The organism is Flavonifractor plautii ATCC 29863, assembly GCF_000239295.1.
GTDB lineage: Bacteria > Bacillota > Clostridia > Oscillospirales > Oscillospiraceae > Flavonifractor > Flavonifractor plautii.
In genome coordinates this window covers 1-43276 of sequence record NZ_JH417666.1, presented here as the reverse complement: position 1 = coordinate 43276, position 43276 = coordinate 1, and the positions used below count along the sequence as shown (strand labels likewise).

At 62.2% G+C, this 43276-nt stretch carries 45 protein-coding genes; 33 read left to right on the top strand and 12 right to left on the bottom strand.

Annotation, left to right across the window (positions count from 1 at the left end; translation table 11 throughout):
* Positions 1 to 153: 153 nt before the first annotated feature.
* From HMPREF0372_RS03515 to spoIVA, 19 genes are all read left to right on the top strand, one after another.
* On the top strand, positions 154 to 1020 hold the full coding sequence (locus HMPREF0372_RS03515) for a YicC/YloC family endoribonuclease (RefSeq protein ID WP_154023796.1): 867 nt from the start codon (positions 154 to 156) through the stop codon (positions 1018 to 1020).
* 14 nt (positions 1021 to 1034) lie between these two features.
* Complete coding sequence (gene remA / locus HMPREF0372_RS03510) at positions 1035 to 1307, top strand: extracellular matrix/biofilm regulator RemA (protein ID WP_007489025.1); 273 nt, start codon at positions 1035 to 1037, stop codon at positions 1305 to 1307.
* Positions 1304 to 1915 carry a guanylate kinase gene (gene gmk / locus HMPREF0372_RS03505; protein WP_007489024.1) on the top strand — a complete coding sequence of 204 codons (612 nt, stop codon included), beginning with the start codon at positions 1304 to 1306 and terminating at the stop codon, positions 1913 to 1915. The genes remA and gmk overlap by 4 nt, the downstream gene beginning before the upstream one ends.
* Positions 1916 to 1921: 6 nt before the next feature.
* Positions 1922 to 2119, top strand: coding sequence for a DNA-directed RNA polymerase subunit omega (rpoZ, locus tag HMPREF0372_RS03500; protein WP_007489023.1), 198 nt, complete (start codon positions 1922 to 1924; stop codon positions 2117 to 2119).
* 64 nt (positions 2120 to 2183) lie between these two features.
* The gene (gene priA / locus HMPREF0372_RS03495) at positions 2184 to 4661 is read left to right on the top strand and encodes a replication restart helicase PriA (protein WP_007489022.1); all 2478 of its coding nucleotides are present in this window, start codon (positions 2184 to 2186) and stop codon (positions 4659 to 4661) included.
* A 12-nt stretch (positions 4662 to 4673) separates the two neighbouring features.
* Positions 4674 to 5165, top strand: coding sequence for a peptide deformylase (gene def / locus HMPREF0372_RS03490; RefSeq protein ID WP_007489021.1), 492 nt, complete (start codon positions 4674 to 4676; stop codon positions 5163 to 5165).
* A complete protein-coding gene (fmt, locus tag HMPREF0372_RS03485) occupies positions 5162 to 6082 on the top strand; it encodes a methionyl-tRNA formyltransferase (RefSeq protein WP_007489020.1) in 921 nt (306 codons plus the stop codon). Before def ends, fmt begins: the two co-directional genes overlap by 4 nt.
* Positions 6079 to 7332 carry a glycosyltransferase family 39 protein gene (locus HMPREF0372_RS03480; RefSeq protein ID WP_007489019.1) on the top strand — a complete coding sequence of 418 codons (1254 nt, stop codon included), beginning with the start codon at positions 6079 to 6081 and terminating at the stop codon, positions 7330 to 7332. Before fmt ends, HMPREF0372_RS03480 begins: the two co-directional genes overlap by 4 nt.
* 13 nt (positions 7333 to 7345) lie before the next feature.
* Entirely contained in the window at positions 7346 to 8044 is a 699-nt protein-coding gene (locus HMPREF0372_RS03475) for a zinc metallopeptidase (RefSeq protein ID WP_007489018.1), read from the top strand.
* Entirely contained in the window at positions 8045 to 9355 is a 1311-nt protein-coding gene (rsmB, locus tag HMPREF0372_RS03470) for a 16S rRNA (cytosine(967)-C(5))-methyltransferase RsmB (RefSeq protein ID WP_007489016.1), read from the top strand.
* A 1-nt stretch (position 9356) separates the two neighbouring features.
* Positions 9357 to 9974: a hypothetical protein gene (locus HMPREF0372_RS03465; RefSeq protein ID WP_007489014.1), complete on the top strand. Its 618-nt coding sequence runs from the start codon at positions 9357 to 9359 to the stop codon at positions 9972 to 9974.
* A complete protein-coding gene (rlmN, locus tag HMPREF0372_RS03460; protein WP_007489012.1) occupies positions 9971 to 10999 on the top strand; it encodes a dual-specificity RNA methyltransferase RlmN in 1029 nt (342 codons plus the stop codon). Before HMPREF0372_RS03465 ends, rlmN begins: the two co-directional genes overlap by 4 nt.
* Positions 11000 to 11073: 74 nt before the next feature.
* Positions 11074 to 11811: a Stp1/IreP family PP2C-type Ser/Thr phosphatase gene (locus HMPREF0372_RS03455; protein WP_007489010.1), complete on the top strand. Its 738-nt coding sequence runs from the start codon at positions 11074 to 11076 to the stop codon at positions 11809 to 11811.
* 16 nt (positions 11812 to 11827) lie between these two features.
* Positions 11828 to 13957, top strand: coding sequence for a Stk1 family PASTA domain-containing Ser/Thr kinase (gene pknB, locus HMPREF0372_RS03450; RefSeq protein ID WP_007489008.1), 2130 nt, complete (start codon positions 11828 to 11830; stop codon positions 13955 to 13957).
* Entirely contained in the window at positions 13957 to 14838 is an 882-nt protein-coding gene (gene rsgA / locus HMPREF0372_RS03445; protein ID WP_007489007.1) for a ribosome small subunit-dependent GTPase A, read from the top strand. Before pknB ends, rsgA begins: the two co-directional genes overlap by 1 nt.
* A complete protein-coding gene (locus HMPREF0372_RS03440) occupies positions 14823 to 15467 on the top strand; it encodes a thiamine diphosphokinase (protein ID WP_009256875.1) in 645 nt (214 codons plus the stop codon). The genes rsgA and HMPREF0372_RS03440 overlap by 16 nt, the downstream gene beginning before the upstream one ends.
* 70 nt (positions 15468 to 15537) lie before the next feature.
* Positions 15538 to 15708 (top strand): hypothetical protein, encoded by a 171-nt coding sequence (locus tag HMPREF0372_RS19585; protein ID WP_021632386.1) that lies wholly within the window; start codon positions 15538 to 15540, stop codon positions 15706 to 15708.
* Positions 15709 to 15872: 164 nt separating this feature from the next.
* Positions 15873 to 17399, top strand: coding sequence for a DUF3794 and LysM peptidoglycan-binding domain-containing protein (locus tag HMPREF0372_RS03435; RefSeq protein WP_039996605.1), 1527 nt, complete (start codon positions 15873 to 15875; stop codon positions 17397 to 17399).
* A gap of 129 nt (positions 17400 to 17528) precedes the next feature.
* Positions 17529 to 19007, top strand: a complete 1479-nt coding sequence (spoIVA, locus tag HMPREF0372_RS03430; protein ID WP_009256873.1) for a stage IV sporulation protein A — start codon at positions 17529 to 17531, stop codon at positions 19005 to 19007.
* A 38-nt stretch (positions 19008 to 19045) separates the two neighbouring features.
* Here the strand turns inward: spoIVA and HMPREF0372_RS03425 are convergent, their stop codons facing one another.
* On the bottom strand, positions 19046 to 19663 hold the full coding sequence (locus HMPREF0372_RS03425; RefSeq protein ID WP_034566235.1) for a DUF998 domain-containing protein: 618 nt from the start codon (positions 19661 to 19663) through the stop codon (positions 19046 to 19048).
* A 2-nt stretch (positions 19664 to 19665) separates the two neighbouring features.
* Complete coding sequence (locus tag HMPREF0372_RS03420; protein WP_009256870.1) at positions 19666 to 20289, bottom strand: Crp/Fnr family transcriptional regulator; 624 nt, start codon at positions 20287 to 20289, stop codon at positions 19666 to 19668.
* 102 nt (positions 20290 to 20391) lie between these two features.
* Here HMPREF0372_RS03420 and leuC point away from each other — a divergent pair, with 102 nt between their 5' ends.
* The 10 genes from leuC (at position 20392) to HMPREF0372_RS03370 (ending at position 29586) form a co-directional block, all read left to right on the top strand.
* Positions 20392 to 21651, top strand: a complete 1260-nt coding sequence (gene leuC, locus HMPREF0372_RS03415; protein WP_007488999.1) for a 3-isopropylmalate dehydratase large subunit — start codon at positions 20392 to 20394, stop codon at positions 21649 to 21651.
* Positions 21652 to 21666: 15 nt separating this feature from the next.
* Positions 21667 to 22152 (top strand): 3-isopropylmalate dehydratase small subunit, encoded by a 486-nt coding sequence (locus tag HMPREF0372_RS03410; RefSeq protein ID WP_007488998.1) that lies wholly within the window; start codon positions 21667 to 21669, stop codon positions 22150 to 22152.
* Complete coding sequence (gene leuB, locus HMPREF0372_RS03405; RefSeq protein WP_007488997.1) at positions 22149 to 23228, top strand: 3-isopropylmalate dehydrogenase; 1080 nt, start codon at positions 22149 to 22151, stop codon at positions 23226 to 23228. The genes HMPREF0372_RS03410 and leuB overlap by 4 nt, the downstream gene beginning before the upstream one ends.
* Positions 23229 to 23322: 94 nt before the next feature.
* Complete coding sequence (locus tag HMPREF0372_RS03400; RefSeq protein ID WP_007488996.1) at positions 23323 to 23808, top strand: VOC family protein; 486 nt, start codon at positions 23323 to 23325, stop codon at positions 23806 to 23808.
* A gap of 79 nt (positions 23809 to 23887) precedes the next feature.
* Positions 23888 to 24676: a type III pantothenate kinase gene (locus HMPREF0372_RS03395; protein WP_007488995.1), complete on the top strand. Its 789-nt coding sequence runs from the start codon at positions 23888 to 23890 to the stop codon at positions 24674 to 24676.
* Between the two features lie 100 nt (positions 24677 to 24776).
* On the top strand, positions 24777 to 25388 hold the full coding sequence (locus HMPREF0372_RS03390) for an ECF transporter S component (protein ID WP_007488994.1): 612 nt from the start codon (positions 24777 to 24779) through the stop codon (positions 25386 to 25388).
* Positions 25389 to 25509: 121 nt separating this feature from the next.
* Positions 25510 to 26700, top strand: a complete 1191-nt coding sequence (locus HMPREF0372_RS03385; protein WP_007488993.1) for a pyridoxal phosphate-dependent aminotransferase — start codon at positions 25510 to 25512, stop codon at positions 26698 to 26700.
* Positions 26701 to 26788: 88 nt separating this feature from the next.
* Entirely contained in the window at positions 26789 to 28225 is a 1437-nt protein-coding gene (gene purB, locus HMPREF0372_RS03380; protein ID WP_007488992.1) for an adenylosuccinate lyase, read from the top strand.
* A 16-nt stretch (positions 28226 to 28241) separates the two neighbouring features.
* Positions 28242 to 29225, top strand: a complete 984-nt coding sequence (gene pfkA / locus HMPREF0372_RS03375) for a 6-phosphofructokinase (protein WP_007488991.1) — start codon at positions 28242 to 28244, stop codon at positions 29223 to 29225.
* A gap of 13 nt (positions 29226 to 29238) precedes the next feature.
* Positions 29239 to 29586, top strand: a complete 348-nt coding sequence (locus HMPREF0372_RS03370) for a TIGR04076 family protein (protein ID WP_007488989.1) — start codon at positions 29239 to 29241, stop codon at positions 29584 to 29586.
* A gap of 54 nt (positions 29587 to 29640) precedes the next feature.
* Here HMPREF0372_RS03370 and HMPREF0372_RS03365 read toward each other — a convergent pair whose 3' ends face one another.
* Positions 29641 to 30891, bottom strand: a complete 1251-nt coding sequence (locus tag HMPREF0372_RS03365) for a 6-phosphofructokinase (protein ID WP_007488987.1) — start codon at positions 30889 to 30891, stop codon at positions 29641 to 29643.
* Positions 30892 to 31028: 137 nt separating this feature from the next.
* Here HMPREF0372_RS03365 and fba point away from each other — a divergent pair, with 137 nt between their 5' ends.
* On the top strand, positions 31029 to 31997 hold the full coding sequence (gene fba / locus HMPREF0372_RS03360) for a class II fructose-1,6-bisphosphate aldolase (protein WP_039996601.1): 969 nt from the start codon (positions 31029 to 31031) through the stop codon (positions 31995 to 31997).
* A gap of 164 nt (positions 31998 to 32161) precedes the next feature.
* Here fba and HMPREF0372_RS03355 read toward each other — a convergent pair whose 3' ends face one another.
* From HMPREF0372_RS03355 to HMPREF0372_RS03320, 8 genes are all read right to left on the bottom strand, one after another.
* Positions 32162 to 32473: a sterol carrier protein domain-containing protein gene (locus HMPREF0372_RS03355; RefSeq protein WP_007488983.1), complete on the bottom strand. Its 312-nt coding sequence runs from the start codon at positions 32471 to 32473 to the stop codon at positions 32162 to 32164.
* 21 nt (positions 32474 to 32494) lie between these two features.
* Entirely contained in the window at positions 32495 to 33640 is a 1146-nt protein-coding gene (gene iadA, locus HMPREF0372_RS03350) for a beta-aspartyl-peptidase (protein ID WP_007488982.1), read from the bottom strand.
* A 17-nt stretch (positions 33641 to 33657) separates the two neighbouring features.
* Positions 33658 to 35112, bottom strand: coding sequence for an efflux RND transporter periplasmic adaptor subunit (locus tag HMPREF0372_RS03345; RefSeq protein WP_007488981.1), 1455 nt, complete (start codon positions 35110 to 35112; stop codon positions 33658 to 33660).
* Positions 35113 to 35128: 16 nt separating this feature from the next.
* Positions 35129 to 37441, bottom strand: coding sequence for an FtsX-like permease family protein (locus tag HMPREF0372_RS03340; protein WP_007488980.1), 2313 nt, complete (start codon positions 37439 to 37441; stop codon positions 35129 to 35131).
* 1 nt (position 37442) lies between these two features.
* The gene (locus HMPREF0372_RS03335; protein WP_035300162.1) at positions 37443 to 38144 is read right to left on the bottom strand and encodes an ABC transporter ATP-binding protein; all 702 of its coding nucleotides are present in this window, start codon (positions 38142 to 38144) and stop codon (positions 37443 to 37445) included.
* A gap of 163 nt (positions 38145 to 38307) precedes the next feature.
* The gene (locus HMPREF0372_RS03330) at positions 38308 to 38904 is read right to left on the bottom strand and encodes a manganese catalase family protein (protein ID WP_007488978.1); all 597 of its coding nucleotides are present in this window, start codon (positions 38902 to 38904) and stop codon (positions 38308 to 38310) included.
* Complete coding sequence (locus HMPREF0372_RS18645) at positions 38905 to 39363, bottom strand: spore coat protein CotJB (RefSeq protein WP_024724094.1); 459 nt, start codon at positions 39361 to 39363, stop codon at positions 38905 to 38907.
* Positions 39364 to 39549: 186 nt separating this feature from the next.
* Positions 39550 to 40008, bottom strand: a complete 459-nt coding sequence (locus HMPREF0372_RS03320) for a NanQ anomerase/TabA/YiaL family protein (RefSeq protein WP_024724093.1) — start codon at positions 40006 to 40008, stop codon at positions 39550 to 39552.
* A 127-nt stretch (positions 40009 to 40135) separates the two neighbouring features.
* Between HMPREF0372_RS03320 and HMPREF0372_RS03315 the strand changes: the two genes are divergently transcribed.
* Together HMPREF0372_RS03315 and radA are read left to right on the top strand one after the other, a co-directional pair.
* The gene (locus HMPREF0372_RS03315; RefSeq protein ID WP_007488973.1) at positions 40136 to 40888 is read left to right on the top strand and encodes an N-acetylmuramoyl-L-alanine amidase; all 753 of its coding nucleotides are present in this window, start codon (positions 40136 to 40138) and stop codon (positions 40886 to 40888) included.
* Positions 40885 to 42258, top strand: coding sequence for a DNA repair protein RadA (radA, locus tag HMPREF0372_RS03310; RefSeq protein WP_009256858.1), 1374 nt, complete (start codon positions 40885 to 40887; stop codon positions 42256 to 42258). The genes HMPREF0372_RS03315 and radA overlap by 4 nt, the downstream gene beginning before the upstream one ends.
* Before the next feature lie 332 nt (positions 42259 to 42590).
* Here radA and HMPREF0372_RS03305 read toward each other — a convergent pair whose 3' ends face one another.
* A complete protein-coding gene (locus HMPREF0372_RS03305) occupies positions 42591 to 42836 on the bottom strand; it encodes a helix-turn-helix domain-containing protein (protein ID WP_007488970.1) in 246 nt (81 codons plus the stop codon).
* A 160-nt stretch (positions 42837 to 42996) separates the two neighbouring features.
* Here HMPREF0372_RS03305 and HMPREF0372_RS03300 point away from each other — a divergent pair, with 160 nt between their 5' ends.
* Positions 42997 to 43221: a hypothetical protein gene (locus HMPREF0372_RS03300; RefSeq protein WP_007488969.1), complete on the top strand. Its 225-nt coding sequence runs from the start codon at positions 42997 to 42999 to the stop codon at positions 43219 to 43221.
* Positions 43222 to 43276 lie beyond the last annotated feature (55 nt).

Below are 43276 nucleotides of genomic sequence, written 5' to 3'. Positions count from 1 at the left end.
TTCAGATGTCCAATATGTATTGTAGTCCTACACTCCTTTTATGTGGCCCGGGTGGACAGGGTATTGCGAAAGACTTCCTAGTCTGGTATAATTTTTGAATAGCCTCAGAACAAAAGACGAATGGAACAGGGGGAACCCGCGTTGGTGAAAAGTATGACGGGCTACGGCAGGGGAGAGGCCGTGGTCCATGGCCGCTCCATCACTGTGGAGCTGCGCTCCGTCAATAACCGCTATCTGGACTGCACCATCAAGCTGCCCCGCATCTATGTGTTTGCGGAGGACGCCATCAAATCCAAGGTACAGGCCCATATCTCCCGGGGCAAGGTGGATGTGTTCGTCACCATCGGCCCGTCGGAGAACGGGGATGTATCCATCTCGGTCAACAAGCCTGTGGCGGATGGCTACTATGCCGCGCTGTGCGCGCTGCGGGACAGCTACGGCTTAAAGGACGACATTTCGGTTTCCCTGCTCTCCCGGTTCCAGGATGTCTTCCTGGTAGAGAAGACCCAGGAGGATCTGGAGGCCGTGAGCGCGGACATCTGCTCCGTGCTGGAGCTGGCCCTTCAGGACTTTGACGCCATGCGGGCGCGGGAGGGCGAAAAGCTCTTCCAGGATGTGACCGGCCGGGCACACACCATCGAGGCCCTCACTACCAGGGTGGAGGAGCGCGCCCCCGGCATTGTGGCCGACTACCGGGCCCGCCTGAGCGCCAAAATGGCGGAGGTGCTTCAGAACACCCAGCTTGATGAGAGCCGCATCCTCACCGAGGCCGCCGTCTATGCCGACAAGGTGGCTGTGGACGAGGAGACCGTCCGCCTGCGCAGTCACCTGTCCCAACTGGACCACATGCTGGCCCAGGAGGGCCCCGTAGGCCGCAAGCTGGACTTTCTGATCCAGGAGTTCAACCGGGAGGCCAACACCATCGGCTCCAAATGCAATGATATTGAGACCGCCGGATACGTGGTGGATATCAAGGCCGAGATCGAGAAGATCCGGGAACAGATCCAGAACATCGAGTAAGGCGGTGGGGCAGGATGAAGCTTATCAATATCGGATTTGGAAATATGGTTTCCGCCGGACGGCTCATCGCCATTGTCAGCCCGGAGTCGGCCCCCATCAAGCGCATGGTCCAGGAGGCCCGGGACCGGGGTGTGCTCATTGATGCCACCTATGGGCGGCGCACCCGGGCGGTGCTCATCATGGACAGCGACCACATCGTTCTCTCGGCCCTACAGCCAGAGACAGTGGCCGGGCGGCTGGGCGGCCGGGAGAACGAGCCCGCCCCAGAGGAGGATGAGGACGCATGAACCTGAAAAAGAAAACCAGGGGGCAGCTCATTGTGCTCTCCGGCCCGTCTGGTGTGGGCAAGAGCACGGTGATTTCCGAGCTCCTGAGCGAACGGGAAAACATCTACTTCTCCGTTTCTTTCACCACCCGCCAGCCGCGGGTGGGAGAGGAGGATGGCGTCAACTACAATTTTGTCAGCCGGGAGCAGTTTGAGTCCATGATTTCCGGCGGTGAGCTGTTGGAATACGCCGAATATGTCCATAATTACTACGGCACCTCCCTTCGCCTGATCGAGGAGAAGCTGTCCGCCGGCACCGACGTGCTGCTGGATATTGAGGTGCAGGGCGCGGCCAAGGTGCGGGCCAAGTGCCCAGACGCGGTTTTTATCTTTATCATCCCCCCCTCCTTTGAGGAGCTCTCCCGCCGCCTGCACCGCCGGGCCACCGACGCGGAGGAGGTCATCCAGGGCCGCCTCCAGAAGGCCCGTGAGGAGTGCAAGCAGATCCCCAATTATGACTATCTGGTGGTCAACGACAAGGTATCCGAGGCCGCGGGCGAGATCATCGCCATCCTGACGGCGGAGAGCTGCCGTACCAAGCACCGAATCAATCTTGTGGAAGGAGTCTGATCCAATATGATGCTCGAACCCCCGATGAACCAACTGCTCAAGCAGGTACCCAGCCGCTATATGCTGGTGAACGTAGTGGCCCAGCGGGCCCGCCAGGTGGCCAGCGAGGCGGAGGATGCCGGGATTCCGCTGGACGACAAGCCCGTGACCATCGCTATCCGTGAGGTGGCCGAGGGCAAGGTTGAGCTGAACGACGAGGAGTGAGCATAAGGCAAGCGACGGGGAAGCGCCCGGCGCTTGCCTTTTCTGGAGGAAAGGGGGCGGAGAGATGGAGGGGAATACCGTGGCCAAGATCGCGTTGCAGGCCGCTACCTACGCCATCGACAAGCCCTACGACTACCAGGTACCGCCGGAGCTGCTGGACACCCTGCGCCCCGGTATGCGGGTGGTCGTCCCCTTCGGGGCGGGCAACCGCCGGACGGAGGGCATCGTCCTGGCGCTGGAGGGCGGGTACCCGGACGACCCAAGGCGCAAGAGCATTCTCACCGTTCTAGACGAAGAGCCGGTGCTGGACGGCGAGGCCCTCCGGCTGGCCCTGTGGATGCGGGAACGCTGGTTCTGCACCGTGTACGACGCGGCCCGGGCCATGCTCCCGGCGGGGCTGTACTTCTCCCTTCAGGATCGCTGGAAGCTGGCCCCCGGCGTGGACCGGGAGGCGGCCTATGCGGCGGCGGGCCGGTCAGAGCACGCCCGGCGCATCGTGGAGTTGCTCTTCGCCTCGGGGCGGGAGGCGGATGTGGCCCAAATCAAGGAGGCGTTCGGGACAAAAGATCCCAATCCCGCCCTCAAGCTGTTGCGGGACAAGGGCATTCTCACCTTGGAAACCAGCGCCTCCCGGGGGGTGGGGGACAAGAAAGAGCTGGTGGCCTCGCTGGCCATCCCGCCCGAGGAGGCCATGGCCCTGGTCACGCCAAGGCGCCGCTCCGCGCCCCTGCGGTATGCCGTGACCGAGCTGCTGTGCGCCCTCGGCAGCGCCTCGGCTAAGGAGCTGTGCTACTTCACCGGGGCCGCCAACGCCACCCTGCGCTCTTTGGAAAAGAGCGGTATCCTGCGCCTGGAACACCGTGAGGTGTTCCGTCGGGTGACGGTGGAGGCGGGGGAGCGGGCCGCTCCCCCGGTGCTCAACGCCGAGCAGCAGGCGGCCTTTGAGGGACTGGACGCCCTGGCGGCGGTCGGAAGACCCGCTGCCGCCCTGCTGTACGGGGTGACGGGCAGCGGCAAGACCCAGGTGTATCTCCGGTTGATCTATGAGGCACTGGCCCGGGGCCGTACCGCCATGGTGCTGGTGCCCGAGATCGCCCTGACCCCCCAGCTCCTGCGCATTTTCGCCTCCCACTTCGGGGACGACATCGCTGTGCTCCACTCGTCCCTGCGGGCGGGGGAGCGGTACGACGAGTGGAAGCGGGTGCGGAGCGGTCAGGCCCGGGTGGTCATCGGTACCCGCTCCGCCGTGTTCGCCCCCCTGCGGAATCTGGGGCTGCTGATTCTGGACGAGGAGCAGGAGTCCACCTACAAATCGGAGAACGTCCCGAAATACCACGCCCGCGACGTGGCAAAATACCGCTGTGCTCAGAATGACGCCCTGCTGGTACTGGGCTCCGCCACCCCGTCGGTGGAGAGCATGTACCACGCCAAGCGGGGGGACTACCGCCTGTTCACCCTGCGCCGCCGGTACAACGAGCAGGCCCTGCCGGAGGTGCTTATCGCCGACATGAAAAAGGAGCTCCGCGCCGGCAACGGCACCTCACTCAGCGGGCCCCTCAGGGCCGGGCTGGCCGCCGCCATGGAGGCGGGGGAGCAGAGTATTCTCTTCCTCAACCGCCGGGGGGCCAGCCGCATGGTCACCTGCGGCGAGTGCGGCGAGGTGCCCACGTGCCCCCGCTGCTCCGTCCACCTGACCTACCACTCGGCCAACGGTCGGCTCATGTGCCACTACTGCGGCCACTCCGAGCCGCTGCCCGACGCCTGCCCCTCCTGCGGCGGGGCGTTGAACTTCCTCGGCTACGGCACCCAGAAGGTGGAGGAGGAGCTCCACGCCGCCTTTCCGGGGCGGGAGATCCTGCGGATGGACACCGACACCGTCTCCGCCACCCAGAGCCACGAGAAGCTGCTCTCCCGGTTTGAGAAGGAGCGGATTCCCGTGCTGGTGGGCACCCAGATGGTGGCCAAGGGGCTGGATTTTGAGAATGTCACCCTGGTGGGGGTGATCTCCGCCGATCTCTCCCTGTATGTGGACGACTACCGGGCGGGGGAGCGCACCTTTTCCCTGCTCACCCAGGTGGTGGGCCGGGCCGGGCGGGGTGCCAAACAGGGGAGGGCGGTCATCCAGACCTTTACCCCGGAGAATGACGTGATCCGCTGCGCCGCCCGTCAGGACTACGACAGCTTCTATGAGCAGGAGATCGAGCTGCGCCGGATGCGCCTGTGCCCGCCCTTTCGGGAGCTGTTTGTCCTGACGGCCTCGGGGCCGCTGGAGAGCGCGGTGCTGCGCACCTGTATGCGCCTGCGGCGCTCCCTGGAGGGGTGGCTGGCCCAGCCGCCGTTTCGGGACTGGGAGCTGACCGTCCTTGGCCCCGCCCCGGCCAGCGTGGCCAAGATCAACGACCGCTACCGCTACCGCCTGACTCTGGCGGCACAAAATACAAAGGAAATTCGCGCCATGGTGGCCCATCTGGTCCGCTGTGCGCAAACCGACAAGGAAAACAAGGGGGTGTCCGTCTCGGCGGACGTGAACCCACTGGATTAAGGAGGAAACACCATGGCCCTGCGCAAGATTTTGACGGATGGAGACACTGCCCTGCACAAGATGTGCCGCCCGGTCACCAGCTTTGATGCCCGCCTGCACACGCTGCTGGACGATCTGAAGGAGACCCTGGCCGATGCCAACGGGGCTGGCCTGGCCGCCCCCCAGGTGGGGATTCTCCGCCGGGTGGTCATTGTGGTGGACGCCGAGGACAACATGCTGGAGCTGGTCAACCCCGAAATTGTCTCCCAGGAGGGGGAGCAGGAGGGCTTTGAGGGCTGCCTGTCGGTGCCCGGCCGCTGGGGCGTGGTCAAGCGCCCCTACAAGGTACGGGTGCGCGCCCAGGACCGCAACGGCAATTTCTTTGAGGCCGAGGGGGAGGAGATCGTGGCCCGATGCTTCTGCCACGAGATTGAGCATCTGGACGGCCACCTGTTCACCGAGCATGCCGACCGGCTCTACACCACTGAGGAGCTGGACCGCATGATGGAGGAGCAGGGAGAATGAGAATTCTGTTTATGGGCACCCCCGATTTTGCTGTACCCTCCCTGGAAGCGCTCATTGCCGCCGGGCACACGGTCTGCGGGGTATTCACCCAGCCCGACAAGCCCAGGAACCGTGGCATGAAGCTCCAGGCACCGCCGGTCAAGGTGTGCGCTTTGGCCCACAATATCCCGGTCTATCAGCCCGTCAAGCTGCGGGACGGAGCGGCTCTGGCGCTGATTCAGGAACTGGCCCCAGAGCTGATCGTGGTGGCCGCCTACGGCCGCATCTTGCCGGATGAGATCCTGGCCGCGCCCCCCAAGGGATGCATCAACGTCCACTCGTCCCTGCTGCCCAAATACCGGGGGGCGGCGCCCATCCACTGGGCAGTGCTCAATGGGGACAGCGAAACCGGCGTGACCATCATGCACATGGCCCACGATCTGGATGCCGGCGACATCATCGCCCAGGCCGCCACCCCCATTGATCCCGACGAGACTGTGGTAGCTCTTCATGACCGCCTGGCGGTGCTGGGAGCGGAGCTGCTGGTGAACGTGGTGGCGGACATTGCCGCCGGAACAGCCACACGCACCCCCCAGGAGCACGGCAAGGCCACCCTGGCCCCCATGCTGAGCCGGGAGCTCTCCCCCATGGACTGGAGCCGCCCGGCGCGGGCGCTGCATAACCAGGTTAGGGGGCTGGTCCCCTGGCCCGCCGCTGTCACTGAACTGGGCGGCAATCGCTGTAAAGTATTTTCCGCTTCCGTACTGGGCGCCACGACTTCCGCCGCCCCCGGCACCATTCTGGCCGCCGGGAAGGAGGGAATTCAGGTGGCCTGCGGCGGCGGCACGGTGCTACGCATTGACGAGCTTCAGGCCGACGGCGGCAAGCGCATGAAGGCCGCCGACTATCTGCGGGGGCACCCCATCCCTGTGGGATGATCCATCTGCTCTGGACGCTGGCGGTCTCTGGAGTAGTGCTGGCCCTGGGGCTGTCTCTGTTGCTCCGGTGGCTGGGGGCCGCCGGACTTCCGGCGCCCTGTGCCGTACCGGCATCTGCCTCCAGAGGCTGTGAGGTAAGCCGCCGGGAGCTTCTGCATGTGTTCTCCGCCGCCCTGCTCTTCCGCCTGACCGTCTTTCTGGCGGTGGCCGCGCTGGCCTGCCTGGTGCTCTACCCGGGTACCGGTCTGTCCTGGGCCACGGATATCTGGAAGAAATGGGATGCATGGCACTACGTTGGCCTGGCCGAACTGGGCTACACCGGCTATTGGGAGGACGGCAGACCCCTGTTTCTGGTCTTTTTCCCCCTCTATCCCTGGCTGGTGCGGCTGGTTTGCCCCTTGACGGGGCATAATACCATGGCGGCGGGCTTGATGGTGTCCTTTTTGTGCTATTCCGCGGGGTGCGTCTATCTGTACCGGCTGGCGGCCTGGGAGCTGGGGAAAGGTGCCGCCCGGCGGACGGTTCTCTTTTTGTCTCTCTTTCCATATGCCTTTTTCTTCGGCGGGGTGATGACCGAGGGGCTATTCCTGCTGACTACGGCCGCCGCTCTCTGGCACATCCGCCGCCACCGTTGGTGGCGGGCGGGTATGTGGGGTGTTTTGGCCGCTATGACCCGCATGCATGGTCTGTTACTCATTGGGGCGGCGGGAGCGGAATTGGTAGAGAGTCTGGGGAAATTTGACGGGAGGGCCATCCTCCGCCGCCTGCCGGCGGTACTACTGCCCGCTGTGGGCAGCCTGGCCTATCTCGGCCTCAACGCCGCCGTGGCGGGGGCTCCCTTTGCCTTTACGGTGATGCAGGAGCACTGGAGCCAGGGCTTATGCTGGATCTCAGACACTCTGTGGTATGTGCTGCAAAATGCCCTGTCCTACTATGACGAGGCGATACGGATTCAGATCTGGATTCCCACCCTGCTGCTTTTTGCCGCCTTTTTCCCACTGCTCTGGTACGCCCGCGGGCGGTTTCGGAGCATGTATACGCTCTATGCCTTCGCCTATCTGGTGCTCAACTACTCCCTGTCCTGGCTGCTCAGCGCCGGGCGCTACCTGTCCTGCGCCCTGCCGTTCTTCCTGTTCGCCGCAGGGCTGACGGAAAAACGGCCCCGGCTCACCGCCCTGCTGGCGGGCGGGATGGGGGTCGGGTTCCTGGCGAACCTGTGGTGCTACCTGTTGGGCGGGCAGATTATGTGAACGGAGGGATTCCATGCCGTTTTTCTACTATTATGACCCCTATTACTGGATGATCCTGGTACCGGCCATGCTGATCGCCCTGCTGGCCCAGCTCAATGTGTCCTCCACCTTCAACCGTTACTCCCGTATGGCCAGCCGCCGGGGCTTTACCGGCGCCCAGGCGGCGGAAGCAGTATTGCGGGCCCACGGCATTCAAAATGTGCGCATTGAGCGGGTCTCCGGCCGGCTGACCGACCACTACGATCCCCGGAGCAATGTCATCCGCCTGTCCGACGCGGTGTACGGCTCCAACAGCATTGCGTCGGTGGGAGTGGCCGCCCACGAGGCGGGCCATGCGGTGCAGTACGCGGTGGGGTATGGCCCCATTAAGCTGCGTTCCGCCCTGGTGCCCATCTGCAATATCGGCTCCCAGCTCTCCCTGATTTTGATCGTCATCGGCCTGCTGCTCTACTCCAAGCCCCTGTTCGGCGTGGGCGTGCTGCTGTTTGCCACGGCGGTGGTGTTCCAGCTTGTAACGCTGCCGGTGGAGTTCAACGCCTCCCGCCGGGCCATTGCCAGCCTGGAGGGCACCCATCTGCTGGAGGACGATGAGCTTCGGGGTGCCCGCAAGGTGCTGGGGGCTGCCGCCATGACTTATGTGGCAGCCCTGCTGGTCTCCCTGGCTCAACTGCTGCGGTTCCTGCTGGCCTTTGCAGGACGACGGAGGGATTAGATGAAGCAGGCCCGAGAAGTGGCACTGGACGCCCTTACTGCCTGCGAGAGGCAGGGCGCGTGGTCAGACGGATATCTGAAAAAGGCCATCGGCGGAGCGAAGCTGGACGGCCGGGATGCCGCTCTGGCGACCCGGCTGTGCTTCGGTGTACTCCAAAACCGGATGCTGCTGGATTTTTACCTTTCAAAGCTGTGTGCCACCCCGCTGCACAAGCTGGAGGCGTCTATCCGCAACCTGCTGCGCCTGGGAGCCTATCAGCTTTTGTATCTGAACCGGGTGCCGGATCACGCCGCCGTCAGCGAGGCGGTGTCCTTGGCCCGAAAGAAGGCCAAAAATCCCAGGGCCGCAGGGCTGGTCAACGGGGTGCTCCGCAGCCTGATCCGCCAGCGGGAGGCGCTGGAGCCGCCCGCCGACCTCTCCACCCGGTACAGCCATCCTCAGTGGCTGGTGGATTCCTTCGTTGCCCGGCTGGGCAGAGAGGAGGCGGAGGCCCTGCTGGCCGCCGACAACGGCGAGCCCCCCACCTGTGCCCAGGTAAACACCCTCAAAATCTCCGCAGAGGAGCTGGCTGCCATGCTGACGGCCGAGGGGGTGGCAGTGGAACCCCATCCCTGGCTGCCGGACTGCCTGTTCCTGAACGGCACCGGAAGTCTGGAACACCTGGAGGCGTTCCAGAAGGGGTACTTTTACATCCAGGATGCCGCCGCCCATCTGGCGGTGCTGGCCGCCGCGCCGCAGCCGGGGTGGAGGGTGCTGGACGCCTGTGCAGCCCCTGGAGGCAAATCCTTCGCCGCCGCTATCGCCATGGAGAACCGGGGGAGCGTCACCTCCTGTGATATTCACCCCCACAAGCTGCGCCTGATCGAGGCGGGCTATCAGCGGCTGGGCCTGGATATCATCCATGCAAACCTGTTGGACGGCAAGGAGCGAAAAGCCGAATTACTTAACAGCTTTGATCTGATAATCGCCGATGTACCCTGCTCCGGCTTGGGTATCATCCGCAAGAAGCCGGACATTCGCTACAAGGATCCTGAGCCTCTGGAGAACCTGCCCCGTGTGCAGGCCGCCATTCTGGACAATGTGGCGGATTATGTGCGCCCGGGCGGCGTGCTTCTCTACGCCACCTGCACCCTGCTGGAGCGGGAGAATGAGGGGGTCGTGAGAGCGTTTTTGGACAAGCAGAGAGACTTTACACTAGAGGGATTCCAAGTTTCTGGCCCCTTCTTGGATACAGACACCGGCATGCTCACCTGCTGGCCCCACCGCCACGGCACCGACGGCTTTTTCTTTGCCAAGCTCAGGAGGATTTAAGATGGATTATGAGGTGTATCCCCGTGTTGGGCTGGGGCCTTTCCGCTTGGGCATGACACAGGAGGAGGCGGAGAAACTCCGGAACCGGCTGGGCCTGCCTAAGCCCCCTGACTCCTTTTACCTGGAGTATGAAGAAGGCTGCTTGTCCCGGATCGGACTGAATACGTCGGAGAATATCCGGATTTTGTACCGTGGTCAGGATCTGATCCACACCCATGTGGAGGATGTGATTGCCGTCCTGTCAAAGGAGTCCGGCTTTGTGTGCGACTGTGTGGATCATGACCTGGCGGATACTTACAACTTTCCGGTGCTGGGACTGGAGCTGTGGCGGGAGGAACCTTATCACCCTAAACTGCTGAAAGAACCCGGCTTTCAGCGTATGATTACCCGGGATCCCTTTACAGATTATCAGCGCGGTTGGTATTTCCTTCAGGTTTGGGTGCAGTCGGATCAGTTCCGGGCTGATTTCCCTCTGAGGGAGTGCCCTGCCCCGGATTACGATTCCTGGTTTTTGCGGCAGGAGGAGCCAGCGCCCATCCCACCGGAGCGTCTGGCAGCGGTGGCAAAAAAATACGGACTGGAGCCGCCGGGGAGGCCCGGCGGGGGAGAGAACGCATGACCGACATCAAATCCATGAATCTGACCGAGATGGCCGCCTATTTCAAGGAGCTGGGGGAGCCGGCGTTCCGAGCCAAGCAGGTGTTCCAGTGGCTTCACCGGGGCGTATTCTCTTTTGACGAGATGACCAACCTCTCCAAGCCTCTGCGGGAGAAGCTGGCCGCCTCCTGTATCCTCTACGCGCCCCAGGTGGAGCGCAGGCAGGTCTCCTCCCTGGACGGCACCATCAAGTACCTGTGGCGGCTGGGAGACGGAAACTGTATTGAAACGGTTTTGATGCGCTATCATCATGGGAATACTGTGTGCATCTCCTCTCAGGTGGGATGCCGCATGGGCTGTGCTTTCTGCGCCTCCACACTAGGGGGCAAGGTGCGGGACTTAACACCCGCTGAGATGCTGGATCAGGTGCTTTTCACCCAGATGGACTCCGGAGCCCCGGTCAGCAACATCGTGCTCATGGGCATTGGGGAGCCGCTGGACAACTTCGACACGGTGCTCCGCTTTCTGGAGCTGGTCAACAGCCCCGACGGCCTGAACATCGGTATGCGGCACATCTCGCTGTCCACCTGCGGCCTGACTGAAAAAATTGACAAATTGGCCGACTATCAGTTACAATTAACGTTGTCTGTGTCCCTGCACGCCCCCGACGACGAAACCCGGAGCCGCATCATGCCGGTCAACCGGAGCGTAGGGGTGGAGAAGCTGTTCGCCGCCTGCCGCCGGTATTTTGAAAAGACCGGCCGACGGATCTCCTATGAATACGCCATGATTGACGGAGTTAACGACGCCGACTGGCAGGCAGATCTGCTGGCTCGGCACCTGAAGGGGACGCCGGGGCATGTGAACCTGATTCCCCTCAACAATGTGGAGGAGAGCCCCCTCAAGCCCAGCAGGCGGGTGGCGGCCTTCCAGAAGCGGCTGGAGAGCCACGGCATCACCGCCACGGTACGCCGCAAGCTGGGGGGCGATATTGACGCCTCCTGCGGTCAGCTCCGCCGCAAGACAATGCAGCAGGAACACACTTAACATAAGTCGGCTCACGCCTGGCCGCGCAGGGCGTGAACAGAGGCAGACTGGCGCGGGAAAGAGGCAAGTTCAGTATGATACACGCATGGGGTATTACCGACAAAGGCGCGGTAAGAACACAAAATCAGGACGGTTTCTACTTAGACGTTCCTTCAGAGCACCTGGCGGTCGGCGTCGTGTGCGACGGGATGGGCGGGGCCAAGGCGGGCAATATCGCCAGTCTCATCGCCGTGGAAACCTTCGTGGACGCCCTGCAGGGCATGCAGCCGGATGGCGATGGCGAGGCGGGGCCAGCCGCCGTTCTTTCGCGGGCCGCGGAGACCGCCAATACGGCAGTCTATCACCGGGCCGTCACTGACCCGGACTGCCGCGGCATGGGCACCACTATGGTGGCGGCCTTGGTGGTGGAGCAGACCGCTTATCTGCTCAACATCGGAGACAGCCGGGCCTATCACATCAATGAAGACGGGATCACCCGCCTGACCCGGGACCACTCGGTGGTGGAGGACATGGTGGCGCGGGGGGACATCACCCCCGAGGAGGCCCGTACTCATCCCCGGAAGAACCTGATCACCCGGGCACTGGGCTCTGAGGAGCGCATCCGGGCAGATCTGTACGAGAAGGAGCTCCAGCCGGGGGACTTCCTGCTGCTCTGCTCCGACGGGCTGAGCAACATCGTCACGGACCAGGAGCTGCTCTACGAGGCCATCCACGGCGGGGAGCCGTCGGACTGCTGCCAGCGCCTGCTCCACATCACTCTGTCCAGAGGCGCGCCGGACAACGTTACGGCGGTCCTCTTTCAGATCGTTTAAAAGGGGGTAATGAACTATGGATCAGTACATAGGGAAATTACTCGACAACCGATATGAGATTATTGAGCGCATCGGGACGGGCGGTATGGCCGTGGTCTACAAGGGGCGGGATCACCGCCTCAACCGGCTGGTGGCGGTGAAGATTCTCAAGGAGGAGCTGGCTCAGGACGCTGAGTTCCGCCGCCGGTTCCACGATGAGTCCCAGGCCGTCGCCATGCTCTCCCATCCCAACATCATGGCGGTCTACGATGTGTCCCACTCCACGGAGCTGGATTACATCGTTATGGAGCTCATCGACGGCATCACCCTCAAGCAGTATATGCAGAAGAAGGGAGGCAAGCTGGCCTGGCGGGAGGCACTGCACTTCATCACTCAGATCATGAAGGCCCTCTCCCACGCCCACAGCCGGGGGATTATCCACCGGGATATCAAGCCCCACAACATGATGGTGCTGCGGGACGGCAGCCTGAAGGTGGCCGATTTCGGCATCGCCCGGCTCACCTCCGCCGCCCAGGCCACCCTGACCCAGGAGGCCCTGGGCTCAGTACACTATATCTCGCCGGAGCAGGCCCGCGGCAGCCATATCGACGCCCGCAGCGATATCTACTCCGCCGGTGTGGTACTCTATGAGATGATCACTGGCCGCCTGCCCTATGAGGGGGAGTCCCCGGTGGCGGTGGCGATCCAGCACATCAACTCCATTCCGCTCTCCCCACGGGAGATCGACCCAGAGATCCCAGAGGCTCTGGAGGCCATCACCATGAAAGCTATGGCCTCGGATGTCAACCAGCGCTATGTATCGGCAGACGCCATGCTGATGGATCTGGAGGAGTTCCGCAAGAATCCCAGCATCAATTTCGACTATACGCCCGCCGATCTGCTCATCGCCGACGGCGACGAGCCTACTCAGATTCTGGGCGCCAACACACCCCATACCGTGCGTTCCCAGCCGGCCCATGCCAGCCGGGCCGCGTCGGAGGAGCCCTATGCCCGTCCCACACCGAAGCCCCGCAAAAGCCGTGCGGTTCCCCTTGAGGACGAGGTGGACTACGACGACTATCCGGACCGGCGGGATGGGGGCGGCAGTCGTCTGCCCATTATTCTGGCTATTGCAGCAGTGGCCGTGTTTGTAGTCGGCATCGGCGTATTTCTCTGGGTCTCCTTCTTCAGCAGCCCGGGGCAGACTGTCTACAATGTCCCTAATCTGGTGGGTAAGACCATCGAGGAAGCGCGGGCGGACAGCGGCGTAACCGTGGCTCAATTTCAGGTCGTAGAGGGGCAGGAAGTGGACAGCACTTTACCCAAAGGACAGATTGTGAACCAGGATCCGCAATCGGGACGCAACGCTGCGGCGGGAACCACCATCACTGTCGATATCAGCAACGGCAGCGGCAGCACCGACGTGGAGGAGAACCGGATGCCCAACCTGGTGAATCAGGATAAGCGTCTGGCCATCAATACCCTGCGGGAACTCGGCTTCACCGAGGAGGCCGGTAATCTGGTTATCCGGGAGGAGACCTCGGAGGATGTAACCAAGGACTATGTGATTTCCACCGACCCGGTGGCGGAGACCGATCTGGCCGATGTGGAGAAGGTCACTCTTGTAGTCAGCAGCGGTGTCAAGACGGAAACCTCTGTTATTATCCCGTTCCTCGGCATGACAGAGCAGGAGGCCCGCGCTAAGGCCGAGGGAACGCTGGGACTGGTGGTCGTATTTGACGAGCCTCAGTATAGCAATGACTACGCCGAGGGTCTGGTCTGCTGGCAGTCCATCCAGACGGGTACCGAGGTCGATAAGGGTTCCACCATCCATCTGCGCCTGAGCAAAGGGGCAGATCCCTCCACCTCTCCCGCCCCGGAGATCACCCCGACTCCCACGCCGGGGGCCTCTACCGACCCGGAGGTTTCCCCCACACCAGGCAGCGGAGGTGCGCTGAAGCCCATCAGCTATACGGTAAATCTGGCCAGCTCCGACAAGGAGACTGTCCGTGTCCGGGTCACAGTCAACGGGCAGGATCAGTTCAATGAGGACGTACAGACCGTACTAGGCGTCCGGGTGGTAACACTTTATGGAACCGGCTTCCAGCAAGTGGATGTCTATCTTGACGGGCAGCTCTCCGAGACCCGCATGATGAACTTCGGCTGATGGAAGGGATTATTTTAAAGGCCATCAGCGGCTTCTATTACGTGGACGGCGTAGATGGGGTTCTGGTCGCCTGCCGCGGAAGGGGAAAGTTCCGCCATCAGAGGATCACCCCCCTGGTGGGGGACAAGGTCATCTTCACCCCTCTGGATAACGGGGCGGGGATTCTCGATGAAATCCTGCCCCGCAGGAACGAATTTCAGCGACCGGCGGTGGCCAACATTGATCAGCTCGTAGTCATTGCCTCCGGCGCCATTCCAGTTACCGACCCATTCCTGATTGACCGCGTGGTTTCCATTGCGGAGGGGCGGAACTGCCAGCCGGTCATCTGCATCAACAAGTGCGACCTGGATGCGGCGGAGGAGCTCTACCAGACCTACCGCGCTGCCGGGTTCCCCACCCTCCGGGTGAGCGCCGAGACAGGGGAGGGACTGGAGGAGCTCTCTGGGGCAATTGCTGGAAAGGTTTCTGCCTTTACAGGAAATTCCGGTGTGGGCAAATCCAGCATACTCAACGCCCTGGAGCCCGGCTTCCGCCTCCAGGTGGGGGAGGTCTCCGACAAGCTGGGCCGTGGCCGCCATACTACCCGCCATGTGGAGCTGTTTCGGCTCCGCTCCGGCGCCATTGTGGCAGATACCCCCGGCTTCTCCTCCTTCGACACGGAGGAGATAGAGCTCCGTCGCCCTGAGGAACTGCAATATACCTTTCGGGAGTTCGCCCCTTATCTGGAGCAATGCCGATTCACCGGCTGTTCTCATGTAAAGGAAAAGGGCTGTGCAGTTCTTGCTGCGGTAAAGGCTGGAGAGATCGCCCCCAGCCGTCACGCCAGCTATGTACGGCTGTATCAGCAGGCAAAGGAAGTGCCCGAATGGGAACGGAAATGAAGCGCGCGCTGCTTTTCGGCTCAGTCCCCTGCGGAGACGGGGCCTTTCTCCGCCCTTATCTGGACGGTGGCGGATGGACGGTCTTCTGTGCCGACGGCGGGGTACGCAACGCCCGTGCGGCCGGACTGCGGCCGGACTATCTGATCGGCGACTGGGACTCCGGCGGTGCGCCGGAGGGCGATGTCCCCTGCATCACGCTTCCGGTGGAAAAGGATATGACAGACCTCCAGGCAGCGGTGGATCAGGCACTGGAGCTGGATTACCGGGAGCTCCTGCTGTGCGGCTGTACTGGGGGACGGCTGGACCATACCGCCTCCAACTTGGTGCTTCTGGAGTGGATCGCCGACCACGGCGGCCGGGCGCTGTTGGTGGATGCCGATAATGAGGTGCGCCTGCTGGACAGTGGAGTGCTGCGGCTAACCAACCGTCCCTGCTATCACTACCTCTCTCTGGTTCCTCTGGATCGCCGCGTGACCGGCGTCACCCTGCGGGGACTCAAATATCCGCTGACCGACGCGGTACTCACTCGCGGCGACACCCTCTCAGTGAGTAATGAGCCGCTGGGCGACGAGGTGGAGATCTGCCTTTCCGCCGGCCGCGCCCTGCTGATCCGGAGCCAGCGCGTCTGATGAACTGGGAACCCTTGGCCGCCTCCTGCGTATACTGGTACAGAACCAGTTGCGAAAGGAGGCGGCCATTTTGACGCTACAAACCAGAAAGCGCCTGGGAACGGCAGCGCTGTGCGTGGGGGGGGCAGCCCTGCTGCTCCATCCGGCCTGTCTGATCGCCTTCGGTGCGGGTGCTTGGGCGGGTAGCCGGGGCAGAGACTGGCTCAAACGAATTTGGGACGACAGGGAGGCTGTGCTATGAAGATCGTCGTGGTTAAATCACCCAAAGCGCTGCGCGGAATACTCAAGACCATTTTCGGCATCCGGGGCGCATGAGCCACGGGCATAGTCTTCCCACCTTGTACATATAGTTCTGTAGCAGAATGCATGAAAAAGGGCTGCGGCCCGTACAAGGAGTGGAACGCTATGGAGCTGGAACTGGATCGGACTCAACGGAGCGGCTATGAGGCCGTACTGGATACAACCGTCTGCCGCGAGGAGACACTGGAGAGCATTGTACCGGATGCCTGTCCGGATATCCTTCGCATCTGCGATACCGAGGGCGTGGTATGCCTGCGGGACAAGGTGCTCCAGGATGGTCGGGTGGAGCTCTCCGGCTCGGTACGGGCGGCGCTGCTCTACCTCCCGGACGGTGAAGAGGGGATACGCCGGATGGAGGTGGAACTGCCCTTTTCCTGTACTCTGGAGCACCCGGCGCTGACGCCTCTGTGCCGCGTGGTAGCCCTGCCGCGGGTACAGGGGGCAGACGCCCGGCTGATCAACCCCCGCAAGGTGCTGGTCCGGGTGGATCTGGCTTTCTGTGTGCAGGTCTATGCCCCGGTGGAGGATGACATCTGCAGCGGAGTGCTGGCTCCGGAGGAAGCTGGTGTGCAGCAGATGTCTGAGCAGTGTGATGCCTGTACCACAGTCTGCGTGCAGGAGAAGCCCTTTACATTTTCTGATGAAATCAGCCTGTCCGGCAGCAAGCCGGAGGCGGAAGAGCTGCTGAAGTGCCGCGCTGCCCTGCGGTGCAGTGAGTCCAAGGTCATCGGAAACAAGCTTATTTTCAAGGGGGAGGGCCAGCTTCAGATGCTCTACCGCTCCTCCGCCGGCGGACTGTGCACAGCGGAATATGAGCTGCCCTTCTCCCAGATCATGGAGATTACCGGGGCGGGGGAGGAGTCCACCTGTGATGTGTACGTGGTTTTGACCGGCCTGGACTGCGCCCTGGACAGCGGCGACGGCCGCACCATCAGCGTCTCCATGGGGCTGCTGGCCCAAGCGGTGGTGCGGGAGGAGCGCACGCTCCAGATGCTGACGGATGTGTACTCTACCGCCTTCCAGCTTACGGCGGAGAGCCGGACCTATACGCTGGGCCGTCTGGTGGAGCACGGGGAGAAGGAGCTGACAGTGCGGGAGATCCTGGAAACCGGGATGCTGGCCCAGGAGGTGTCGGACGCCTATGTGACCATCGGCGCCATCACCCAGAGCCGGGACGGGAGACGGGTGACGCTGACCGCCGAGGCCAACGTGACGGTGCTCTACCTCACGGAGGACGGCGCCCGCACCTCCATCACCCGGCAGCTCCAGGCCGCCTGCCCCCTGGAGCTGCCTGAGGAGGCGTCCTGCTCCTGCCACTGCGGCTGTACCGCCCCTGTCTTTGCCACCCCGACGACGGGTGGCATTGAGGTGCGCTTCCCGGTGGGTTTCCGGTACACGGCCATGACCAGCCGCACCACAGCCGCCGTGTCTGCGGTCCATATGGATGAGGGTACCCCCCGGGATCACTCCGGCCAGCCCTCCATTGTTCTGCGTATGGTAGGAAACGGGGAACGGCTCTGGGACATTGCCAAGTCTTACGGTACCACCGCACAGGACATCATGTGCGCCAACGCGCTGGAGGAGGACGTGGCCCCGGAGGGGCAGCTCCTGCTCATCCCACGCAAGCGGTAAAACCAGCCCGCCCGGCAAATGCCGGGCGGGCTTTTTGGTTCTGTCCGGGGACGAGGCATAATTTACGGCTTATCCCCATAGGTATGTAGAGAAAACGACCGGCTCATGCGGCCGAAGGAGGAATCGCAAGTGGAACAACGCAAGATCTATGAAGATATTGCCCTGCGTACCGAGGGGGATATCTATATCGGCGTCGTGGGGCCGGTGCGGACGGGAAAATCGACCTTTATCAAACGCTTCATGGAGACCATGGTCATCCCCAATATCGACAACGTGTACCGCCGGGAGCGGGCCCGGGATGAGCTGCCCCAGAGCGGCTCCGGGCGCACCATCATGACCGCCGAGCCCAAATTCGTCCCGGAGGAGGCCGTTCAGGTCACCATGGACAACGGGGCGGCCTTCTCCGTCCGCCTCATCGACTGCGTAGGCTATATGGTTCCCGGCGCGGTGGGCTCCCTGGAGGACGACAGCCCCCGCATGGTAACCACCCCCTGGTTTGACTATGAGATCCCCATGACCGAGGCCGCGGAGATCGGCACACGCAAGGTCATTGCGGAGCATTCCACCATCGGTATCGTGGTCACCACAGACGGTTCCATTACCGACATCCCCCGGGAGGACTATCTGGAGGCGGAGGAGCGGGTGATCACCGAGCTCAAGGAGTTGGGAAAGCCCTTCCTGGTGGTGCTCAACTCGTCCTACCCCAATTCCGACCGGGCACAGGCCATCCGGGCGGACATCGCCTCCCGCTATGACGTGACGTGTGTGTGCGCCGACTGCCTGGAGCTGGACGAGGCGGCGGTAACCGCCATCATCAAGGGGGTGCTCTACGAGTTCCCGGTGAAGGAGCTGGATCTGTTCCTGCCCCCCTGGGTGGACGCCCTGCCTTACGACCACCCCATCAAGAGCGGCCTGTATACGGCCATCCGGGAGGGGGCGGCCGGGATGCACCGCATCCGGGATGTGGAGCGTACGGTCACCGCCATTGGGGAGTGCGACACTGTCAGCAGCGCCCGTATCACCTCCATCAGCCTGGGCACCGGTCTGGCCGCCGCCCAGCTGGAGCTGCCCCGGGGGCTGTTCTACGATACGCTCTCCGAGCAGTCCGGCTTCACCATCCACGACGATGGTGATCTCATGGAGCTGCTCTCCAGCCTTGCCCACGTCAAAACGGAGTATGACAAGGTAGCCGGGGCGCTGGAAGAGGTTAAGTCCACCGGTTACGGCATCGTGGTGCCCAGCACCGACGAGCTGGTGCTGGAGGAGCCGGAGATCGTCAAGCAGGGGGGACGCTATGGCGTGCGCCTGAAGGCCTCCGCCCCCTCCATCCACATGATCCGTGCGGACATCGAAACCGAGGTCTCGCCCATCGTGGGCAACGAAAAGCAGAGCGAGGAGATGGTCAATTTCCTGCTTCAGGAGTTCGAGGGGGACACCAAGGCCATCTGGCAGTCCAATATCTTCGGCAAGTCCTTCCATGAGCTGGTCAGCGAGGATTTGAACGGCAAGCTCAAGCGCATGCCCGACGACGCCCGCGCCAAGCTCCAGGAGACACTCCAGCGCATCATCAACGAGGGCTCCGGCGGACTGATCTGCATCATTCTGTAAAACGAGGGGGCGTCCCAGATGGGACGCCCCCTCGTGGTCTATTTCTGAATGAGCTGTGAGGCAGCCAGAACGGCCAGCGGCAGGTACATAAACAGGAGGGTAAGCCGCTGCCATGTGCCCTCCTGGGCCAGCCGGGTGCCACGCCACGCCTCCTTGTCCGCCATAACAAAGAGGGTGAAACAGCACACATCGAGGGCAAAACAGATCAGGGAGAATACCCCGGCCCCGCCGGCACCATCCCGAAAAGCCAGCAGCGCCACCAGAAGGGGAGCAAAGGCCAGGGCCAGGAAGCCCAGAACCGAGCCGACGCCGTGGATGCGGGAGGCCGCTGTCTCCACCGCTTTGTCGGCATTGACGCTGAACAGCCCGGCCAGTACCCCTGCCCCCAGGGCGAACACGCAGAGCACCGCGATCAGCAGCCCGGTCAGGACAGGAGAGCGGTTTCCAAAGGCAGCCCATAGGTCTGGTGTGGCGGCGCACAGGAGCAGCCCCAGCGCCACCAGCCACACCCGGTACACCCACCGCACCGGACTTTCCGGGCTGCCCAGCACGCTCATGACCTGCCGCCGGTGGGAGTAGCCGGGGTAAAATGGGGCCAGCAGGAAGGGGAGGAGCAGATCCAGCCCGGCCGCCGCCAGCAGGAAATACCAGCCCACGCTCACCCCACCCCCTCGGTCAGAAAATCCGCAATCGCCTGCCGGTTGCAGAGCTTCAGGCTCTTATAGCCGGTCTCCACCCAGCCCCGTCGGTCGAAGTCCCCCAGCACCCGGCTCACCGTTACCCGGCTCACCCCCACAGAGGAGCCGATCTCCTCATGGGTACAGTGGAGCAGACCCCTGGCGTCCGGCTCGAGGGCCAGCAGATGGCGGGCGATGCGCTTGTCCGCCTGCAAAAAGGCGCTGTCTACATGGCCAGAGAGCAGGCGCACCGTGCGGGCCAGATACTCCAGCATGGAGATGGCCAGGTCCGGCCGGCGGGCAAACACCGCCTCCAGATGCTGCCGGTTCACCGAGATCAGCTCGCACGGGGTGACCGCCACGGCGGAGGAGACCCGTGGCTGCCGGTCAAAGAAGGACGCCTCGCCGATGAGCTCCCCGCCGTGGTGGAGGGCCAGGGTGCGCTCGTCCCCGTCGGGAGAGCTGATAAAGCACTTCACCGTTCCGGTGAGGATATAGTAAAACTGCGCGGCCTCCGTGTCCTGTAAATAGATCATCTGCCCCGGCTCTCGATGGTGGGTGGGCTGCCCCTCCGCCAGCGGCGCCCAGATGTGGTCCTGCGCCATTGCGTTCACCTCCTGTTTGGTCAATTGTAACACGCTTTACATTCTTTTGGCAAGGGGCCATGCTATTCTGGTGCCACTGAAATAAAAAGGAGGCACCCAACCATGGGAATGACCATGACTCAAAAGATCCTGGCCAGGCACGCCGGCCTGGAGCATGTTGTCCCCGGCCAGCTGGTGGAGGGCAAGCTGGATCTGGTGCTGGGCAACGATATCACCACCCCGGTGGCCATCGCCGAGTTCAACAAGGCGGGGCTGACCCAGGTGTTCGACCGGGAAAAGATCGCGCTGGTTCTGGATCACTACACCCCCTGCAAGGATATCAAGGCCGCCCAGCTCTGCGCCCAGGTACGGGAGTTCGCCAAGCGCTTTGACATCACCCATTTCTACGATGTGGGCTGCATGGGTGTAGAGCACGCCCTCCTGCCCGAGCAGGGCCTGACCGCCCCCGGCGAGGCCATGATCGGCGCCGACTCCCACACCTGCACCTACGGCGCGGTGAACATGTTCTCCACCGGCGTGGGCTCCACCGATATGGCCGCGGGCATGGCCACGGGGCTGGCTTGGTTCCGCATCCCCTCCGCCATCAAGGTCACCCTCAAGGGCAAACTCCAGCCCTGTGTATCCGGCAAGGACGTGATCCTCCACCTGATCGGCACCATCGGCGTGGACGGCGCCCTTTACAAGTCCCTGGAGTTCGGCGGGAAAGGGGTAGCCTCCCTGTCCATGGACGACCGCTTCACCATCGCCAACATGGCCATTGAAGCCGGGGCCAAGAACGGCATCTTTCCCGTGGACGACAAGACCCGGGCCTATCTGGACGGCCGGGTCACCCGCGCCTGGGAGGCCGTGGAGCCCGATGCCGACGCCGAGTACGAGCGGGAGGTGGTCATCGATCTGGATACCCTCCAGCCCACGGTTGCCCTGCCGCACCTGCCCTCCAACACCCGCACCGTGGATCAGGCGGCGGGCACCCACATTGACCAGGTGGTGATCGGCTCCTGCACCAACGGCCGTCTGGAGGATCTCCGCCAGGCCGCGGCAGTGCTCAAGGGCCGCAAAGTGGCCGCCGGAGTGCGCTGCATCGTCATCCCCGCCACCCAGCAGATCACCCTGGACGCCATGGCCGAGGGGCTGATCCAGACCTTTATCGAGGCTGGCTGTGCCGTGTCCACCCCCACCTGTGGCCCCTGCCTGGGCGGCCACATGGGCGTGCTCTCCGACGGGGAGCGGGCCATCTCCACCACAAACCGCAACTTCGTGGGCCGCATGGGCCCCGTCAGCTCCGAGATCATCCTGGCCAACCCCGCGGTGGCCGCCGCGTCCGCCGTGGCGGGCTGTGTGGCGGATCCCCGCAAGCTCTGATGGAGGTGTAAGGCAATGAAGGTTTACAAATACGGCGACAACGTGGATACCGACGTAATCATTCCCGCCCGGTATCTCAACGCCCCCGATGAAAAGTCCCTGGCCTCCCACTGTATGGAGGACATCGACGCCGGCTTCGCCTCCACCGTGGAGCCGGGCGACATCATCGTGGCTGGGGCCAACTTCGGCTGCGGCTCCTCCCGGGAGCACGCCCCCCTGGCCATCAAGGCCTGCGGCGTCAAGTGCGTCATCGCGCCCTCCTTCGCCCGCATCTTCTACCGCAACGCCATCAACATCGGCTTTCCCATTCTGGAGTGCGCCGAGGCGGCGGAGGGCATTCAGGCCGGCGACACGGTGAGCGTGGACTTCGGTACCGGCGTGATCACCGACGAGACCACCGGCAAGACCTATCAGGCCGCGCCCCTTCCCGCCTTCGTCCAGGGCATCGTGGACAACGGCGGCCTGCTCAAATCCCTGAAGGCGAGAGGTGCGGCGAAATGAATTATAAAATTGCGCTCATCCGCGGCGACGGCATCGGCCCCGAAGTGGTGGGGGAGGCCGTCAAGGTGCTGGAGGCCGTCGGCCAGAAGTTCGGCCACAGCTTCACCTATGAGGAGGTGCTGCTGGGCGGCTGCGCCACCGACGCGGTGGGGAAGAGCTATCCCGACGGCACCGCCGAGAAGTGTCGGGCCTGCGACGCGGTGCTGCTGGGCGCTGTGGGCGGCCCCAAGTGGGGTTCCGACAAGCCCGCCGAGCAGCGGCCTGAGACCGCCCTGCTGGCCATCCGAAAGGATCTGGGCCTGTATGCCAATCTGCGCCCCGCTGCCCTGCGCCCCGCCATGGCGGACGCCTGCCCTTTGAAGAAGGAGACGGCGGAGAAGGGCATCGACCTGATGATGGTGCGGGAGCTGACCGGCGGCATCTACTTCGGCCAGAGGGAGCGGTACGACACCCCTGACCGGGGTGTGGAGTGCGCCGACCGGATGGCCTATTCCGAGCAGGAGATTGAGCGCATCGGCCGCCGGGCCTTTGAGCTGGCCAGCCTCCGCCGCAAGAAGGTGTCCAGTGTGGACAAGGCCAATGTGCTGGAGACCTCCCGCCTGTGGCGCTCCGTCATGCACCGGCTGGCGGAGGAGTATCCCGACGTGCAGTACGAGGATGTGCTGGTGGACAACTGCGCCATGCAGCTCGTGAAAGACCCCGGCCAGTTCGACGTGGTGGTTACTGAGAACATGTTCGGCGACATTCTCTCCGATGAGGCGAGCATGGTCACCGGCTCCATCGGCCTGCTGCCATCCGCCTCCATCGGCGATACCGCCCCCGGCCTCTACGAGCCGATCCACGGCTCCGCCCCCGACATTGCGGGTCAGGACAAGGCCAACCCCATCGCCACCATCCTGTCGGTGGCCATGATGTTCCGCTACTCCTTCCACCTGGCCGCCGAGGCCGACGCGGTGGAGGCGGCAGTGGACGCGGTACTGGCCGAAGGCTGGCGCACCCCCGACATCGCCGGGCCGGGCGTCACCCCCATCGGCACCCAAAAGATGGGCGAACTCATCTGCCGTCATATTGGATGAAAACAGGGCAGCCAAAAGGCTGCCCTGTTTCTTGTGTTTGCCCACTTCATATGGTATACTGGCTCTATCTTGTAACGGAGAGGGGAACAAACCAATGAAATATATCTGCGCACTTCTGTCTGTCAGGGACATTCACGCTGCAAAAGCGTTTTATCAGGAATTGTTTGGTCTGGAGGTGGCCCAGGATTACGGGAGAAATATTGCCTTTACCTGTGGGCTGGCGCTGCAACAGGATTTTGACTGGCTAATTGGAGTGCCGAGTATGCACGTGCGGAAAAAGCCCAACAATATGGAATTGGTCTTTGAAGAGACGGATTTTGATGGATTTATTGAAAAGCTGGATGCCTATCCGGGTATAGAACGGCTTGGCGGCATCATCGAACACGACTGGGGCCAGCGGGTGGCACGCTTTTACGATCCAGATGGGCACCTCATTGAAGTGGGGGAGGACATGGGGATGGTAATCCGCCGTTTTCTGGCTTCCGGCATGACTATGGAGGAGGTTTCGGTCAAAATGGGTGCCTCCATAGGAGACTTGACCAAACTCCTGAACACAGTTCCAAGCTCCGAAAAGGGGTAGGAACAGCAGATACCAGCTTGATCTTTCGCTGTATTTATTGCTATAATAATAAAAATATTTGTGGGGAGGGGGATATGTTATGATTCTGGCGGTAGACGTGGGCAATTCCAATACGACGGTCGGCCTGTTCAACGGTACAGGGGAGTTATTGTTCCGCGCCCTGCTGGAGACCTCCCGCAGCAAGACCCGGGATCAGTGCGCCATCGAGCTCCTGGGCGTCTTTCAGCTCTATGGGGCGGATGCGTGCACGGTAGACGGGGCCATCCTCTCCAGCGTCGTTCCGCCGCTGACTACCATCTTCACCGATGCCATCGCCCGCCTGACCGGCATCCCCCCCATGGTGGTGGGCCCTGGCATCAGGACCGGTTTGAACATCAAGGCCGAGATCCACAACCAGTTGGGCAGTGACATCGTGGCCTCTTCGGTGGCGGCGATCGCCAAATATCCAAGCCCCATTGTCATGGTGGACATGGGTACGGCCACCTCTTTGTCCCTCATTGTAGGCAGCGTATACGAGGGCTGCATCATTATGCCGGGGCTGGCCCTGGCGCTGGACGCTCTGTCGGAGCGGGCGGCCGCTCTTCCGCCTATCTCCATTGAAACCGCCTCCCCGGTGGGCCTCATGGGCCACACCACAGAGGAGGCCATGCGCTCCGGCGTGCTCTACGGACACGCCAGCATGGTGGACGGGATGCTGGAGCGCATTGAGGAGAGCATAGGCCAAAGCGTCACCACCGTGGCCACCGGCGGAAATGCCCCTCGGATTCTGCGCTACTGCAAGCGTCCCATTCAATATGACGCCGATCTGATCATGACCGGACTTTATTTGCTCTACCAGAAAAACGCAAAAAAGTACCGGAAAGCGTGACCGGCCACGCCATTTTTTGTACTCAACGGCTGTCTGCCGTGGGTAAATAAATTGCGCTGCATCCTTCCAGGTAAGGAGCGGCAGCAGGCGGTAATTTCATATGAGAGCAAGCGAAAAGACCAGACGCCTGACCGGACTGGCCCTGATGACGGCCATTATTGTTGTCCTGCAGGTAGTCGCCAGTTTTGTCAAGTTCGGCCCCTTCACCATCACGCTGGCCCTGGCGCCGATCCTGATCGGCGCGGCCCTGTACGGCCCGAAGGCAGGCGCGTGCCTGGGCGGGGTATTCGGTGCCGTCGTATTGTTGGCCTGCATTTTGGGCTGGGACCCCGGTGGAGCGATCCTGTGGAATGCCAATCCCTTCCTGACCGCCTTGGTCTGCTTGGGCAAGGGCATCCTGGCCGGTCTGGCTGCCGGCCTGGTCTATCGGGCCATCGCCTGGGGCGGCAAATCCCACAGCAGCGGTCGTATGCTGGGCGGCTCCATTGCCGCTGGCATCGTCAGCCCGGTGGTCAATACCGGCCTGTTCCTGCTGGGTCTGTTTTTCCTGTTCCCGACCTATTTGGAGGCATGGGCCACCGGTGCTGGGCAGACGGTCATTACTTATATGATCTTTACTATGGTCAGCATCAATTTTGTTCTGGAACTGTTGATTAACCTGGTGCTCAGCACGGTGATTGTCCGCGTGGTCAGCGCCCGGAGCCACTCCTGAGTTTATCGGCGTCTGCCAGTCGGCAGGCGCCGATTTTGCATTTTTAGGATTAAGGACTTGCAAAACGTCGCAAAGCCGCATATAATAAAATACGATTTTAAAGTACAAGGGAGCGATTTCAGTGAAAGAGCTGTCCAGGATTGCATCGGCCGTACAGGCCTCCACCACCATGGCTATCGACGCCATGTTCAAGCAGATGAAGGCCGACGGTGTGGATGTGATCGGCTTCGGAGCGGGGGAGCCCGACTTCAACACCCCTGACAACATCAAGGCAGCCGGCATTGCGGCCATTGAGCAGAACGTCACCCGCTATCCCCCCGCAGCCGGCACGGTGGAGCTGCGTCAGGCGGTGTGCGGCCGCATGAAGGCCGACTACGGACTGGAGTACAAGCCCAGCCAAGTGGTGGTGAGCAGCGGCGCCAAGCACTTGGTCTACCTGGCTTTGCGGGCAGTGGTCAACCCCGGTGACGAGGTCATTCTGCCGGCGCCCTACTGGGTGAGCTACATTGAGCTCATCAAGATGGTGGGCGGCGTGCCGGTGGTTGTGACCGCCACCGAGGCAGAACACTTCAAGCTGACAGCGGAAAAGCTCTCTGCCGCCATCACCCCCAGGACCAAGGCCATTCTGCTCAACAATCCCTCCAACCCAACCGGCATGATGTACGACCGGGAGGAGCTGGAGGCCATCGCCGCTGTGTGTACCCAGGCGGATATTTATGTGATTTCCGACGAGATCTACGCCTGCCTGGCCTACGACGGCCGCACCTTCACCAGCTTCGCCTCCCTCAGCGCCGACGCCAAGGAGCGCACCATCCTGGTCAACGGCGTATCCAAGGCATACGCCATGACCGGCTGGCGCATCGGTTACGCCTGCGCCAACGACGTCATCGCCAAGGTGATGGCCAATTACGTCAGCCACTCCACCGGTTCTCCGGTGGCCATCTCCCAGAGGGCCGCCGCCGTGGCCCTCTCCGGTTCCCAGGCGGAGATTGAGACCATGCGCCAGGCCTTTGAGCAGCGCCGCAACTACATTGTGGAGCGGATGAACGCCATCCCCGGCGTGAGCTGCATCCAGCCGGAGGGGGCGTTCTATGTGATGATGAACCTGGAGCAGCTTCTCGGCAAGACCATTCACGGGGTGGAGATCACCAATGACGACGTGTTCGCCGACGCCTTCCTGAAGTACGGCCTGGTGGCGGTGGTACCTGGCTCCGGCTTCGGAGCGCCCAACTTCGTCCGCTGGTCCTACGCCACTTCTATGGAAAATATCAAAGAGGGCCTGGACCGTCTGGAAAAATTTTTGGCGGAATGACAACGGCAAAAACAGGGGGCGGAACTTGTGTCCGCCCCCGTTTTATGATATTCTAGCCAGTGAAATCTGAGGAGAAAGAGGTCTTTGCATGCACGACCGTTATGAGAGCCCGCTGTCCTCCCGCTACGCCAGCGACGAGATGCAGTATATCTTTTCGCCCGACAAGAAATTTTCCACCTGGCGCCGCCTGTGGGTCGCCCTGGCCCGGGCCGAGATGGAGCTGGGACTGCCGGTGACCCAGGAGCAGGTGGACGAGCTGGAGGCCCACCTCACCGACATTGACTACGACAAAGCCGCGGCGTATGAAAAGAAGCTCCGCCACGACGTGATGGCACACGTCCACACCTATGGCGAGGCGTGCCCCAAAGCTATGCCCATCATCCACCTGGGAGCCACGAGCTGCTATGTGGGGGACAACACCGACGTGATCCTCATGCGGGAGGCCCTTCTGCTGGTGCGCGACAAGCTGGTACAGGTGCTGGCCCGCCTGGCGGAGTTCGCGGAGCAGTACAAGGCCCTGCCTACCCTGGGCTTCACCCACTTCCAGCCCGCTCAACTGGTGACGGTGGGGAAGCGGGCCACCCTCTGGATGAACGAGCTGCTGATGGATCTGGAGGAGGTGGAGCACCGCATCGCCTCTCTGAAGCTGCTGGGCAGCAAGGGCACCACCGGCACTCAGGCATCCTTCCTGGAGCTGTTCGAGGGAGACCATGAGAAATGCCGGGCGCTGGAGCGGAAGATCGCCGCCGAGATGGGCTTCGACGCCGTGGTGCCCGTTTCGGGTCAGACCTATTCCCGCAAGATGGACTATGCGGTGTTGTCCACCCTCTCCGGCATTGCCCAGTCTGCCAGCAAGTTCGCCACCGATCTGCGCCTGCTCTGCCACCTGAAGGAGGTGGAGGAGCCCTTTGAGAAAAACCAGATCGGTTCCTCCGCCATGCCCTACAAGCGCAATCCCATGCGCTGCGAGCGCATCTGCGCCCTGGCCCGCTATGTGATGGCCGACGCGGTCAACCCTGCGGTCACCGCCTCCGCCCAGTGGTTCGAGCGTACTCTGGACGACTCGGCCAACAAGCGTCTGTCCGTGCCCGAGGCTTTCCTGGCGGTGGATGCCATTCTGAGCATCTATGCCAACGTGGCCGGAGGACTGGTGGTCCATGAGAAAGTGATCGAGCGCCACGTGCGGGAGGAGTTGCCCTTCATGGCCAGTGAGAACATCCTGATGGACGCTGTGAAGCGGGGCGGCAACCGGCAAGAGCTCCACGAGCGTATCCGCGTGCTCTCCCAGGAGGCAGGAGCCAACGTAAAGGACTGTGGCCTTAGCAACAACCTGATTGAGCTCATCGCCGCCGACCCGGCCTTCTCCATGCTGAGCCGGGAGGAGCTGACCGCCCATTTGGAGCCGGCCCGCTATATTGGGCGCTGCCCGCAGCAGGTGGAGGATTTCCTTGCTCACGATGTCCAGCCCGTGTTGGAGCGCTATGCTGCCGCCCTACAGGGCAAAGAGACGGAACTGAAGGTTTAAGAGGAGGATATTGAATATGGAAAAAGCAGTACGCCGCATCGGCGTGTTTACCAGCGGGGGCGATGCCCCTGGTATGAATGCCGCCATCCGGGCAGTGGTGCGTACCTCTCTGCACATGGGGATTGAATGTGTGGGCATCCGCCGGGGCTACCACGGTCTGATCAACGGCGATTTCACCAAGCTGACCTTTGAGAGCGTAAGCGACTTGTCCCGTCGGGGCGGCACCATGCTCTACTCCGCCCGCAGTGAGGAGTTCAAAACCCCTGCTGGCCAGGAGAGGGCGGTGGCTACCTGCAAGATGCTGGGGCTGGACGCCCTAGTGGGCATCGGCGGCGATGGTACCTTCAGCGGCTTGCTCTGCCTGGCCAAGAGAGGACTTTCCGTTGTGGGCATTCCCGGCACCATTGACAACGACATTGCCTGTTCCAGCTATACCATCGGCTATGACACCGCCTGCAACACCGCGCTGGAGTCCATCGACAAGCTGCGGGACACCATGCAGTCTCACGAGCGCTGTTCCGTGGTGGAGGTCATGGGCCACCGGGCGGGCCATCTGGCCCTTACCGTGGGCGTGGCCTGCGGCGCTACTGCCGTGATCGTCCCGGAGCACCCTGTGGACTATGAAGCCGACCTGCTGGAGCCCATCCGCCGGGCCCGTCTGGCCGGCCGTACCCACTTCATGATCATCGTGGCCGAGGGCGTAGAGGGCGGCGCCTACTCCATCGGCAAGGTCATCGAGGAGGCTACCGCCCTGGATACCCGGGTCACTGTGCTGGGACACATCCAGCGGGGCGGCTCCCCCTCCTCCCGCGACCGGATCACCGCTACCTACATGGGTTATGAGGCGGTGCGCCTGCTGGCCGAGGGCAAGACCTGCCGGGTGGTGGCCCTTCAGGGGGAGAACTATGTGGACTATGACATCACCGAGGCCCTCCAGATGACCAAGAGTCTGGATCAGCACACCTATGAGGTCATGCGCGCCCTCACCGGCGTGCATTGAGCGGAGAGCGGGCATGAAAAAGTGGTACGATGAGGAGTACGAGTTTCAGGTCGAGGTAACCGGCTTCCTCCGGGGCGACCATACTGAGCGGTATTGCCGCAACGGAGAGGAGGTCGGAGACCGGTATACCTGTACCTATGGCTGCCCGGTCAATCAGGACGGGCAGGGGATCTGCTCCAAGGCCATGCTACTGCTTTTCCCCCTCATGGAGGCCGTCCGAAGCGGCGGCGATCTGGAAAACGTAGGCGGAAGCGGCCCCTACTGCAAGGATATTGTGTGCCCCGACGGCTGCGTTCTCTTTCGCCTGACGGCAAAAAAACTGGGAAACGAGAACTTTTTCAAAGGAAATTTCCTGGACTGAGCCAGATAAAAAGCGGCCCTGTGCAAATGCACAGGGCCGCTTTTTCAGCAAGTTTTACGCCTCCTGAGAGACCAGCACCTTTTTCAGCCGTGCATAGCGGGGGAGGGAGTGTTCCTGCGGGGCCCGAGGGACGCCCTGAATCAGGGGGAGCACGTAGTCGATGAAGGGCTGCTCCAGGCCGTTCCCATCGGCGTTGATCCAGGCGCGGGGAACCGTCTTTTCCGCGTTGGCCACAATATCCAGGGGTTCCAGCACAGTCTCGCAGCGGTAGCCTCCCTCCCGGGTGCACCGGAAGGCCACCATCTTGTCGGAATACCCGGCGACCGCAGCCTCCACGGCCGCCTTGCCCGCCAGAAACGCCTCGTCGATGTCGGTCTGGGACGCGCTGTGGGCGCCGCAGCGCTGGGGTAGGGACAACTCGATGCCCCGCACCTTGGCGGAGGGCTCCCGCTGCCGGAGAAGGTCGGCCAGCAGCGCCGCCAGCCCCCCAAGCTGGGTGTGGCCGAAGCCGTCGTTGGCGGCGGCGGAAACTCCTTCGGCGATGAAGGCGCCGTCCGCCCGGTGGATTCCCTCAGAGACCGCGATCAGGCACTTGTTCTTCGCCTGATAGACCTGGTGGACATCCGCCAGAAAGCGTTCCATGTCAAAATCCACCTCGGGAAGGTAGATGAGATCCGGGCCGTAGCCCGCCCAGGCAGCCAGAGCAGCCGAGCCGGCCAGCCAGCCGGCGTGGCGTCCCATGATCTCCAGAACGGTAATGGTTCCGTTGTCGTACACATGGGTATCCCGTTGGACCTCCATGCAGGTGGTAGCGATGTACCGGGCTGCGGAGCCGAAGCCCGGGCAGTGGTCGGTGCCGTTGAGGTCATTGTCAATGGTCTTGGGCACGCCGATGACGCGGCACGCATAGCCCACGGACTGCATGTACTTGGAGATTTTGTTGCATGTGTCCATGGAGTCGTTGCCGCCGTTGTAAAAGAAATAGCGCACATCATACTTGCGGAAAATCTCGAGAATACGGCGGTAGTCGGTGTCATCCTGGCTGGGCTCAGCCAGCTTGTAGCGGCAGGAGCCCAGCGCGGAGGACGGGGTGTACCGCAGCAGCTCCAGCTCCCCGGCATCCTCCTGCCCCATATCGTACAGCCGGTCCTCCAGGACGCCCTGGATTCCGTTGGCCGCCCCCAGCACCCGTGTGATGCAGTCCGTGTCCAGGGCCGTGCGGATCACCCCGAGCGCGCTGGCATTGATGACCGCAGTGGGGCCTCCCGACTGCCCGATGATGCAGGCTCCTCTCAATTCACTCATGAATCGTACCTCCCTGACCGTAGTTTAGTTTGGTGAACCTAGCGGTTTTTGCGTAAATATCATAGCACGTCCTCTTGCAATTGGCAATGAAAACTGATAGAATCATGTGGCAAATAAACGAAGGAGATGAGCCCTCTATGCCACTGGTTACCACGAAGGAAATGTTCCGAAAGGCCTATGACGGCGGTTACGCCATCGGTGCGTTCAATGTAAACAATATGGAGATTGTTCAGGGCATCACGGAGGCGGCCAGAGAGGTTTGCGCCCCCATGATTCTCCAGGTGTCGAAGGGCGCCCGCGCCTATGCCAACCACACCTATTTAGTCAAGCTGGTGGAGGCGGCGGTCATTGAGTGCCCCGAGATCCCCATTGCCCTGCACCTGGATCACGGCCCGGATTTTGAAACCTGCAAGTCCTGCATTGACGGCGGCTTCACCTCCGTGATGATCGACGCCTCCTCCAAGCCTTTTGCCGAGAACATCGAGATCACCCGCAAGGTGGTCGAGTACGCCCACGACCACGGCGTGGTGGTGGAGGCCGAGCTGGGCGCGCTGGCCGGCATTGAGGACGACGTGCAGGTCTCCGCCGAGGAGTCCCACTACACCCATCCCGAAGAGGTGGAGGAGTTCGTCTCCAAGACCGGCTGCGACTCCCTGGCCATTGCTATCGGCACCAGCCATGGCGCCTACAAGTTCACCGCCGACCAGTGCACCCGCAACGAGAAGGGCGAATTGGTACCCCCGCCTCTGCGCTTCGACATTCTGGACGAGGTCTCCAAGCGCCTGCCTGGATTCCCCATCGTGCTCCATGGCTCCTCCTCTGTCCCCCAGGAGTACGTAAAGATGATCAATGAAAACGGCGGCAAGATGCCCGATGCCGTGGGTATTCCTGAGGAGCAGCTCCGCCAGGCTGCCCGTCTGGCCGTGTGCAAGATCAACATCGACTCTGATCTGCGCCTGGCCATGACCGGCACCATCCGCCAGTTCTTTGCCGAGCACCCCGACAAGTTCGACCCCCGCGAGTATCTGAAGCCCGCCCGGGCCAACATCAAGGAGATGGTCAAGCACAAGCTCATCCATGTGCTGGGCTGCGACGGCAAGGCGTAACATCTGCCCGGAAGCGGGGAGAGGAGAAATTCTCTCCCCGCTCTTTTCTTCTGGTTTAATCGCCCGGTTCCGCCGTAGGACAGGCTAAAAAAGCATTTGTGTGCGCGGTCAATTGCGCACGCAAATGCTTTTTTAAGGCAGAGGGCACCAAGCGACGCGTCCTCTTAAAAATAGTCGGAGATATAGGGTGCTTGCTGCTCAATGGTATCCTCCAGCATATCGATGGTGGCTTCGTCAGCGTTCAGGCGCCCTATCTTGGCCAGGTAGTCCGGGCGCTTATATCCCATCAGCATGGTGGTCATCGTCTGAATACTGATCTGGTCGGCACACGGTTCCGAAATCCGCTCCGCCCGCCCCTGTCCGTTTTGGGAGATGCACAGCCGAAACGCGCCCTGGTTACACTCCAGAATCGGATCGGTCAGGGTAAAGCGCCACTCACGCTCCATGGAGTCCGCCTTAAAGGGGTAGTCCGCCACAAATGCCGTCCACTTGCTTTCTTAAGAAATATAGGGTTGTTTAACCACCTGCCCGTCCGACACCATGATCTCTCCGCCGGCCAGTACCGTGTGGATGTTCCAGTCCCGGTCCACCAGCAGCACATCCGCATCCGCTCCCACTGTCAGGCGGCCCTTGCGTGAGAGGCAGAGCCCATCGGCCACATTCTGCGTCAAAAGACGGATGGCCCGCTCGGGCGGGACTCGGTGCTCCCGCACCAGACAGCGGATGGTGGGGAGGAGGTTGTCCATCTTGCCCACCCCCATGCCTAGCATGGTACAGTGATCCTCCGACCATCGCGGCATGCTCCCTCCGGCGTCGGAGCTGATGGTAATACGTTCCAGCGGCACCTCCTCCATGGTGCGCAGCACAGGCAGGGCGCACTTTTCCGGGTCGGCATTGGCAGTAAAGTCCACCATCCCGCCCTTCCTGGCAAACGCCGCAGCCTCGCTCTGCCAACGGCTCATGTGGGTGGGACGGAAGTGCCAGATGGGCAGATCCGTGGCCTCCAGCAAGTCATAGACCAGGCCGAGTCCCCGTTTTCCGCTGCCCATATGGATGTGTACCACACCGGGCTTTCCGGCGGTCAGGGCCCCTAGCCGCACCTGACAGGCCATATGGATGAACTGCTCAAGTGTGGGGTGGCCGCCCCGGTGGTCCGACAGTGCCACCTTGACGCCCAGAACCTCTGAGAGGTAGGTCACATCATCCTTCAGGGAGCCGGTGACAGTAGGGGAGGGGATGTCATACGCCCCTGTCAGGCAATAGGCCGTGAGCCCCTCCTCATTCAGCGCCTTGGTCTTGGCCAGCAGGGCCTTGGGGCTGCGGGTGGCGCTGTCGGTACCCAGCAGTCCCACCGCCGTGGTGACACCCGCGGTAGTAAAATCCGTGAGGGACAGCTCCGGCACACGGCTGCGGAAGCCGCACTCTCCGCCGCCGCCGGTAAAGTGGACGTGCTGATCCACTAGGCCCGGAAAGGCCGTCAGGCCGCTTCCGTCCAGCACGGCCACGCCGGGCAGGTTGGGGGCTAGCCCCCGGCCGACGGCAGCGACCCGCCCGCCGCACAGAAAGAGGTCGCAGATCCCTTTGGGATCTGGATCGTACAGTTGTACTGATTTCAGCAATACCGTCTTGATTTCGTTTCCCATCCTATCGACACCCCATCTTAATAAGCATCCACGACGACCCAATCCTCCGGCGACAGGCCGGAGCGGATCTCGGTCACGCCATCCCCGGACAGTCCGGTCTCCACCGGCACCTCCACCGGCTCCCGCGCGCCGTCCCGTAGCACGCGGACCACACCGCCTGTCACCGCCTCAGAGGGAACACTCATGCAGTCCTCGCTCTGGGCCACCAGGATCTCCACCGTGACGTTCATCCCGGCCTTCAGCTCTTCGGTACGGGTCAGGCTGATCTCTACGCTGTAGTCCGTCACCCCGCCGGAGGACACGCCGGTGTCATCCATACGGCTTACAATCCCGTCGTAATCCCGCGCCTCATGGGTCTGGCCGTCCGCAAAGGTGATCCGCGCCTGTTGGCCAACCCCCACCTGATTGATATACAGCTCATCAATCTCCACAGAGACACACAGGGAATCCGGCTGGGCTAGGGTGGCCAGGGAGGTGGCCGCCGCCGCGTAGTCGCTGGTCTTGAACGGGCGCTCCAGCACCGTGCCGTCCACGGGCGCCGTCACGGTGTAGTCCGCCCGCTTGGCCTCCAGTTGGGCCAGGTTGACCTGCGCCGATTCTACCGAGAGAGAGGCGTTGGTTACGGCGTTGGTCAGGCTGGCGTTCTGCAAGGTCATCACCGTCTGACCGGCAGTGACGGCGGTTCCCGCCTGGATGGGCAGGGAGGCCACCTGGCCGGACTGGGTGGCGTAGATGGACTGCTCCGTGGCGTTGGCCACTGTTCCGGCCTCCATACAGGCGGCACCGCCCACCGAGGCCAGAGCCGCCGTCCCGCTCAGCACCGCGCCCGGATTGCGGAAGGTGAGCTCCACATAGACGCCCTCCCGGCCGCCGGAGAGTGCCGTGGACGTGTCGTACACCCGTTCTACCGTCCCAGTGACGGTACCTGCCTGTCCCGGAAAGGTGATCGCCGCGGTATTGCCCGGGGCCATAGCCGCCGCGTCCTCCGCCGCAAAGGGCACCGTCAGGGTGAGGTTGGCGCTGTCCACCAGTGATGCGATGGCGGTTCCCGTATTCACATAGTCTCCCACGTGGACATAGACCTCCGTCACCGTCCCCGAGGCATGGGCGGGAACGGTCAGATCCGTACAGGCGTCCACCGCCTGGGCATAGGATGCCTGCGCGCTGTTCAGGGACAGGCGGGCCTGGGTGATCTGATCCTCCAGAGCGCCGGAGTCCAGCACATAGAGCACCTGTCCGGCCGTAACCGTGTCCCCCTCCTCGATGGAACAGGAGAGGATCTTGGCGCTGACGGTAGGGATGACGGAATACTCCTCCCGATAGCTCACCGTCCCTGTGCCCTCCACAAGCTGCTGCACCAGAGTCCCGGTCTCCGGATGCACACATTGGTATTCATCCACGCCGCCGGAGCAGCCGCTCAGCAGAAGTAGCACACCGGTCAGCGCAGCCGCACCCTGTTTCAATCGTTTCATTCCATCCACCTCTTTGTTATTCCACGCTCTTGAGCGCGCCCAGCATGTCGATCTCCCGCATTTTACGCCCGATCACCACGTTGATTGCCAATGCGAACAGGAGCGTCACCGCACAGGACAGGGCCAGAGAGGCCGGCCTGGTAGCCTCCATCAGAGGCATGGTGGTGATGGAGACCAGGATCATGCGGTTCAGGGAAACCCCCAACGGGATGCCCAGGAGAATCCCACACACGGCGAAAATGATGTTTTCGCTTAACTGAAGGGTCTTGATCTCCTTCTCATAAAAGCCCAGCACCATCAAAGTCGCCAGACTGCGGAGCTGCTCAAAGAAGCTCATGATACCGAGATTGTAAATGACGATGCAGGCCAGCCCGCCGCCGAACAGGATCAGGATATAGACTACCATGGACATGCTGCTCAGCCGCTCCACCGCGGCGGCTGTGGCGGCCTGACGGGTCTGCCATGCGTCCACGAAGTCATAGTCCCCCAACCGCGCGGCCAGCGCCTCCGGCCCATCGCTGGTGAGGTAGGCGGCCGTGGGCGTGTAAGCCAGGCCCAGGCTCCGCCACAGGCTGCGGCTCAGGCAGGCCCCGCTGACACAGCGGTTGACCTCCGCCACGAACACGGAGTAATACCGGCTGTCCCCGGTAAACCGGAGCGTCACCCGGTCGCCGGCCCGCAGTCCCAGCTCATTCGCCAGGGACTCCTCCAGTACCAGCCCGTTTTTCGGAAGGGTGAGCGCGCCCTCGGCATAGGGGTCATACCGCTTCAGCGAGACCTGATCCTCCGTCACTGTGAGCGCCGCCGTGGCCCGCTGCGAGTCCGTGTAGAGCCAGCAGGCGGTGCTCATCTCCAGCTCCGCCTCCGTTACACCCACGTCATTGGTGAGCCGCCGGTACTGCCCCTCAGTCACCGACGTGCTCAGATCCACCATGAGGTCGTAGCGGTTCTGCCGCTCGGCCAGCGCGTCCGAGTAGGCCTGAATGGAGTCCCGCAGAGCAAAGGCCAGAAAGACCAGTGCCATACAGAAGGCAATACCGAAGATACAGGTGGCCATACGCACTTTGTTGCGGAGGGTATTGCGGATGATGTACTTCTGATTAAAGCCCAGCCGATGCCAGACCGGGCCGAGCCGCTCCAGCGCCACGGGCTTCGTGCTCCTGGGCGGCTTGGGCCGCATACACTGGGCCGGGGTCTCCTTCAGCAGCGAGCGGGCCACCAGCCAGGCGCTCCCGATGCAGCACAGGGCGGTCAGCCCCAGAGCCCGCCCCCAGGCGGCAAAGTCGTGTACCACCGTATAGGGCGGCAGATCACACCCGATGGCGATGGTGGAAACGATCAGGGCGGATACATACCGCCCCAGCCATGCGCCCACCGGGAACCCTACCAAGACCACCAGGAGGGCGTGGAGCAGATAATAGCACATGATTTTGGCGTCAGAGTACCCCAGCGCCTTGAAGGTTCCGATATCCGAGCGGGCGTTCTCGATCAGCCGGTTCATGGTGCTCACCATCATCAGCACCGCGCACAGGAAAAAGAGCACCGGGAAAATGTTGAGTATGGGCGCCAGGTTGTCCCGCATCTCCAGCAGATAGTAGGCCTGGGTATTGTCCTCCAGTGACAGGATGTTCACGACCCGGTCCCCCAGGGCCGCGTCCACCGCCAGCCGGAGCCGCGCCGCAGAGAGGCTCCCGTCGGTGGTGATGCAGATCTGATTGTAGCGGTTTGCCCCCATCAGCTCCTGCAAAAGCGTCTCATTTCCATAGGCAAAGGCATAGTGGGTCAAATCCGGGGCCGGCGTTGTGGTATTCACATAGTAAAGGCACTCCGGGTCTTTGACCAGTCCGCTGATCCGTACCCGCAGGTACCGGCCGGTTCCCGTCAGTGTCAGCTCGTACCAGTCCCCGGGATGGAGCCCCCGGGCCCTTGCCAGCGTATCGCTGAGCACGATCTCCCGGCTGCTCTCCGGCAGGCGGCCCTCCACCACATAGGGCGTGTTGATGGCGTAGTCCCCGGGGACGGCATAGAGCTGGAGGGTCACACTGCTGTCGTGGCGCTCCTCCGCGTCCAGAACTACCCGGGGCTGCACCCCGGTCACCCCGGCGATACCCTCCAGCGTCCGGCAGTCCCCCTGGTCCAGATTGACGCCCGTGAGCCAGTAGTCCGCCACATTCTGCCCCTCCAGATAGGAGGCGGAGATGCGCTCTATATTGGTGAGGATGCCGCTCAGGGCGGTATAGACCATCACCGCGATCATGGTGATGATGCTGACCGAGATCAGGCGGGAGGCCGTGCGGCGCAGATCCCGCACAAAGTTTTTCCAGATCATCCTACCACTCCAGCTCCTGCACAGGCACCGGGCTCGGATTCTCCTCAAAGGATTCGATTTTTCCGCTTTTCATCCGAATGAGCACGTCCGCCGTCGGCGCCAGCGCCCCGTTGTGGGTGACCACCACCACCGTCTTCCGGCTCTTTTTGCACAGGTCGTACAGCAGGGCCAGAATAGCCTTTCCGGTTTGGTAGTCCAGCGCCCCAGTGGGTTCGTCGCAGAGCAGGACATCGGGATTCTTGGCCAGCGCACGGGCGATGGCGCCGCGCTGCTGCTCTCCGCCGGAGCACTGGGCTGGGAAGTTGTTTAGCCGGTCTCCCAGCCCCACCATGGCCAGCACCTGCCGGGCGTCCAGAGGATTCTTACAGATCTGGCTGGCCAGCTCCACGTTCTCCAGCACCGTCAGATTGGGCATCAGGTTGTAGAACTGAAAGACAAAGCCGATGCTCTCCCGGCGGTACTCCGTAAGCTGACGCTTGTTGAAGCCGGAGATCTCCCTGCCATTGACTGTCACCCGGCCGGAGGTAGGGGAGTCCATGCCGCCCAAGATGTTGAGTACCGTAGATTTGCCCGCGCCGCTGGCCCCCAAAATGATGGTGTATTTCCCCTCCGGTATGGTAAAGCTAATGTCGTCTACCGCCCGAATGGTTGTCCTTCCCATGGTGTACTCCCGCACCACATGTTCCAATTGGACCCCTGCCATACGCGCCCACTCCATTTTCGCTATAGTGAATTTGACGAAATTCTTCCGCTTCTCTTTATTTTTTTCTTCTATATTAGATCATAGCGCCAAGCGGCAAAAAACGCAAGCCCAGTGGCGACAGGAAAAGCCCCCGCACGAAAGCTGTGCGGGGGCTCTAATGGTTTTATTTGTCAAACGCCGGGTTGGTAAAGTAGATGTTTTTCTGGTCCATCTTCTCCTTGGCCAGACGCACCGCCTCGCCGAAGCGCTGGAAATGAACCACCTCCCGCTCACGCAGGAACCGGATGACGTTGTTGACATCTGGATCGTCGGACATGCGCAGGATGTTGTCATAGGTAACCCGGGCCTTCTGCTCGGCGGCCATGTCCTCGGACAGGTCGCAGATCACATCGCCCTTGACCGCCATGGAGGCGGCGTTCCAGGGGAAGCCGGAGGCGGCGGTGGGGTAGACGCCGGTGGTGTGGTCGACGAAATAGGGCGCAAAGCCGCCCTCCCGCACCTGCTCATCGTTCAGATTGCGGGTCAGTTGATGGACGATGGCGCCGATCATCTCCAGATGCCCCAGCTCCTCGGTGCCGATATCGGTCAGCAGGCCCTTGAGCTCGGGGTAGGGCATGGAATAGCGCTGGCTCAAATAACGCAGGGAGGCGCCCAACTCGCCGTCCGGCCCGCCGTACTGACTGATGATGAAGGAGGCCAGCTTGGGGTTGCAGTTGGCGATCTTGACCGGATACTGCAGCTTCTTCTCGTAAATAAACATTTACTTCATGCCTCCTTCCTGATAGTTCCAGGGCCAGGGCTCACTCAGCCAGGCGGCCCATGTCTTCGCGTTGGCAGTGGCCATTTGAGTGACCGGCCCGTTCATGGCCTCGTATTTCTCCCGGGCCTCTTTTTCCATTGCGGCATACTGCTTATAGAGCTCAAAGGCCTCCGCGTCGCCCTGGTGGGTGTCCAGGTAGAGACCCAGCTCCACCAGAACAAACTCCAGGGCCTGGAGCTCCGCCAGCGCGCCGCCCATCACCTTTGCCGCGTCCGGCTTGACGCGGAAGGGGAGGTTCAGGCCGGGGAAAAGCGTACCGTTATTCAGCGCATCCTGCTGGGAGTAGCGCTTGGGATTGGTCTGCTGGAAGGGGACATACGGGACCGCCAGCGGGGCGCACTCAGGCATGGTACCGCAGGCGTCTCCGCAGGTATTCGGCATATTGTTGTCGGGATACAAACGCAGTTCCTCCTTATATAGATTGAAGAGGGAAGGGGGGAGGCGGCTCCCACCAGCCCCCTTCGTCACATTCTATGCAGGGAGAGAAAAAGGGAACCCGCCCACATCGGCCCGAACGCGGGCGATGGAGCGGGTTTTGAAATCAGGCGGCGGCCGACAGCCGGTTTTTCCGCCTTGCGCTGTATCTTATTTTAATTTTACCTTTGCCACCAGACGCCGCACCGGCCCAGGCTGTCCCAGCGCCACACGGGGGGCGTGGAGATCCTGGGGCCAGACGATGTAGAAGGTACCCGGCCGGATGGTGAGCGTGTCCCACTCGGCCGTATAAAACTGGATGTCGCCCTTCGGATCGTACTCGCTCAGTGCGTGGAGCTCTGCGTCGGGCAGGGCGTAGCCCGCCCCCTCCATGCCGGAGAGCAGGTATTGAATGTCCGCATAGTTCTGGTGGCACTCCAGCTTGCACGCCTCAGGCGGCAGCGTGTCCACCTCAAAGAGCGTTGCAAACACATTGTCCCCGTCGATGTCCACCCGCTGGCCGGGCGTCAATGCGCCAGCGTCCGCCGACGCCAGCCACTCCAATGCCGTCCGGAACCGTTCCCCCAGACCATAGTAGAGGGACGCATGCTCGATTTTGTCAACGACCATAGAAAGCACCTCCATTGTTTCCTGCCTTTATCCTATCGCGTCTGCACGCAAAAGGCAACAAAAATTTATGAGGTGTGTTATAATAAAAAATACCCTCTCATACCGTGTGTGAGAGGGGGCGTTTGATATGCAGAAAATCGGAAGCTGGGTCCTGCTGGCCGCGTTGGCCGTCGGTACGGTCTATTTTTTCTGGTTCTGGCCGGGCCGGGCTGCTTTGGCGGCCTTTTCTCCCGTCCGCAGCGGCGGGCAGACCCTGGTTCTGGATGCAGGTCACGGCGGGGAGGATGGAGGCGCGGTCTCGCTCTCCGGTGTGCCGGAGAGCGGAATCAATCTGGCCATTGTGCAGAAGCTGGATCAGCTTCTGGGATTGTACGGCGAGGCGCCGCTTCTGCTGCGCAGTGAGGATATCTCCCTCCATGATGACAGCGCGCAAACCCTCCGGGAGAAAAAAGTCTCCGACCTCCACAACCGTGTGGCCCGGATCGAGGAGACGGAGCATGCTGTCCTGCTCAGCGTACACCAGAATACCTTTCCGGACGGGAAGTACCACGGCGCTCAGGTGTTCTATTCCAACGGAGAGCTCAGTCAACCTCTGGCACAACTCACACAGGAGACACTGCGGGCCGCACTGGACCCGGGCAACACCCGTGAGGCAAAGCCCATCCCGGACAGCGTCTATCTGATGAACCACATCACCTGTCCGGCGATCCTGGTGGAATGCGGCTTCCTGTCCAATGCAGAGGAAGATCTGCTGCTGCAATCCGGCGCCTATCAGACCAAGCTGGCCTCCGCCTTGGCCGCCTCCTGGCTGCAATGGCTGGACGAGGAGGGGAGAGGGGAAGGCTTTTCACTACAAAAGGGAGGCGTCGCCTCAGAATGAAAGCAAAAACACTGTTTTATTGTACCGAGTGCGGAAATGAAACCCCAAAGTGGTCCGGCCAATGTCCCGCCTGCCGGGCATGGAATACCCTTGTGGAGCGGCCGGCAGAGCCGAAAAAAAGGAGTGCGGCCGCCGCCTCTGTCGCTGGGGGCGGCCTGCGGGGAACCGGCAACCGGCCCAGGCCCATGCGCGAGGTGGAAACCACCCACGAGCTCCGCTTTGAAACCGGGATGAATGAGCTGGACCGGGTGCTGGGCGGGGGAGCGGTGAAGGGCTCTCTGGTGCTGGTGGGGGGTGCCCCCGGCATCGGCAAGTCCACCCTGATGCTCCAGATCTGCGACAACCTGTGCCGTTTTGCCTCTGTGCTCTATGTCTCCGGGGAGGAGTCGGAGCGGCAGATCAAGCTGCGGGCGGAGCGGCTCCATGTCCGTGGAGAGGGAATGTACCTTCTGGCTGAGACCAACCTGGAGGATGTGCTGGAGTCGGTCAACGAGCTGAAGCCAGACGTGCTAATTGTGGACTCCATCCAGACCCTCTACAACGGGGATCTGACCACCGCTCCCGGCAGCGTGGGACAGGTAAAGGACTGTACTATGGCGCTGATGCAGTTGGCGAAGGGGCAGGGGATCACCGTCTTTGTCATCGGACACGTCAATAAGGAGGGGTCTATCGCAGGCCCCAAGGTGCTGGAGCACATGGTGGACTGCGTGCTCTATTTCGAAGGTGAGCAGCAGAACTCCTACCGCATTCTGCGCGCGGCAAAGAACCGTTTCGGCGCCACCAATGAGATCGGCGTCTTTGAGATGGAGGACTCCGGCCTGAGCGAAGTGCCCAATCCATCAGAGATGCTGCTCTCGGGACGGCCTCAGGACACCCCTGGCACCTGCGTCACCTGCGTCATGGAGGGAGTGCGGCCTGTTTTGGCCGAGGTACAGGCCCTGCTGGCGCCCACCAGCTTCAATGTACCGCGCAGGACCGCCAACGGCTTCGACTTCAACCGGGCGAATCTGTTGCTGGCTGTTCTGGAAAAGCGGGGTGGACTGATGGTCAGTTCCTGTGACGCCTATATTAACGTCATCGGCGGCTTGTTTTTGGACGAGCCCGCCGCCGACCTAGCCATGATCGTCGCACTGGCTTCCAGCTTCCGAGACAAGCCCGTGTCTGGAGATCTGGCCGCCATCGGCGAGGTTGGCCTGACCGGAGAGCTGCGCTCAGTCAATGCGTTGGGCCAGCGGCTGAGCGAGGTGCGCCGTCTGGGGTTCACAAAGTGCCTGATCCCAGCCCGTACCGGCGGAAAGCTGGACACCCCGGATGGCCTGCAGCTCATTCCGGTTCGCAACATCCGCGAGGCGCTGGCCGCGCTTTTGTAGGCGGCGCGGTTGTACCGCAGTTCCGCCGTGGCACAAAATTGACGCAAGGAGATTCCGCACAGGGCACGCCGCAGGAGGATGCGCGCTCCAATCTGCAGTATCCGTCCTGTTGATAGACACACGCACTGGTGCAGGCTATCAGGCTCACCGGTATCACTCCAATCGAGAGGGGGTATATCTCCAACTCAACAAAATAAAAACCTTTCAGTTCAGATATTGTACCCAAAAAAGGGGCGGAGTATTCCGCCCCTTTTTTGTATGCCCGCAGGGCATGAACAACCACCCCGCGCGCCCCCTCAGAAGGGGGCCGCCCCTGAACAACATCCCCCGCGTCAGCGGGGCCAACTCAGCCCCCGGGGCAGGCCCAGAAGATAGTCCGCACTGACTTGGTAGACCTGGCACAGCTTCACCAGGTAGCGAAGCGGTAGCTCGTTTATGCCGGTTTCGTAGCGGCTGTACTGCTTCTGATCGATGCCAATCGCGGCGGCAATGGCCGCCTGGCTCATGTCATGGTCGGCGCGCAGGTCGCGCAGGCGCTGGGTGTAGTCCATGGAAACCGCCTCCTTTGCGGGTATCATACCACGGTTTACTACAGAAGTGTTGACACAAGGTCACATCTGTAGTAAGCTTGCGTCAAATAGGAATTGACTTTCCGAGCAGGGGAGACGGGGGCGGGCCACAAAGCGGCCCTACGGCCCCGGAGTGTAAAGTGGGATTTGACAGACAGGAGGGGAGCGCATGGAGCCCATCGAAATCCACGTCCGGCTGAGCCCGGACGATGAGGTGCTGGCCCTGCGGGCCAGGGTGGCGGAGCTGGAGGCCCAGGCGGAGGCGGCCAGGGCAGAGCGGGACAGGCTGGAATACAAGTACCGATGCGAGAGTTTGATAAACACTGAGCTGATCGACTTGTGCAAGCGGGAGGGGGTGCCGTTCCGGGAAGCGCTGACGCGGCGGCCCTGGTGAGGCCCACCCCCGCCGCCGGGCGGGGCGGGGCGGAACAGGCGGCCCGCAGGGCCGC

What these genes read in the sequence shown, in the direction of transcription:
- HMPREF0372_RS03515 (WP_154023796.1), top strand. Translation starts at nt 154, where the DNA reads ATGACGGGCTACGGCAGGGGAGAGGCCGTGGTCCATGGCCGCTCCATC.
- rlmN (WP_007489012.1), top strand. Translation starts at nt 9,971, where the DNA reads ATGACCGACATCAAATCCATGAATCTGACCGAGATGGCCGCCTATTTC.
- purB (WP_007488992.1), top strand. Translation starts at nt 26,789, where the DNA reads ATGCACGACCGTTATGAGAGCCCGCTGTCCTCCCGCTACGCCAGCGAC.
- rsgA (WP_007489007.1), top strand. Translation starts at nt 13,957, where the DNA reads ATGGAAGGGATTATTTTAAAGGCCATCAGCGGCTTCTATTACGTGGAC.
- iadA (WP_007488982.1), bottom strand. Translation starts at nt 33,640, where the DNA reads ATGGGAAACGAAATCAAGACGGTATTGCTGAAATCAGTACAACTGTAC.
- HMPREF0372_RS03440 (WP_009256875.1), top strand. Translation starts at nt 14,823, where the DNA reads ATGGGAACGGAAATGAAGCGCGCGCTGCTTTTCGGCTCAGTCCCCTGC.
- HMPREF0372_RS03370 (WP_007488989.1), top strand. Translation starts at nt 29,239, where the DNA reads ATGAAAAAGTGGTACGATGAGGAGTACGAGTTTCAGGTCGAGGTAACC.
- HMPREF0372_RS03400 (WP_007488996.1), top strand. Translation starts at nt 23,323, where the DNA reads ATGAAATATATCTGCGCACTTCTGTCTGTCAGGGACATTCACGCTGCA.
- rpoZ (WP_007489023.1), top strand. Translation starts at nt 1,922, where the DNA reads ATGATGCTCGAACCCCCGATGAACCAACTGCTCAAGCAGGTACCCAGC.
- radA (WP_009256858.1), top strand. Translation starts at nt 40,885, where the DNA reads ATGAAAGCAAAAACACTGTTTTATTGTACCGAGTGCGGAAATGAAACC.
- HMPREF0372_RS03465 (WP_007489014.1), top strand. Translation starts at nt 9,357, where the DNA reads ATGGATTATGAGGTGTATCCCCGTGTTGGGCTGGGGCCTTTCCGCTTG.
- def (WP_007489021.1), top strand. Translation starts at nt 4,674, where the DNA reads ATGGCCCTGCGCAAGATTTTGACGGATGGAGACACTGCCCTGCACAAG.
- HMPREF0372_RS03455 (WP_007489010.1), top strand. Translation starts at nt 11,074, where the DNA reads ATGATACACGCATGGGGTATTACCGACAAAGGCGCGGTAAGAACACAA.
- HMPREF0372_RS03335 (WP_035300162.1), bottom strand. Translation starts at nt 38,144, where the DNA reads ATGGCAGGGGTCCAATTGGAACATGTGGTGCGGGAGTACACCATGGGA.
- rsmB (WP_007489016.1), top strand. Translation starts at nt 8,045, where the DNA reads ATGAAGCAGGCCCGAGAAGTGGCACTGGACGCCCTTACTGCCTGCGAG.
- HMPREF0372_RS03435 (WP_039996605.1), top strand. Translation starts at nt 15,873, where the DNA reads ATGGAGCTGGAACTGGATCGGACTCAACGGAGCGGCTATGAGGCCGTA.
- pfkA (WP_007488991.1), top strand. Translation starts at nt 28,242, where the DNA reads ATGGAAAAAGCAGTACGCCGCATCGGCGTGTTTACCAGCGGGGGCGAT.
- remA (WP_007489025.1), top strand. Translation starts at nt 1,035, where the DNA reads ATGAAGCTTATCAATATCGGATTTGGAAATATGGTTTCCGCCGGACGG.
- HMPREF0372_RS03330 (WP_007488978.1), bottom strand. Translation starts at nt 38,904, where the DNA reads ATGTTTATTTACGAGAAGAAGCTGCAGTATCCGGTCAAGATCGCCAAC.
- leuB (WP_007488997.1), top strand. Translation starts at nt 22,149, where the DNA reads ATGAATTATAAAATTGCGCTCATCCGCGGCGACGGCATCGGCCCCGAA.
- pknB (WP_007489008.1), top strand. Translation starts at nt 11,828, where the DNA reads ATGGATCAGTACATAGGGAAATTACTCGACAACCGATATGAGATTATT.
- leuC (WP_007488999.1), top strand. Translation starts at nt 20,392, where the DNA reads ATGGGAATGACCATGACTCAAAAGATCCTGGCCAGGCACGCCGGCCTG.
- HMPREF0372_RS03320 (WP_024724093.1), bottom strand. Translation starts at nt 40,008, where the DNA reads ATGGTCGTTGACAAAATCGAGCATGCGTCCCTCTACTATGGTCTGGGG.
- HMPREF0372_RS03420 (WP_009256870.1), bottom strand. Translation starts at nt 20,289, where the DNA reads ATGGCGCAGGACCACATCTGGGCGCCGCTGGCGGAGGGGCAGCCCACC.
- HMPREF0372_RS03315 (WP_007488973.1), top strand. Translation starts at nt 40,136, where the DNA reads ATGCAGAAAATCGGAAGCTGGGTCCTGCTGGCCGCGTTGGCCGTCGGT.
- HMPREF0372_RS03395 (WP_007488995.1), top strand. Translation starts at nt 23,888, where the DNA reads ATGATTCTGGCGGTAGACGTGGGCAATTCCAATACGACGGTCGGCCTG.
- priA (WP_007489022.1), top strand. Translation starts at nt 2,184, where the DNA reads ATGGAGGGGAATACCGTGGCCAAGATCGCGTTGCAGGCCGCTACCTAC.
- HMPREF0372_RS03340 (WP_007488980.1), bottom strand. Translation starts at nt 37,441, where the DNA reads ATGATCTGGAAAAACTTTGTGCGGGATCTGCGCCGCACGGCCTCCCGC.
- gmk (WP_007489024.1), top strand. Translation starts at nt 1,304, where the DNA reads ATGAACCTGAAAAAGAAAACCAGGGGGCAGCTCATTGTGCTCTCCGGC.
- HMPREF0372_RS03365 (WP_007488987.1), bottom strand. Translation starts at nt 30,891, where the DNA reads ATGAGTGAATTGAGAGGAGCCTGCATCATCGGGCAGTCGGGAGGCCCC.
- HMPREF0372_RS03300 (WP_007488969.1), top strand. Translation starts at nt 42,997, where the DNA reads ATGGAGCCCATCGAAATCCACGTCCGGCTGAGCCCGGACGATGAGGTG.
- HMPREF0372_RS03480 (WP_007489019.1), top strand. Translation starts at nt 6,079, where the DNA reads ATGATCCATCTGCTCTGGACGCTGGCGGTCTCTGGAGTAGTGCTGGCC.
- HMPREF0372_RS03305 (WP_007488970.1), bottom strand. Translation starts at nt 42,836, where the DNA reads ATGATACCCGCAAAGGAGGCGGTTTCCATGGACTACACCCAGCGCCTG.
- fba (WP_039996601.1), top strand. Translation starts at nt 31,029, where the DNA reads ATGCCACTGGTTACCACGAAGGAAATGTTCCGAAAGGCCTATGACGGC.
- HMPREF0372_RS03475 (WP_007489018.1), top strand. Translation starts at nt 7,346, where the DNA reads ATGCCGTTTTTCTACTATTATGACCCCTATTACTGGATGATCCTGGTA.
- HMPREF0372_RS03410 (WP_007488998.1), top strand. Translation starts at nt 21,667, where the DNA reads ATGAAGGTTTACAAATACGGCGACAACGTGGATACCGACGTAATCATT.
- fmt (WP_007489020.1), top strand. Translation starts at nt 5,162, where the DNA reads ATGAGAATTCTGTTTATGGGCACCCCCGATTTTGCTGTACCCTCCCTG.
- HMPREF0372_RS03390 (WP_007488994.1), top strand. Translation starts at nt 24,777, where the DNA reads ATGAGAGCAAGCGAAAAGACCAGACGCCTGACCGGACTGGCCCTGATG.
- HMPREF0372_RS03345 (WP_007488981.1), bottom strand. Translation starts at nt 35,112, where the DNA reads ATGAAACGATTGAAACAGGGTGCGGCTGCGCTGACCGGTGTGCTACTT.